Annotated in this window: 44 protein-coding genes (2 of these 44 cut by a window edge); 3 read left to right on the forward strand and 41 right to left on the reverse strand. The window is 60.0% G+C overall.

The features are described 5' to 3' along the window. The 4 genes in view from A9Q02_RS23245 to A9Q02_RS23260 are tightly spaced (at most 31 nt apart) and all read right to left on the reverse strand, a layout consistent with a single transcriptional unit that may run on beyond the window. Positions 1-31: the beginning of a DegT/DnrJ/EryC1/StrS family aminotransferase gene (locus A9Q02_RS23245; RefSeq protein WP_097655466.1), read on the reverse strand. Its footprint begins 1,070 nt before the window's first position; only the first 31 of its 1,101 coding nucleotides appear in the window; it begins with the start codon at positions 29-31; its stop codon lies off the left edge, out of view. Beyond that, positions 28-660 carry a D-sedoheptulose-7-phosphate isomerase gene (locus tag A9Q02_RS23250; protein WP_245860831.1) on the reverse strand — a complete coding sequence of 211 codons (633 nt, stop codon included), beginning with the start codon at positions 658-660 and terminating at the stop codon, positions 28-30. Before A9Q02_RS23250 ends, A9Q02_RS23245 begins: the two co-directional genes overlap by 4 nt. A gap of 31 nt (positions 661-691) precedes the next feature. Continuing rightward, complete coding sequence (locus A9Q02_RS23255; RefSeq protein ID WP_097655468.1) at positions 692-1,141, reverse strand: DMT family transporter; 450 nt, start codon at positions 1,139-1,141, stop codon at positions 692-694. Positions 1,142-1,166: 25 nt separating this feature from the next. Beyond that, positions 1,167-1,922, reverse strand: coding sequence for a glycosyltransferase family 2 protein (locus A9Q02_RS23260; RefSeq protein ID WP_097655469.1), 756 nt, complete (start codon positions 1,920-1,922; stop codon positions 1,167-1,169). 277 nt (positions 1,923-2,199) lie between these two features. Here A9Q02_RS23260 and A9Q02_RS23265 point away from each other — a divergent pair, with 277 nt between their 5' ends. Continuing rightward, positions 2,200-3,027 (forward strand): alpha/beta fold hydrolase, encoded by an 828-nt coding sequence (locus A9Q02_RS23265; protein WP_216361585.1) that lies wholly within the window; start codon positions 2,200-2,202, stop codon positions 3,025-3,027. Positions 3,028-3,169: 142 nt separating this feature from the next. Here the strand turns inward: A9Q02_RS23265 and A9Q02_RS23270 are convergent, their stop codons facing one another. From A9Q02_RS23270 to gmhB, 37 genes are all read right to left on the reverse strand, one after another. Beyond that, a complete protein-coding gene (locus A9Q02_RS23270) occupies positions 3,170-4,369 on the reverse strand; it encodes a glycosyltransferase (protein WP_245860832.1) in 1,200 nt (399 codons plus the stop codon). Beyond that, a complete protein-coding gene (locus tag A9Q02_RS23275) occupies positions 4,366-5,592 on the reverse strand; it encodes a glycosyltransferase family 4 protein (protein WP_097655471.1) in 1,227 nt (408 codons plus the stop codon). Before A9Q02_RS23275 ends, A9Q02_RS23270 begins: the two co-directional genes overlap by 4 nt. Further along, positions 5,593-7,119 carry a glycosyltransferase family protein gene (locus A9Q02_RS23280; protein WP_097655472.1) on the reverse strand — a complete coding sequence of 509 codons (1,527 nt, stop codon included), beginning with the start codon at positions 7,117-7,119 and terminating at the stop codon, positions 5,593-5,595. Between the two features lie 11 nt (positions 7,120-7,130). Then, on the reverse strand, positions 7,131-8,660 hold the full coding sequence (locus A9Q02_RS23285) for an ArnT family glycosyltransferase (protein ID WP_097655473.1): 1,530 nt from the start codon (positions 8,658-8,660) through the stop codon (positions 7,131-7,133). Positions 8,661-8,732: 72 nt separating this feature from the next. Next, positions 8,733-10,481, reverse strand: coding sequence for a B12-binding domain-containing radical SAM protein (locus A9Q02_RS23290; RefSeq protein ID WP_097655474.1), 1,749 nt, complete (start codon positions 10,479-10,481; stop codon positions 8,733-8,735). Positions 10,482-10,545: 64 nt separating this feature from the next. After that, the gene (locus A9Q02_RS23295) at positions 10,546-10,998 is read right to left on the reverse strand and encodes a hypothetical protein (protein WP_097655475.1); all 453 of its coding nucleotides are present in this window, start codon (positions 10,996-10,998) and stop codon (positions 10,546-10,548) included. 29 nt (positions 10,999-11,027) lie between these two features. Beyond that, entirely contained in the window at positions 11,028-12,269 is a 1,242-nt protein-coding gene (locus A9Q02_RS23300) for a glycosyltransferase family 2 protein (protein WP_097655476.1), read from the reverse strand. A gap of 58 nt (positions 12,270-12,327) precedes the next feature. Next, on the reverse strand, positions 12,328-13,059 hold the full coding sequence (locus A9Q02_RS23305) for an acyltransferase (protein ID WP_097655477.1): 732 nt from the start codon (positions 13,057-13,059) through the stop codon (positions 12,328-12,330). A gap of 446 nt (positions 13,060-13,505) precedes the next feature. Then, positions 13,506-14,591, reverse strand: a complete 1,086-nt coding sequence (gene wecB / locus A9Q02_RS23310; protein WP_097655478.1) for a non-hydrolyzing UDP-N-acetylglucosamine 2-epimerase — start codon at positions 14,589-14,591, stop codon at positions 13,506-13,508. Between the two features lie 2 nt (positions 14,592-14,593). After that, the gene (locus tag A9Q02_RS23315) at positions 14,594-15,565 is read right to left on the reverse strand and encodes an acyltransferase (RefSeq protein ID WP_097655479.1); all 972 of its coding nucleotides are present in this window, start codon (positions 15,563-15,565) and stop codon (positions 14,594-14,596) included. Between the two features lie 12 nt (positions 15,566-15,577). Continuing rightward, positions 15,578-17,059, reverse strand: a complete 1,482-nt coding sequence (locus A9Q02_RS23320; protein WP_097655480.1) for a polysaccharide deacetylase family protein — start codon at positions 17,057-17,059, stop codon at positions 15,578-15,580. A 2-nt stretch (positions 17,060-17,061) separates the two neighbouring features. Continuing rightward, positions 17,062-18,405, reverse strand: coding sequence for a long-chain fatty acid--CoA ligase (locus tag A9Q02_RS23325; protein WP_097655481.1), 1,344 nt, complete (start codon positions 18,403-18,405; stop codon positions 17,062-17,064). Further along, positions 18,405-19,109 carry an SDR family NAD(P)-dependent oxidoreductase gene (locus tag A9Q02_RS23330; RefSeq protein WP_172451307.1) on the reverse strand — a complete coding sequence of 235 codons (705 nt, stop codon included), beginning with the start codon at positions 19,107-19,109 and terminating at the stop codon, positions 18,405-18,407. Before A9Q02_RS23330 ends, A9Q02_RS23325 begins: the two co-directional genes overlap by 1 nt. Beyond that, the gene (locus tag A9Q02_RS23335; RefSeq protein ID WP_097655483.1) at positions 19,102-19,422 is read right to left on the reverse strand and encodes a hypothetical protein; all 321 of its coding nucleotides are present in this window, start codon (positions 19,420-19,422) and stop codon (positions 19,102-19,104) included. Before A9Q02_RS23335 ends, A9Q02_RS23330 begins: the two co-directional genes overlap by 8 nt. 380 nt (positions 19,423-19,802) lie before the next feature. After that, positions 19,803-22,178 (reverse strand): LamG-like jellyroll fold domain-containing protein, encoded by a 2,376-nt coding sequence (locus tag A9Q02_RS25110; protein WP_281256954.1) that lies wholly within the window; start codon positions 22,176-22,178, stop codon positions 19,803-19,805. Between the two features lie 211 nt (positions 22,179-22,389). Continuing rightward, a complete protein-coding gene (locus A9Q02_RS23345) occupies positions 22,390-24,534 on the reverse strand; it encodes an outer membrane protein assembly factor BamB family protein (protein ID WP_172451308.1) in 2,145 nt (714 codons plus the stop codon). 33 nt (positions 24,535-24,567) lie between these two features. After that, on the reverse strand, positions 24,568-25,404 hold the full coding sequence (locus A9Q02_RS23350; RefSeq protein ID WP_097655485.1) for an alpha/beta hydrolase family protein: 837 nt from the start codon (positions 25,402-25,404) through the stop codon (positions 24,568-24,570). After that, entirely contained in the window at positions 25,401-27,074 is a 1,674-nt protein-coding gene (locus tag A9Q02_RS23355) for a hypothetical protein (RefSeq protein WP_097655486.1), read from the reverse strand. Before A9Q02_RS23355 ends, A9Q02_RS23350 begins: the two co-directional genes overlap by 4 nt. A gap of 11 nt (positions 27,075-27,085) precedes the next feature. After that, entirely contained in the window at positions 27,086-28,753 is a 1,668-nt protein-coding gene (locus tag A9Q02_RS23360; RefSeq protein ID WP_097655487.1) for a sialidase family protein, read from the reverse strand. Continuing rightward, complete coding sequence (locus A9Q02_RS23365; RefSeq protein WP_097655488.1) at positions 28,750-30,204, reverse strand: O-antigen ligase family protein; 1,455 nt, start codon at positions 30,202-30,204, stop codon at positions 28,750-28,752. Before A9Q02_RS23365 ends, A9Q02_RS23360 begins: the two co-directional genes overlap by 4 nt. A 3-nt stretch (positions 30,205-30,207) precedes the next feature. Continuing rightward, positions 30,208-31,152: a glycosyltransferase family 2 protein gene (locus A9Q02_RS23370; RefSeq protein WP_097655489.1), complete on the reverse strand. Its 945-nt coding sequence runs from the start codon at positions 31,150-31,152 to the stop codon at positions 30,208-30,210. Continuing rightward, positions 31,133-32,353: a glycosyltransferase family 4 protein gene (locus A9Q02_RS23375; protein WP_097655490.1), complete on the reverse strand. Its 1,221-nt coding sequence runs from the start codon at positions 32,351-32,353 to the stop codon at positions 31,133-31,135. Before A9Q02_RS23375 ends, A9Q02_RS23370 begins: the two co-directional genes overlap by 20 nt. Before the next feature lie 165 nt (positions 32,354-32,518). Further along, positions 32,519-33,700, reverse strand: coding sequence for a glycosyltransferase family 4 protein (locus A9Q02_RS23380; protein WP_097655491.1), 1,182 nt, complete (start codon positions 33,698-33,700; stop codon positions 32,519-32,521). Positions 33,701-33,712: 12 nt separating this feature from the next. Continuing rightward, positions 33,713-34,630, reverse strand: a complete 918-nt coding sequence (locus A9Q02_RS23385; protein WP_245860833.1) for a glycosyltransferase family 2 protein — start codon at positions 34,628-34,630, stop codon at positions 33,713-33,715. Next, the gene (locus A9Q02_RS23390) at positions 34,627-35,961 is read right to left on the reverse strand and encodes a glycosyltransferase family 4 protein (RefSeq protein ID WP_097655493.1); all 1,335 of its coding nucleotides are present in this window, start codon (positions 35,959-35,961) and stop codon (positions 34,627-34,629) included. The genes A9Q02_RS23385 and A9Q02_RS23390 overlap by 4 nt, the downstream gene beginning before the upstream one ends. Beyond that, positions 35,958-37,433 (reverse strand): flippase, encoded by a 1,476-nt coding sequence (locus A9Q02_RS23395; RefSeq protein ID WP_097655494.1) that lies wholly within the window; start codon positions 37,431-37,433, stop codon positions 35,958-35,960. Before A9Q02_RS23395 ends, A9Q02_RS23390 begins: the two co-directional genes overlap by 4 nt. A 256-nt stretch (positions 37,434-37,689) precedes the next feature. Beyond that, positions 37,690-39,084, reverse strand: a complete 1,395-nt coding sequence (locus A9Q02_RS23400; protein WP_097655495.1) for a glycosyltransferase — start codon at positions 39,082-39,084, stop codon at positions 37,690-37,692. 18 nt (positions 39,085-39,102) lie between these two features. Next, positions 39,103-39,522, reverse strand: coding sequence for an S-adenosylmethionine decarboxylase family protein (locus A9Q02_RS23405; RefSeq protein ID WP_172451309.1), 420 nt, complete (start codon positions 39,520-39,522; stop codon positions 39,103-39,105). Next, positions 39,512-41,455 (reverse strand): asparagine synthetase B family protein, encoded by a 1,944-nt coding sequence (locus tag A9Q02_RS23410; protein ID WP_097655497.1) that lies wholly within the window; start codon positions 41,453-41,455, stop codon positions 39,512-39,514. The genes A9Q02_RS23405 and A9Q02_RS23410 overlap by 11 nt, the downstream gene beginning before the upstream one ends. 21 nt (positions 41,456-41,476) lie before the next feature. Continuing rightward, positions 41,477-42,967 carry an oligosaccharide flippase family protein gene (locus tag A9Q02_RS23415; protein ID WP_172451310.1) on the reverse strand — a complete coding sequence of 497 codons (1,491 nt, stop codon included), beginning with the start codon at positions 42,965-42,967 and terminating at the stop codon, positions 41,477-41,479. A 210-nt stretch (positions 42,968-43,177) separates the two neighbouring features. Then, positions 43,178-46,063 carry a LamG domain-containing protein gene (locus tag A9Q02_RS23420; protein ID WP_097655499.1) on the reverse strand — a complete coding sequence of 962 codons (2,886 nt, stop codon included), beginning with the start codon at positions 46,061-46,063 and terminating at the stop codon, positions 43,178-43,180. Between the two features lie 192 nt (positions 46,064-46,255). After that, the gene (locus tag A9Q02_RS23425) at positions 46,256-47,422 is read right to left on the reverse strand and encodes an acetyltransferase domain-containing protein (protein ID WP_097655500.1); all 1,167 of its coding nucleotides are present in this window, start codon (positions 47,420-47,422) and stop codon (positions 46,256-46,258) included. Between the two features lie 69 nt (positions 47,423-47,491). Then, a complete protein-coding gene (locus A9Q02_RS23430) occupies positions 47,492-49,963 on the reverse strand; it encodes a polyamine aminopropyltransferase (RefSeq protein WP_245860834.1) in 2,472 nt (823 codons plus the stop codon). Positions 49,964-49,984: 21 nt separating this feature from the next. Continuing rightward, positions 49,985-51,994, reverse strand: coding sequence for a hypothetical protein (locus A9Q02_RS23435; RefSeq protein WP_216361586.1), 2,010 nt, complete (start codon positions 51,992-51,994; stop codon positions 49,985-49,987). Position 51,995: 1 nt separating this feature from the next. Continuing rightward, positions 51,996-53,681 carry a polysaccharide biosynthesis tyrosine autokinase gene (locus A9Q02_RS23440; protein ID WP_097655502.1) on the reverse strand — a complete coding sequence of 562 codons (1,686 nt, stop codon included), beginning with the start codon at positions 53,679-53,681 and terminating at the stop codon, positions 51,996-51,998. Positions 53,682-53,756: 75 nt separating this feature from the next. Further along, positions 53,757-55,328, reverse strand: coding sequence for an HlyD family efflux transporter periplasmic adaptor subunit (locus tag A9Q02_RS23445; protein WP_097655503.1), 1,572 nt, complete (start codon positions 55,326-55,328; stop codon positions 53,757-53,759). A gap of 53 nt (positions 55,329-55,381) precedes the next feature. Then, positions 55,382-55,999, reverse strand: a complete 618-nt coding sequence (gmhB, locus tag A9Q02_RS23450; RefSeq protein WP_172451311.1) for a D-glycero-beta-D-manno-heptose 1,7-bisphosphate 7-phosphatase — start codon at positions 55,997-55,999, stop codon at positions 55,382-55,384. Positions 56,000-56,195: 196 nt separating this feature from the next. Here gmhB and A9Q02_RS23455 point away from each other — a divergent pair, with 196 nt between their 5' ends. Both A9Q02_RS23455 and A9Q02_RS23465 read left to right on the forward strand, forming a co-directional pair. Further along, positions 56,196-57,185, forward strand: coding sequence for a GHMP family kinase ATP-binding protein (locus A9Q02_RS23455; RefSeq protein WP_097655505.1), 990 nt, complete (start codon positions 56,196-56,198; stop codon positions 57,183-57,185). An 82-nt stretch (positions 57,186-57,267) separates the two neighbouring features. Continuing rightward, positions 57,268-57,671 carry the 5' end (the start) of a DNRLRE domain-containing protein gene (locus tag A9Q02_RS23465; RefSeq protein ID WP_141509170.1) on the forward strand. The gene runs 1,315 nt beyond the window's last position, so the window shows 404 of its 1,719 coding nt (coding positions 1-404); its start codon is at positions 57,268-57,270; its stop codon lies beyond the right edge, outside the window.

The following is a 57,671-nucleotide window of genomic DNA, read 5'->3' on the forward strand; positions in this document are numbered from 1 at the left end:
GGCCAAGCAGTGGGCGAGAGATCGGGATCATAGGTTTCCTCCGCCGACGACGCGTTCGAGCAAGACCCCTGTGGGGGCCACTTCAAGGGTATGGGACAGCATGTCTTCGATCTGATAGCCGAGGTTGACGGCGAGCGCGTGGCACACTGTGCTATGAATATCTTCAACCTGAGGCATCATCTGATTATCAACGTGCAGCGTGGTCTGCGCGAGGTGAGCGAGCATCCCGCCATCAAAACCGGTGATCCCGATGGTTGGTGCGCCCATCTCGTTGGCCCATTGGATCGCACGCAGCACATTGGGTGACTTGCCGCTGCCTGAAATGGCAAAGACAAGATCGCCAGGCCGGTAGAGGCTGCGCAGCTGTTCGACAAAGACATCGGCATAGCCCTGGTCGTTTGACCAGGCTGTCAAGAGGGCCATATTGTCGGTAAGCGCGAGCGAACGCACGCGGCGTGCACCGTCGCGGATTGTCCACTTGGTTAGATCACAGGCAAAGTGCGATGCAGTTGAAGCACTGCCACCATTACCGCAGACAATAATGGTGCCATCGCGTTCATACGTCTCCCAGAGTGCATCAGCAATGCGCCGCAGGGGCAACTGAGGCAACTGATCGAGCGTGTACATAATCTGCTGAATATAACGATGCAAGTAGTTCAAGGGTTCTCTCTCTCTCAATTACAAAGGATGCTCAGGAACGAGCAACGAGGATCATCCCAAGACAGATAACGGCCACACCCATCGCGCGCATAGGGGTGACATGCTCGCGCAGAATAAGCCAGCCAATAAAGAAGAGCAAGACATGGTTGAGGCTGACGAGGGGGTAGGCGACGCTGAGGTCAATCCGTGACAGCGTAATGAGCCAGAAGAACGTCCCAAACCCATAGACCATGAGGCCGCCGACCACAAAAGGTGAGCGAATAATCTGCCAGACGATATTCGGTACGGTTTCGTAACTCACCGTAAGAGCGCCCATCTGGGTCATACCGTGCTTTAACATCGTCTGCCCAACGATGCCCATCACTGTGGCGACAAGAATCAGGATCCAGGTACTCACCGTTAATCCTCCAATTCGGCGCGGTTCAGCGACCGCCTCGTTTGTCTGGGTCATCACAAAGGTCGCTTCATCGAGCTTTTGCATCTGCAGCCTTTCAGAATACAGGGTCTTAACGGGCCGCAGGGGTCGAAGGTTGCCCCAGCAGGCCACGGGTACGGCGCCCCAGCAAGCCTGCCATATAGCGCAGGTGGGTTCCCGTAATTCGCACGATTTTGGCTTTGGACTGGCCGTACTGGCGCACACGCAGGACAGCGGGATACTCAACGACCCGATACCCGGCGAGCATCGCCTCGACCAGCAACTCGGTCACCATCAAGAAGCCATTAGCCTGGGTATTGATCCGTTCAATGACTTCACGGCGGCAGGCGCGAAAGAGGGCGGTATAGGTACGGATGCGCCAGTCAATGAGGAGACGATAGCAGAATGAGGCACTTTTGCTGATCGTGACCCGGTAGGCGGGCACATTTTCGATGCCGCCATCGGGATGATAGGGTGACGCGGTCACGATATCGACGCCGGGGGTCAACCGATCGAGCAGTGCGGGGATTTCAGCGAAGGGATAGGTACCGTCGCTGTCACAGGTGACAATGATGGAACCATCGGCGTGGGCAAAACCGGTACGCAGGGCTACCCCGAGGCCCTGATTGCGCTCGTGGTGCGCAATCGTTACATGCGGCAGTTCACCAAAAGTCTGGGTCAGGAGGTCGCCTGTCCGATCACTGCTGCCATCATTTACCAGCACGAGTTGCACGCTACCCCGCTGTTGCAAGATGGGTAGGACGGCAGTGATGCGCTCGTACATTGCATCAATCCCTTCTGCCTCGTTGTAACAGGGGATAACGACTGAGAGGTCGTATGTTGCCATAGGTCACCAACCCTTCTCATCAAGCGGGAGCATCCGAGCACAAACGCATGCAAAGGGCAAAGACGGCACGAATGAACCAACGTCTTTGCGTTGACTGTACCTGGAAGAAGTCTCAGGGAGTTCGTGTATGAAGTATGCACGCTACAGGTAACATTCAATTAAATCTGTATACCTGCTGTGCTGACAATCCATTTAATGCACCCTGCTGCCGCCGCGTGTGGTAGAATCAAAACCCAACTATGCGAAATGATGACAACCTTTAACGGGAGGCTATGCGATGATGACTGCTTCTGTTGGTTCCTATCTGGAAGTCGCCCCTGGCGTTGAGATCTACTATGAGGAACATGGCACTGGCTCACCACTGGTCTTTGTGCCAGGCTGGACGTTCACAACTGAAGTGTTTGAACATCAAGTCGCCCATTTCGCGCGTTCACACCGGGTTATCGTCGTCGATCCGCGGAGCCAAGGCCGCTCGTCGAAGACGCTCCAGGGGAACGATTACAGTACCCATGGTGCCGATCTGGCGAAACTCTTCGCAAGCCTCGAACTCCGGGACGCTGTCTTGGTCGGCTGGTCAACTGGTACGCTGGATGTGCTGGGGTATGTGCAACACGCTGGTACGAGTGCGCTGAAGGGCGTGGTTGGCATTGATATGTCGCCCAAGCCGCTCTCGGTCAGCAGCGACGACTGGGTAGAGGGGCCGCTTGATGAGCTTGCCGGGGCCTGGCGAGCGTTCCTGCGCTCGCCACAGGGTCAACGCGATTTCATCATCTACTACGCCAACGAGGTTATGGTGCAGCGTGCCTTGAGTCCAGCTGAACAGGATTGGATCGTTCGTCAGTCGCTCACCACCCCGCACTATCTGGCGAGTGCGATCTTTGCCGACGCTATGTTCTGTGACTTTTCGGCTGAATTGCAGACGCTCGCGCAGGCTGTGCCTACGCTCTATGTGCTTGCCGAGCACTGGGCCGAGACGGCGACTGCTTTCCTCACCCGGAACTTTCCTCTAGTCAAGACCGAATCCTTTGGCGGGCACATGATGTTTTGGGAGCATGCCGAGCGCTTCAATGCGACGCTTACGAATTTTATTGAAGAGCTCGGGTAAAGGGGTGCGGCAGGGGCGCGAGGATGGGGAGGGCCGAAGCAGGCAGGGGCGCGAGGATGGGAGGGCCGAAGCACGCGCGATGAGATGGGGGTTGGTGCAGGGGGTGGTCTGGGGGCGCGTACTTCGGCCTTACTTTTTGATCCTAGACACTCGCGTAGCACGTTTCGAGCAGCATGGCGCTGGCGGCCCAGTTGTGGGCTTGTTCGACGTAGGTTCGTCCGGCGTTTCCGAGGGTTTGGGCATAGGGTGGTTCAGCGAGGAGTTTGAGGATGGCCTGGGCGAAGTGCTCCGCATGGTCGGCAACAAGCAGTTCGTGGTCGGGGCGGGCGGTGAGCGCAACGGTGGTCTGGCGGGTTGTGACGACGGGTGTGGCTGTTGCCATGGCTTCGAGGACCTTGTTTTGGACGCCGACGCCGTAGCGCATCGGGGCTACGGCCACGGTGGCGCGGGCGAGATAGGTGCGTAGGTCGGGAACAAAACCGGTGACGGTGACTTGTGGGTTGCGGGCATAGGCGCGTAGGGCTGGGCCGGGGTTGGCACCGGCGAGGATGACCTGGGCATCGGGGCGTTGTGTCCAGACGAGGGGCATAATGCTGTCGAGGAGGAAGCGTGCGGCCGCTTCGTTGGCGTGATAGCTCATTTTGCCACTGAAGATGATGGTGGCGGGCGCTCGTTCTGCCTCAGATGGTTGAAAATAGGTCAGATCAACGCCATTGGGGACAACCGTAATCGGTGCGCCCTGAAGCTGCATACCTCGCAAGGTCTGTAAGGCCCAGGCATCTTCGGGCGAGGTGATGATGATATGCTCGACGTGTTGCCCGCAGGTTGCCTCGTAGTGTTTGGTACGGGCGAGATCGAGCAGGGCCATGGCACGGGCGCGTAGCGAGGGGCTAGAGCGAGCAGCACGTTCAAAGAGCAGGCTGATGCTGTCTACCGCATCGAGGATCATGGGGGGGCGTGTGGGTACCTGAGCAGCGGCGACGCGGGCGATTTCGGCGGCACGCAGGTGTTCAATGTGGACCACATCGTGTTGTCCCGAGCGAAATTCGGCTTTGATCGCCTCGATAAAGGCTGGTACGAGGCAATGGGCGGCTTGCAGCGGCAGATCGCTCACGAGTGCCCGCAGGTAGGCCGCGATGCGGGCCTGCCGCGGTATCGTGATGACCTGGATCTTGGTACAGAGGGGGCGTAGCGTTCCCAGATTTGCTTCGTCGTCCGGGCCATCTTCGGCGCAGATCAGGGTGATCTGGTGCCCGCGTTGAGCCAAGTGGCGCAACAACTGATACGAGCGTACGCGGATCGGCGAAGGAACGTACGGGATGATCATGAGGATGCGCATCATCGTCTCCCCACGGTGGCCTGGGTGAGTGCGGCCTCGTAGAGGGCCTCGACCCGAGGATTGACGACGCGCCAATCGTAGACCTCTTCGGCGACCTGGCGACCTGCTTGGGCGAGGGCTGCACCCTGTACCGGGTTAGATAACAATGTGATGAGTGCCTGGGCAAAGGTTTCTGGTGTGTCGCCAACCAGCAAATGGGTGCCCGGGGTCAGGGCAATGCCTTCGTAGCCTATGGTGGTTGAGACAATGGGCAACCCACGAGCCAGGGCTTCCAGGATCTTCACCCGCATGCCACCGCCGGCGCGGACAGGCACAATCAGGGCGGCGGTCTGCGTCAGGAAGGGTTGCGGATCTTCGACATAGCCGGTCACTTCAATGCTGGCGTCTTCTTCGGCGAGACGACGCACCGACTGGGGTGGTCGCGCACCCACCACGGCAAAGCGTACCCCGGGCACTGCGCGTTGCACCAGCGGATAGACCTCGCGGGCAAACCAGAGCACGCCGTCAACATTGGGGGGCCAGAACATGGTCGCCATGCTGAGGATCAGTTGCGGATTGGGCGTGCGTGCGACGGGTGGGTGGCCCTGGGCATCGACGGCAATCGGGATCACTTCGGTGGGCGGGAGGGTGACCCCGGCTTCGTCGGCGGCAAGTTGGAGGAAGGCGCGATCAGGCTCGCTGACGACCAGCAAGCCATCAAAGCGTGCACAGATCCGGGCCTCGTAGCGGCGTAGACGACGCGCCTCGATCTCGAGGCCGAGCCGTCGGGCAGGCGAGCTATGCTCGGCCATGCGCTGCACAATCGTCCAGACGGCATTATGTTCATCAAGCACTCGCGCCCCTGCCGGCAGATCGACGGCGAACTGCGCCATATTGAGCTGATCGGCGTGAATGATATCGAACGACTGGCGCCGAGTCAGGTCAGCGAGCAACGCGTGCAGTTCGGGCGAAGCGTCGCGGCGCATCAGGAACGAATCGCCAGCGAGGCTACTCGTGATCAGGTAGCCGAGATCACGTAGGCGCGAGCGTTTGAGCAGTACCGTATGGACCTCGGCGCACAACCCGCGCAACGCAGTGGCGCGTTGGGCCTCGGCCTCAGAGCGTACGAGGGAGACGAGCGTCACCTCGTGATGGCGGGCCAGCGACTGGAGCAGGTGGTAGGTCTTGACCTTTGGCCCGCTATCGGGTGGGAACGGCAGAATCTGGGTCAGGAGTAAGATGCGCATCTAGCCCTCGGCGCTACGGTTACGGCGGCCTGTTGGCACAAAGGCAGGCCAGGGGGGGCGAGTCTGACGAAGAGAGAGGAAGAGCAACATCAGGCCAAGACTGACGAAGGCGATCAGGGGCAGCAGGCTCATCGCGCCTTGCAGACCAAGGGCCATGCCGAGGTTCCGGGCAATATCGCCCTGTTGCCAGGCGGGCACGACATAGGCCAGCCATGGATTGCGATTATCGTCGGGCGGAAAGAGTTGCCCGCTGGTGGCTTCCGTCCAGGTCAGGATGACCGAGAGGACGATCAGGCCAGTCGTGGCAACGCGGGTGGCGATGTGCGCATAGGCTCGTTCGACGGCCCAGCCGGCGGCCAGGGCAAGAAAGGGGATCAACGGAACAATGTAACGAGGCCCGGCGGCAAACCCGCCCCACCACATAATTGATGACCCATAGAAGAGGTACATTGCGATGACGGCGAGCAGCGTCACCCACCATTCGGCGCGCAGGCGGCCCGAACGCCACCAGAGCACAAAGCCGGGCAGGGCGAGCAAGAGCCAGGGCGCACGAATGAAGAGCCCGCGGAAGGGGCTGAACGCCAGACCCCAGAGCGACTCGGGGCGCGGATAGGTCAGGCTCATAAACCCGGTCTGATGCTGATCTTGCCAGAGCGCCGAGTGGGCATAGCCAATTGGCCACGGGGTCCCAAAGGCGACCAGGTCATACGTGATCAGCAGGGCACCTGGCATGATGCCGCCGAGAAGCAGGGCGGGCAGCCAGCGCCACCCCTGGCGCCAGAGCGCATAGAGACCGATCACGGCCCCTGGCAGCACGCTTGGATACTCGCTAATGACGGCCCAGCCGAGCAGCAGACCGCAGAGCACGCCCGAAGCCCAGCCTGCACGGGGTGGCGTATCTGCGGTTCCGGTCGACTCCCAGGGACGCCAGGCGACACAGAAGGCCCCAAAGAGCAGGGTTGCGACGAGTTGGTGGCTATAAAAATTGCCTGCATACGGCGCTGCCGCTGTGCCAAGCCCATAGGCGAGCGTCGTCAGGGCGGCAGGCATGGGTGCAATGCCCGACCCGCGCATTGCAAGGAAGAGCAGCGCCCCAAGGATCGCCGCCGGCAGAGCGACGACCAGCACCGTCATCAGGTATTGCACCAGCGCATAATGCACCTTATCTTCGCGCAACCCAGAGCCCTCTTCGTTCAGCGTCGTGCTCATTGCCGCCCCATCGCCGAGGCTCTGCGCCCGTGTCGCGACGGCGGGATGCTCGAGTACTGGACTGAGCACCAAATAGAAAGGAATCGCCAGGAACGAGAGACCGGGTGGCTTATCGGTGTAGGTGCGGCCATTGTAGAGCGCATAATCGCCGGTATTGGCCACATAGCGATCAATGCTGACGGTGCCGTCATCAACGACAGCAAGTACCAGGTTGAGCCGGGAATTCTGATTCCAATCCGACCAGCGGGGCAGCACATAGAGATAGCTGACGAAGAGCAGGGCTACAATCAGCCAGCTATGCAGCGCACGTTGTGACATCCGTCGACTCCTTATGGTACCGTACGCTCGAGCAAGACATAGGGTTCGGCCACAAAACGCACTGTGTAATCGCGTTCAAGAATCTCTAACGGATAGATCTGGGTATAGGCACTGAATGGCCCGGCGAGCACATACTGTGGGTGGGCATCAAGGCCATCGTAGACCACCGGAGGGCCACCGCTCCAGACATGGCGTACTGCGGGGTCAAGCAATTCAGTGGGCACATAATGGAAGAGGTGATCGCTCAGTACACCGATCTCAGGTTCCCAGGTTTCGATCACAATATCCTGAGGAACATTGGCGTTGAGATAGGCGGCCATCCGATGGGTGCTATCATCGGGTGAGAGCAGCGTACGCAGCGTCAGACTCAGCGGGATCAGAATGATCAGCCCCAGGTAGGCAGCAGCGGCGCGGGTGGGCCAGGTGAGCCTACGTGCGTGGAGCATTTGGAGCATATCGACAGCAAGGCGAGCGACGGCGAGGCTGCCGAGGATGACCGCGGGGAAGGCGTAGCGTGCCCAGCCGAGCGAGACGACAAACCAGGCGATCCAGAGGCAGGCCATGAGCGTCGGCGCGAGTTCAGCGAGCGCCTGAGGGGTGCGCTGACGGCAGCGCCAGAGGCTATAGAGCAAGCCAGGAATGAGCAACCCGCCATAGACCTGAATGAGGTAGACCAGAGCGCGGCGCGAGGCATCAAGCTCAAAAACAAAGATCGCCCCGCCAGCGGCCTGTCTGGTCTTGGCATAATTGGCCGCAAAGCCATCGGGACCAAAGAAGGTGAGCATAATGACCATCCAGGCCCCAAACGCGGCCACGGCCATCGCCGGTGGCGCGAGGCGCAGCCACCAATTGCCGACCCGGAAATAGCGCCAATCGAGCAGGGCCAGCAGGGCGAGGGTAGGAGGCACAATCAGAACAAACTGATTCTTGGTGACAAGGGCCAAGCCGAAGGCGACACCTGCGAGCAGCGCATAGCGGGTTGCGTGGGCGGGGCGCAGAATACCCTGGACATACGCCAGCAGACCGAGGCTCAGAAAGGCAACCCCTGGCACCTCGCCAAGCACCTGGCGACCATACTCAACCATGCCCTCGAAGCGGAGCGTGCGTGACGCGATGATCAGCACCAGGGCCAGCAAGGCGACGCGCATCCCGTGGAGGCGGCGGGCCAGGAAAAAGAGGGCGAGCATGGCAATCGCCATATAGAGCACGATCACCAGACGGGCCTGCACCAACCCAACCCCGCCGAGTTGAAAGGCGAAGGCCACGGGCAACATTACCGTTGGCCCGACCCCGATCGTCGGCCCAAAATAGCGAAAACCCTCACTGCTGATATCGGCATAGACCCCATAGGTAACGAGGGTTTTTGGTACATGCAGATGTGATCCTTCATCGAACCAGGTCCGCGGGGCATACGGCAGATTGACGAAGGCCAGGAACAGCACCAGGATCACGAGCGCCGCGAGGACGATCTGCTCCCAGCGTTGGACGAGAAGCTTGAGCCGAGGCGAGCTTGTCGCATGCGCAGTGAGTGTCTTTGACATATGATCCTTTTGTTCGTTGCGTTTTGGGGGCCCAGCCCCCAAAACGCAACGAACAAAACTAGTGCTGGAGGCTTAATCGCCCGAGCCAGAGAGGCGGCGTGAATTGCCGAGGCCACCGCTCATCCACTTGAGGTGGTTGATGCCAATCGTCCAGAGTTGCCCGAGGGTGTCGGGGTTGGCCGCACCCTTGAGGAACGTCTTGATTGGCTCGGGGCGCAGCGACCATTCGCGGGCGGCGCGCTTGGCCCAGTATTCCAGATCCTGCGAGCTCAGGTGTGGATAGTTGAGCACCGTGTGGGAGTACATATCGTAATCTTCCCAGCGGTTCATATCAATCCAGCCATTCTCGACCGCCTCGTAGTAGAAGGGCGTCCCTGGATAGGGGGTGGCGATATGGAAGAGGGCAATGTCGAGCGGCAACAGCTTGGAGAGCGTGATCGTCTGCTGGATTGTCTCAACCGTCTCACCGGGGAGGCCGACGATGAAATAGCCCCAGTTCTTGATGCCGGCGCGATGACTGGCGGCAATCGACTCCTGGATGCGCTTGACGGTTGTGCCCTTGCGTGCCCGCTTGAGCACCGCCTCGCTGCCACTTTCGAGCCCCCAGGCAATCAAGAAGCAGCCTGCGCGGTGCATCAACTTGAGCTGCTCTTCGTCCACAAAATCAACGCGACTATTGCAACTCCAGCGCAACTGGAGGCCTTCTTTGATGATGGTATTGCAGAGATCGTAGACAAATTCCTTCTTGACGGTAAAGAGATCGGCCTCGAAGTGAATATGGTGCATGCCCATCTCTTTGAGCATAACCATCTCTTGCAACACGTGCTCGGGGCTGCGGTGGCGGACGCTCGACTGGTAGGTGACGTGCTTGATGCAGTAGCGGCAGCCGGCGGGGCAACCACGGCTGGTGAGCACAAAGGTATAGGGACCACCGACAATCGGCACCTTATACTTCTGCCAGGGCAGCTTGTGGTGAAGCGGCAACGGCAGGCTATCGAGGTTCTCGATAAACGGGCGGTCAGGATTGATCTTGATCTCGCCGTGCTCATCGCGGAAGCCAATGCCAAGCGTCTCACGGAGGGCACGGGCGATTACCTGCGGATAGACGCCGAGGAAGCGCCCTCGCGTGGTAAGGTACGAGGCATCAGGGAAGGGCAACTTGCGCCAGGGTGCGGTCAGATCGGCATTGCCGACGGGTACGGTCTCATCGGCATGCTCGGTGGCGACCTGGCGATCAATGGTGCGAATGACATCAACAATCGTCATCTCGGGTTCACCGCGCACCACGACATCGAGGGTCGGATAGGTTTCGAGGGTCTCGCGGGTCATTGGCGTCACGTGGGTGCCAATCGCCATCGAGATCGTACCGACGGCCTTGCCGACAAAGGTTGTCCGCATATCATTGGTCAGGGTCGGCGCGGTCGCGTGGATGATCATATAGCGGGGCTTATGCTTCCACATATAGCGCTCGAAATCTTCCCAGGTCATCCCGAGGCCGATCGCATCGATCACATCAACGCTATAGCCGGCCTCTTGCACCACGGCCCCGATCTGGGCGAGGGCGGTCTGGGGCCAGATAATGCCATCACGAGTACGACGACCAACGCGCGCGATATCGCGCAGAAAGAGGTCGCCATCGGGTGAAGGTGGATTGAGCACCAGCACATCAAGGCGCGGATTGCGCTCGCGGGCCATCTCGACAAACCGGATTTCGCCGGAACGCTCATTGGCGCGGGCGGGGGCGACCAGTTTGATGCCCGTTGCTTTGTCTCCTGGAGCCATGCGTTTTTCGCCAGATTGCGATTTCGTCTCTTCACTCATGAATTCAAACTCCTTTTTATCGCACCTGACGGTACGGCTGATCACATAACGACAACGTATGCCCTTATGGCCTTTCGGCGGGAACATGTTCGTTGGAAGAACGGGGACGTGCGGTCTTGCGCTGACGCTCTTGTGAAAAGAAACTGAGCCGCACCGCCTGGAAAAGCATGGCGAAAAAAGCCAGCAGGAACACGGTATTCATTCCTGGACCGACGAGCAGATGGAGGGGACGGTTCCACCCACTGATTTCCAGGCCAAAGAGAAAGTCAATCGCTTGATGCAATTCTCCGGCGATATGTTTTTCGTACTCATAGGCCAGACCAAGGAGAAAGGCCGTGAATAACCATGCGACGCGTGCGCGGGTCGGCTCAACATACAAGCGTATCCCGAAGATGATAAAGAGCAGCACGGCCAGTATGATGGGCCAGTTGTGACTGATTAGCACAATCAGATAGCCGAGCACATAGTGCCACTGGCCCAGATTTGCTGCACTCCACTGCTCAAAACCTTGATCCATGACGAACTCTTCCCTCGCGTGATGCTCATTTAGATCTGCTGGGCAACGACATCGGTGTGAACCGGGTGAGCGGCAGGAACATACGTCCAGTTCAGATCGGCCTCCATCTCGGCATCGCGGCGGCTCAACTCGGCCAACACGCGGGCGAGACTCCACGCACTCATCAACTGCACCCCGGTGAGCACCATCAACGCACTCAAGACAGGGGCAAACCATGAAGCGGCGAGGGCAGGATTGGTCAGGTCAAAGACAACAGATGCGACATAGACGCCGATACCACCAAGGATGGCAAGCAACCCGAGCCACCAGTAATGCTTTTCGATCTTGCGTCCGTTGCCGTAGGGGCCAAAGAGACCCTGGCGGATCGGGCGCGTATGGAAGAGGGCGACCACATAGCTAAAGGTGGTTCCGGTCGTATAGGCGGTCACCCCGGCGACGGCGAGCACGAGCGCACCGAAGAGTTGCGGGAAGGACCAACTGAGACTGCCGACAACGAGGCTGCCAAAGAGTTGCACCCCAACAATCATCAGGGCCATGAGCAGCATGACCAGCCCGATGCCGCCGAAGATGCGCACCGGATTGTAGGTGAGCGCGGTCCAGACAATCGACTTGAAGAAACGCAGGCCATCACGGACGACACTGAGCTTGCTGCGCCCCGAGCGCTCTTTGTACGGGATGGGCACTTCAACGATATTGAGATGCTCGTGCAACGCACGGGTGCTCATCGCTGGGGTGAAATCGAGCGTATTGGGCAACGGATAGATCATCGGCAGCACCGAACGACGGAGCACGCGCTGCCCACTGGCGCTATCGCTAATGCGTACGCCTGAGACGAGCGAAAGGAGCGAGGCAAAGATGGTATTGCCGACCCGTCGGACAAGCGGCATCTCGCTGTGCTCGCCTGCCATGCGGCTGCCGATGACAATATCGGCCCCGTCCATGGCAACCTGACACATTTTGGGGAAGTATTCGGGTGGATAGGTGCTATCGGCATCAAGGAAGCCGATCAACTCGCCCGTAGCGGCACCAAAGCCCGTCTTGAGGGCGCCGCCGTACCCACGGTTCTGCTGGCGGATCAGCCGGACACGTTCTCCATACCCTGCAACAATCTCGGCAGTGCGGTCGGATGAACCATCATCAACCACAATGCACTCAAGGCCAGCGACGCCAACCTCGGCGAGTTGGGGCTCGATCGCCAATACACGGTCAACAATTGCCTCGATGCCGTCCTCTTCGTTGTAGGCCGGGATGACCACTGAGAGGGTCGTCATAGGGTGTGCTCCTGTCCTGCATAGCCCGGCAGATCCGCCGGGGCCTGATAAGCTTTCATCAATAGACACGTAGCTCAGGTTGCCGCGGAGGTAGTGGATCAGTTTGAAGATTCCGTACCACACGGGCTGGATTGCCCACGGCTACACTGTAGTCGGGAACGTCCTTTGTTACGACGGCACCTGCACCAACCACGCTGTTGCGTCCTATCCGTACACCATCGAGCAAAATGGCACCGCTGCCAATCCATGCACCTGTTTCAATCGTGATCCCCTGGGCGGTAATCCCCTGATGGCTGATTGGTCGGGTTGTATCGTTGATGACATGATTGACGGCGAGCACTTGCACCAACGTGCCAAGGTAGACATCGTCGCCAATCTGAATGCCTCCCTGTCCGCGTAAAATGCAACTCTCGCCGATGAGGGAACGTGCGCCAATGGTGATATGACTATGGGGAAGTTCGCGGAAGTTGTAGACGTGCAGGATCGCGTTCTTCATCACCAGGCTCTCGTCGCCGAGCGTGATGCCACCTGGGCAGGCGTGCAAATAGACGCCGTGGTCGAGATAGACGCCTTTGCCGAGGCGAACATGCGAGGCAAACCTGATCCGTACGCCATCTTCAATCGCTGCCATGCCCTTCATGTCAAGGATGCTCTTGTACGCGACTGCGCGTAGACCGACGCCGACGATGCTCGGCACCCAGCCCAGGCTCGCCTGAACCAGTTGCTCGAAGACATACTGCGGTAATGAACTCGCCTGACGCGAGATGTAGAGCCCCAGTTGTTGGCGCATAACTTGACGTGCGGGTGGTTGGCCCGCCGCAGATGAACGGTCTTGGATCGGGTGAACTGTCCCTATCGTACAGGAGTGCCTTAAATTCTACCTAACAGGACGTTGAGCGAGGTCTTACAGTGTGTTTACCTCTTGCACAGCTTTTTGAGCACAGCATGGCCCCGCCGACAGAGCACCCCACCAGGGCACCCGCAAGGGGTGCCCGTACACCGGGCCCGGCCCCCGGCCCGGTAGGGGCACCCCTAGCGGGTGCCCGCCCCTAGCGGGTGCCCGCCCCTAGCGGGTGCCCGCCCCTAGCGGGTGCCCGCCCCTAGCGGGTGCCCTAGCGGGTGCCCACCAGGGCACCCGCTAGGGGTGCCCGTACACCGGGCCCTGTGGGGGCACCCGCAAGGGGTGCCCGTACACCGGGCCCGGCCCGCGGTTCGGTAGGGGCAGGGGGTAGGGTGTCAGCGCTTCAGGTAGTTGGTGATGACCGCGAGCGCTTGCTCGGCGGCACCGGCACGTACGGGGGCCGGTGAGTGGCGGAGTTGGCTAAGGCCCTGGGGACTGAGCCAGGTTGCGGTTCCGTCGATGATGGCCTGATAGGTGTTGCCGATCAAGACGGCTGCCCCGGCGTCGACTAGATAGCGCCATTCGGTCTCCTGGCGCACAATGAGGAGGGGCGCTCCCAGCACGCCGGCTTCTTCTTGTAACCCGCCCGAGTCGGTCAAGACGGCGCTGGCCGAGCCGACGAGGCGCAGCATGTCGAGGTAGCCGAGTGGCTTGCTCTGGCGGATCCGGGGTGACAGGGTCAGGCCCTGGCGTTCCAGGGCGACGATCGTGCGGGGATGCACGGGAAACGCGATCGTGTAGGCTTCGGCAAGCTCGTTGAGCGCCTGTACGATCCCCGGGAGCACGTCGGGTTCGGTGTTTTCGGCGCGGTGGAGGGTGAGGGCCAGGTAGTTGTAGGGTTCGAGTTCGAGCTGTTCGAGGATCTTTGCGTGTTCGGCGTGGTTGCGATTGCGCAGCACCGCGTCAATTGCAGTAGAGCCAATGACGCTGATGCGCTCTTCAGGGAGACCTTCGTTGCGCAGGTTGGTTGCGGCGATGTCGTCGGCGGCGAGCAAGAGTTCGCTGATGTGATCAACGATGATGCGGTTTAGTTCTTCGGGCATCGCCCGGTTGAACGAGCGCCCGCCTGCTTCAAGATGGGCGACGGGGATGCCCTGCTTGGACGCGCAGATGGCCCCGGCCAGGGTGGTATTCGTGTCGCCCTGTACCAGCACTAGGTCAGGCTTGCGCTCAAGGAGGATTGGCTCAAGGCGACTGAGCATGCGGGCGGTCTGCTCCCCATGACTGGCTGAACCGACGCCCAGGCTATAGGCCGGGGTTGGCAAGCCGAGTTCTTCAAAAAAGATGGTGTCGACTTCATACGAGTAGTGCTGCCCCGAATGCACAAGAATGTGGTTGACGTGCGCGTCGAGCAGCGGAATGAGCGGTGACAGTTTGATAATCTCCGGGCGCGTTCCAAGGATAGTCAGAACCGTGGGCATGCTTATTCCTCCTCGGCGTAGGCCAGTTGGACGCCGTAGTAACGTTTGAGAAAGAGGGCCAGTTCGACGTAGATCGGGTCGCGGTCACTGGTCATGCGATTGTTGGTAAGATCAAGCCAGTGCGATGAGTCAGCGGGTCGCCAGTGCGGGCGCGTGACGAGCCAGATGGTCGTGCTGCCATCAGCAGTGATGGTCGGAGTGGGGCCAATGCTGGTCGCGATGGCGAGGCGGTAGATCTTTTTGCCGTGGCGAAAGCGGACGGCGCCAGTGCGTTCGGTCTCTACTGGCAAACTCATGATCCCGGTGAGCATCAGTTCGCTAAAATGGCGCAGCATATGAGCAGCGGCGGCATCAACGCGTCGCGGACTCATCGTGCGGCGCATGCGCTCCATCTCGCCAACGGGGCGGGCCGGGTTGCCCTCGGCGATGGTGCCGGGCGGCAGGCTACCGCCCACGACCGAGCGCGAATTAACAAAGCTGTGGCTCCCGATCTCGCTGCCTGGTTGGAGAAAGACGCCCGCCGCGCACCAGACATAATCGCCGAGCGTCACCGCGCCAAAACGCACCCAGTAGCCTTCGGTATAGGGCAAAAAAGAGCCGTGCGTGTAGACCATACAGCGGGCACCGAGGGCGCTCCAGCGTCCGAGCCGCACATCTTCATCGGTATTGATCAGACATTGTGGCCCGATATAGCTATGCTCACCGACAAAGAAGCCTGCAGCCCCATAGATAAGGTTGAAACTGCTCACAATGGCATACGGGCCAAGCACAAGATCGCCGTCACACTTGATCAGCGTGAATGCCCGTACCTCGCTGTAGTCACCCAGCGCGATATGGCGCCCCATCACGCTGGCGAACCAGCCGATCTTGACATGCCGACCAAGCTGAGCGCCGCAAAAGACGCGTAGGAGCCACGGCTTGACGACCGGCGGGCAGAAGAAGAGGATGGCAAAGATGAGGGTTTTGAAAGACATAGCGGCTTCCTCTTAGATCGTCATCACAGGCCATGATGCACTCAAGCCGCTGCTTGCCTGCTCAAGTGTTTTCGCCCGCGCCACCCAGTGGGCGGCCAGTTCGGCGGGCGTGGCAAACCAGACGTCGCCACGGCTAAAGAGGGTTTCCCAGAGTCTGGCATAGGTGGCGGCCCAGTCAGGAAAGAGTGCGTCGTCGTAGACATAATCATGCACATCAACGAGCAAGCAGCCCTCCTGGTCGGCCACGCGGTCAGCGAGCCCGCCGAGCAGCGCCTGGCGACCACCGGGATTATTGACGTGATGCCCAAAGAGATGATCGTCCATCCATCCCGTCGGCACCTGGAGTGTCCGCACGGGGCGACGGAGCCCGCTATGCCAGGGATAGAAGGGCCAGGTCGTACCGCGCCGCCAGCCAAGGTAGCGGTCGTGGGTGAGCGAGGCATCGTAGGTCAAGCCGACCTGCTCGTGCATCAGCAGGGTTGCCTCGGGGTCTGCGGGATCGAGATGCCAGTAGTGGTGGCGATTGCCGACGACGGGCGTATTGCTGGCGACGGCAAGCGCGGCCCGTTCCGCGCCAAACTTCTCGGCACTGGTATAGGCAAGGTAGCTCGCGTGTAGTCCGATCTCCCATCCTTCGGCGGCGAGTTCGCGCAAGAGCAGCCGGAAACGCGGCGCATTCACGTCATAAAAGGTGTCAGGGAGGCCACGGGCATACTCGAACAGCGACCCCTGGCGGGCGACAAAATAGAAAGCCGAGCGGCTCTGGAAGCGTTGTTCGAGCGCCATCCACGACGCAAAATGCCAGTGGGTGCGTCGTCCGAGGGCCACGTCGAGGGCAGGCTTCAGGCCGCGGCGGCCCTGGCGCGCCAGAATGCGGAGCGGCTCGAGCCAGCGCACGACCTCGGGGTAATCAACATCGTGGCCGCAGGCTGCGGCCATTGTTTTGCCCACAGGCCAGCGGCGCATCCCTGGGGCCAGCCCACACGCCACAAGCTCACGTTCGAGACTCGTCCCGACGCCCGACGCAAGCGCCTTACGTAAAAGACCCTGTTCAACGCCGGGCGACCCACTGAGATCGCTATAGCCATGCTTGCCCCGCGGATGCTGGCGTTCTTCTTGCCCGGTGAGCAACCAGAAGGCATCAAAGATAATATCGCGCTCGATCAGCGCGGTGCCATGGTGGCGCGTCACCTGAAGCGCCTCGGCTAATTCACCTTGGAAACGCAGGTGTTCCCAGGTTGGCGAACGGACAATCCCGGCGAGCAGTTGCGCCACCGGGTTTGTCCAGTGCTCAGGCCGGGCGACGATCACCAGGCGGGCTGTGGGTGCCTGCGCGGGATCGGTCGCATAGGCCAGATCGACATCACTACTCCCCCAGGGCTCTTCCACCCAGGCGTAGCCCATCCCGGTAAGCAGCGTCCGCCAGGTCCAGGTCACCTCGGGGCGCCAGGGGGCGAGGGCAGGATCGAGGGCAATTCGCACGTGCGTTGGCATAGTTACCCCTTGCGCATCTTCTTGAAACGAGCGCTATGTTGATCGTCTTCGGTGAGCGTAATCTTGACGGGCACCTTGAAACTGGCGAGGCGATCCTTGCAGAAAGCCCGGACACGCCGCTTGAATGCCCCGAGTTCTTCGGGTTCAAAAAGATTGAAGCGAGCCGTGACAATCTGGCCGGTGATCGGATTGGCCTCGCCGAGCACAGCCACATCGCGGACATTGGGCATCTGGAGGAGCACGCTCTCGACCTCGGCGGGATAGACCTTTTGCCCACCGACATTAATAATCTCGGTATGGCGCCCAAGAATGCGCAGATAGTCGCCATCAACCTCAACGACATCCTGCGTATTCATCCAACCCTCGGCGTCAAAGGGACTCGGCGCATTGAGATAGCCGAGCATCGCCGATTGCGCACGGATCCAGAGCACATGGTCAACGATTTTGGTCTCGAACCCTTCGCCCCCGACCTTGACCCAGAGCGACCCTGAATCGCGGGACTTCGAACGCAAAATGCCAAGCTCCGAGAGGCCATAGGTTTGCAGGAGTTGCACCTTGGGGAAGATCGCGTGGAGGCGTTCGAGGGTACTGGCCGGCATCACCTCGGTGCCATAGGTAATCAAGTCAAGCGAACTGAGATCGTGGCGCTCGTAGGCTTCCGAGATGAGCAACAGATTGAGAAAGGTCGGCGACGTCGGCAGCGTCTGAACCCGATGAGCGGCAATCGTGCGACAGACCACCTCGGGATCGCGTGACGGCACAGCGACGACGGTACCGCCATTCGCAAGCGTATAAAAGAGCGTATTGATGCCACCGATATGGTCGAGCAACAGAAAAGTCAGGGTCGTCCGGCTATGGCGGGGCAGTTGGAACTTCGCGAGCAGCGGCGTAAAATTATGGAGTGCGGCCTTGCTCTTGCCGGTCGAACCAGACGAAAAGAGCACAAGCCCGGGATGCCCGCTATCGATCAAGTTGCGCGTGAGCGGATTGGAGACCTGAAGCGCACGGCGCTCGAGGTGCCAGCCATCCTCATCGTCGAAACTAATCACCACCTGGACCTCAGCGATCGCGATGAACTCATCACGATGGGCCTCAACCGAGCGAGTCAGCGGCACCACAATCGTATCGCGGGCAATCAACGCCAGCAACAGACTCACCGCATTCGGCGAATAATCGCCCTCGAGCGTCACCACGAGACCGGGGCCAACATCGTGGCGGTCGAGCTCATCAGCCCAGGCTTGCACACGCTCAACCAGCGTGCCATAGGTATAGGCCTGATCATGCCAGACAATCGCGTTGCGTTCAGGCCACTGCTGCATCCGCTCAAGGAGCCATGCAATGCTCATCAGCCACCTCCTCCCAGGTAGATGACCTGGCCGGTAATATAATCACTTGCGGGGCTTACAAAAAAATCGATCACATTCGTCACATCGGCAAACGTTCCCAGGCGCCGGATCGCCAGATCATCAACAATCTGCTGGATCTTTTCGGCGGACACCCCGCGGATCAGATCGGTCTCGATGGGCGTAGGGCCAAGCGCATTGACGGTAATGCCAAACGACCCAAGTTCTTTCGCCAGAATGCGCGTCAGCATCTCGACGGCACTCTTGGAGGCTGCATAGATCGCCTCGCCCTCGAGTCGGAGCGGCACGGCAATCGTGCTGAAATTGACGATCCGCCCATACTTGCGCCGCTGCATCAACCGGGCCGCCTCACGGCAGACGAGGAAACTGCCGACCACATTGGTTGCCAGGACGCGGGTCAGGGTAGCGCTGGGCACCAGCAGTGCGTGGTTCATCGACGCAATGCCCGCATTATTGATCGCAATATCGAGGCGCCGATGGCGTTTCTGGATGGACGAGAGCATCGCCCGTACCTGCGTTTCATCAGTCACATCAACCTGATGGTGGGTATAGTTTTCGAGGTGCCAATCGGGATCCTCACGCGAGCACCCTTCGACCAGCATCCCCTGACGCACAAAATGCTCGGCGAGGCTTCGCCCGATGCCCTTGCGTGTCCCGGTAATCAGCACCACCTGACGCTCAGTCACGGCCCATCTCCTCACTGATCAACTCGGCGATATAGTGCGTGAGGCTTGCGACGGTACGGAAGGGGCTATGTTTTTGGGACATTGCCCGATCATCGGCAAGGGTCAGCATCACGTCATACTCTTCCTCAAGACGTTGTTCAAGTTCAACAATCAGCGTCACCAGGGCCAGCGAATCGAGCACCGCCTGCTTACCAACGAGACTGGTCGAACCCTCCACCGCGTCTGGCACAGGCTTATTGCTCTGCTCTACGACCTCAAAGAGCGTTGCGATCACCAGGGTTTGCAGCGTAGCAAAATCAGGAACGGACGACATAAGATGCTCCATATGAATTCAAACAAGAACCGCTCGCAGGGGCGAAGCACCCGCCCCTGCTGCCTCCCGACGCGGCACCGTTGTCGCGGGCGGGTACGTTGCCCCTACCCCCCGACCCCCAATCCCTCCCCCACGAGGGGGGAGGGGAGTTTTGGTGCAGCACAATCAGGTATGTACTCGTCACATCCCCCTTGCCCCTGGTGGGAGAGGGAGGCAGGGGGGTGAGGAAAAAAGTTATCAGGACGCGATCTGGCAATAACTCTCCACCTGCAAGATACTGCTGATTTATGCCTACGCTGGCTGGGAGCGCGGGCCGCTGGCCCGCATGCGGGCCAGCGGCCCGCGCTAGCGAGCCCAGCTTGATGTCGGGGGAAACCTGTTCAAGGTGCAGCATAGACGATCACCGGTAAAAACAATTTATATGGCCTTGCTATATCTGGGTGTGCTGTTGGTGTCAGTGTAACACACGGATCAGAAGAAGCCACCGCTTGCGGTATTGGACAGGGTACAGGTGTGCTGGTAGCAGTTGGGAGGCTGGTAGGCGCGGTGGTGCTCATCGCCGTCGGTACACCAGTGCTGGTAGTGGTGGGCAGGGCCGTGATCGTGCCAGTGGGTTGGGCGGTGGTGGTGCCAGTGCTGGTTGGCACGGCGGTACTTGTATCGGTTGGCACGGCGGTAGGGTTGCCAGTGGGCAGGGCGGTAGTAGTGGGCACGGCAGTGTTGGTGCCAGTGGGCAGGGCCGTGATCGTGCCAGTGGGTTGGGCGGTGGTGGTGCCAGTGTTGGTTGGCACGGCGGTACTTGTATCGGTTGGGGCGGCGGTGCTCGTCGCAGTGGGTAGGGCGGTGTTCGTGCTGGTCGGTGCCGCAGTGCCAGTACTGGTGGGCAGGGCGGTGCTCGTGGCGGTGGGCAGGGCCGTGGTGGTGCCAGTGCTGGTTGGGGCGGCGGTGCTCGTCGCAGTGGGTAGGGCGGTGCTCGTGCTGGTCGGTGCCGCAGTGCCAGTACTGGTGGGCAGGGCGGTGCTCGTGGCGGTGGGCAGGGCCGTGGTGGTGCCAGTGCTGGTTGGGGCGGCGGTGCTCGTCGCAGTGGGTAGGGCGGTGCTCGTGCTGGTCGGTGCCGCAGTGCCGGTACTAGTGGGCAGGGCGGTGCTCGTGGCGGTGGGCAGGGCGGCGGTGGTGCCAGTGCTGGTTGGGGCGGCGGTGCTCGTGGCGGTGGGCAGGGCGGCGGTGGGCAGGGCCGTGGTGGTGCCAGTGCTGGTTGGGGCGGCGGTGCTCGTCGCAGTGGGCAGGGCGGTGTTCGTGCTGGTCGGTGCCGCAGTGCCAGTACTGGTGGGCAGGGCGTTGCTCGTGGCGGTGGGCAGGGCGGCGGTGGTGCCGGTGCTGGTTGGGGCGGCGGTGCTCGTCGCAGTGGGCAGGGCGGTGTTCGTGCTGGTCGGTGCAGCAGTGCCAGTACTGGTGGGCAGGGCGTTGCTCGTGGCGGTGGGCAGGGCGGCGGTGGTGCCAGTGCTGGTTGGGGCGGCGGTGCTCGTCGCAGTGGGCAGGGCGGTGCTCGTGCTGGTCGGTGCAGCAGTGCCAGTACTGGTGGGCAGGGCGGTGCTCGTGGCGGTGGGCAGGGTGGTGTTCGTGCTGGTCGGTGCAGCAGTGCTGGTATTGGTTGGCACGGCCGTGTTGGTGCCGGTGGGCAGAGCCGTGCTCGTGCTGGTGGGCAGGGCGGTGTTGGTGTTGGTGGGCAGGGCGGTGTTGGTGTTGGTGGGCAGGGCGGTGTTGGTGTTGGTTGGGGCGGCGGTGTTGGTGTTGGTGGGTACGGCGGTATCAGTGGCTGTGGGCACCGGTGTTTGCGATGGTTCCGGTATCGTCACGAAAGGGGTGTCGCTTGACCAGTGCTGGGCTACACCCCCACTGCGGGGGCGCAAGACGCCAGGGCTGGCATTCCCTGTCGCGGCATCGTTGATCGTCGTGCCGTCGCCTTCATTGAAACGGTAGAGGGCAACAGTCTGGGCATCGACCGGGTGTGGTTCAACCGGACGAATGAAAGTTGCGGTGTAGCGCACGCTGTTCGAGATGCGTAGATCGTCAAGCAATCCGTTGTAGTAACGGCTCCCAGGGTAGTCGTGTTTTTCGGCCCCAAAGACCAGGTAGGGATCACTGTTGGGCCAGTCTGTTGAGCGGTTCAGAGGGTAGCCAAGTGATCCAGTTGGTCCATCCATCGTGGCATCAAGCTCCCCATCAACAAAGATCGCCATGCTTCCGGTGCCTGCGTTGCGCGTCACGGCCAGGTGCCGCCACTCGTTGTTGGTGACAATGGTGTTGCCTACCAGCAAGCGATCATTGTTACCTGTATTCACGCCAAAGACAAGCCGCCCTGCACAGAGCGCAAGACCATAGTCGGCTATATCATTACCAAAAACATCCCGGTCAATGATGATGTTGCCATAGTACCAGCCCTGACCAGTACAGTCTGCAGCGGTGTTATTGTTCGCCGCTGCTTTGATCCAAAATTCAATCGTGAAATCGTTGTCGATATTGACCGGGTAAGACGTCGTTATCCGTCCCTCGTTGTCGAGCAGACCAAGGGGGATCTTGACGCGATCAAGATCATTGGTGCTGCTGCCGTAGAGGCGTAACGCATAGTTGCTTTGTGCATAGGTTGACGCCGAAGTGAGTCGCCAATAGCTCGTCATGGTCAGGCCTATCAAGAGCAAGGCACCAGTCACGATCAGTCGGTGCAGACGGGTTGCGCACCACCTCGGAGCTGTCATGTACTCTCCTGCATAGTCTCGCTACCAGGTTTGCGCAGGAATAGTTGTAGGTTGACCTTAGCAGACTGGCTTAACATTGGGCTAAATGCCCTCTCGGTCTGGATGTCATGTCGTTTAGGATCAAGCTGATGTGCGGCCAAACCAGGCGGATCCAGTCCGCCTGGTTTGGCCGCACATCAGCGTTTTCTGGAGGTTGCGCCGCCAAACATGCTTACCGTGCGGCGAAGGGGATCCATACGATGTTGCGTTGGCTGGTTGGGGTTGGCGTCACCGTGGGTTGTGCCGTTCGGGTTCCGGTCGGCGTTGGTGAACTGGTGCTGGTGGGCGTGATCGTGCCGGTGCTGGTGGGGGCGCTGGTGTTGGTGGCTGTCGGTGTGGGTGGGACGCTGGTGTTGGTGGCTGTCGGTGGGACGCTGGTATTGCTGGCCGTCGGTGTGGGTGAGACAGTACCGGTGCTGGTGGGCGGTGCGGTGGTGTTGGTGGGGGCGGGTGGTGCGGTGGTGTTAGTGGGGGTGGGTGGTGCGGTGGTGTTGGTGGGGGTGGGTGGTGCGGTGGTGTTGGTGGGGATGGGTGAGCCGGTGGGGGTGGGTGTCACCGGCTCGGTTCCTACGGGTGCCAGCGCGATAATGGCACCGTCGACGCTCTTCCAATAGAGTACGCCGTTGTCAAAGGCGGGGCCTCGTGCCGAGGGGGTCCAATATTGGTCGTAGACGTTCTGGCTGCTGTAGTAGAGGTAAAAGCCGCGATCAAGCTGATACCCTTCGCCCCCACCGGGGGTGTGCCCCTCGGGGCAAAAGCGCCGCGCCGAGTCACGTGAGGCACATTGCCCTGCTCCAATCGTATTGCTCACCGAGAGATACTCGACGCTCGGGATGGGATCGCTGAAACTGCCGCCGCCAGTGGTGCGATTGGTGATCCGAATTGCTCCCATCGACATCCAGTGCGAGTGAAAAAGCACGTCACCAACCATTGATAGCGTACCCTGCTCATCGGTGGGCAGCCTGATCGTGCCCTGATTCTTGTGGTCATCCACAAAGCGTATGACCCCAGTCGCAAGGTTCATCTCCCCAATCGTGCTGTCTTCGCGGCCATCACATGAGCTAACACGACAGGCGCTGCGGTTGCGCCAGATCAGATACGCAACGTCGGTGCCGTCACCAAGGCGTTTCACGACGGCCTGTGGAGGCGATGAATAGTAGTAGTTGCCGTTGCCAATGGCGCCCCCAAAGACTGGGGCCGGCAGATCAAAGCGATTGGTGCCGTCACTCAGGTTGAGGACAAACAATGATTGATGGCTCGGGTTGTTCTGAAGGTACTGGCGCGTTTCGTTTTGGTTGACTGGTGCGCCTGCATTGAAGGCCCAGGTGTTATCCCAGTTGTAGTACGAGCGGATGATGACCACATTCGCTGCTTCGGCAACGACCGGGTAGGTGTCGGGAAAGTAGCGTGCTGGCCGGGGATGACTTGAAGTCAGGTTGCGCGGTGGGCGGGAGAAGGCCGTGACGGGTGTGCGCCACGCCCGTGCCCCGGTAGCGACGCGGATGGCATGGACGGCCTGGTCTTCGGCAGGCACAATGATCAGGCCATTATTGCTGGCACTGTAGGCTGGCGAGGCGGCAATGCCGGCCCCCGCGTTGTAGACCCACGTCTGTTGCATCGTTGTGGTATTGATCCGGTACAGGTTGCCGCCCATCGTGCCGACATAGACGCTGTCGTTGACGAGCAAGACGGCCCCTTCGATCGCGGCCCCGGCGTTAAAATTGTCGAGGATCGCGCCATCAGAGGCGCGCAGTTTGTAGAGGTTGCCGTTGGTTGAGCCAAAGAAGACCGCCCCGGTCAGCGCGTCATACGCGCCCGTGTTGAAGATGCTGCCCCCCAGGTTGCGTGTCCACGCGACGCTGCCATTGGCCGTATTGATCGCCCGCACGGCCCCGTCGTTGTGCCCAATATAGAGCCGTCCGTCACCGAGGATGGGCGCGGCGCTATCAGGCAGATGCAGGTGCCCTGCCGCCGGGCCACTATCGCCATTTGCGCCGTTCCAGACCCAGAGCACGCGCCAGGTGGTGTTGAGTTGGTTGCCGCTGGTATTGGTGGGCAGCGTTGCGTCAACATAGTGGGTGCGTTGCGCATTACCGCCGAGTTGATGCCACCCGGGGCTGTTGGCGAGCGATGCCTCAGGGAGCGTTGCCGCTTGTTCATCGCTCTCAGCAGGGCGGGCCTGGGCAGGCACCGGCGCTTGATCGTTCGTGTGATTGGCTTCGGTGGTGCTGCGGAAGAGACCGGCGAGGATGAACGCCAGTAGGATCACAGTCAGAAGAATAAAAGGCCATGAGTTCAGATGTCCCTTACGAATCATCGGTTCTGCTCCTTCCCATGCCATGTTGGCATGCTATGGATGATCGGTTGCAGACTGTGCTCGGAGGGGGATGCGTTGGTGATCAAGCCAATCGAGCAGGCTCGCCATGGCACCACGATGGTACCGCTCGGCCCATCCCGGATCTTCCCAGTCAATTGGACCAGTTGTGATGTCGAACAGCGTGTGTTCAGCACCTTTGGCAACATAGAGGCTGGCACCATAGGGCAAGGCTGCCTGGTGGGCGGCCACGGCTTCGGGGCCGATCAGGTTCAATTCGGGTTCGCTATCGGCAACAATAACATGGATCGGAGCCTCGATGGCAACGATCATGGCTTGATCAAGGAGATTGGAGAGCAGAGCAACGCCATGCGGGGGGGCGATAGTACGGTACGCGGCGAATTGCTCTGCTACATTGTACGTGCCAATGCTCTGCGCGGCAATGAATATATAGTCCTGGTTTATTTCGGGTGCGCTGGTAGCCGCTTGATACGCCGCCAGGGCATCGTCGCTCTCGCAGCAGCCATAGCTTCCCTCACTTGCGCCAGTGCCGCGTTTGTCAAAGCGGAAGACGGCATAGCCCCTGGCAAGCAAGAGGGGTTCCATATAGGCATAGGCTGTACGGTCTACTGGCCCTGAGTGGTGAATGATCACGACCAGTGGATACGGCGGCGATCCTGTCGGCAGCGCGAGTTCGCCCGCTAGCAGGGTGCCGTCGGCCGCCGGAAAGCTGATCTCGCGCCGTGCCTGGGCGCTGGCGGTCGGCAGGGGGGTGGGCAGAAGCGTTGGTGCAGGGGCCTGCTCGCTCTGTTGTGCTGGTGCTGTGCAGCCGACCAGCACGATCAGAAGAAGCAGGCCGAGCCATCTCCTCATGGTTGCCGTTCCAGCACCACACGGTAGACGCTCACCTCGTTTTCGGCAAAGACCAGTTCGAGCTCGGGGGCGGCGTCAAGCAAGGCCTCGCGGGGCACATCCTGCTCACGCGCAATGACATAGCTTACCGCAAACTGGTTCAGGATCGCCTCGCGCTCGGCAGGTTGCGCCGTCGGATCGAGCACCACCTCGGCCATGCGCACTTTTTCAAAGTAGTCGAGGGTGCCGGCCCAATGCGCCAGAAACGCCCGTGCATCAGTCCAGACGGGTACGTGCTGGTTGATCATCAACGTGCCCAGCACGACATCATCACGCGTAGTGGCGGCTTCGAGCCAGCGCAAAGCTGCGACTTCGCTCTGCGCGAGATAGTATGGTTCGCTGTAGCGCGTCAGATCATAGAGCCGCCAGGTCCAGATATAGACATTGGTCGCCACACTCAACCCCAGGATGAGCGCAAGCAAGAAGGGGGCCATCTGCGGGGTGCGCTGCTGTAACCAGGGCCAGACATGCGTATAGATCGCCGTAGCCGCCAGAATCGCGATCGGCATCTGCCAGCCAAGCAACAGATGGATCTGAAATTTGAGTGGCAAATAGATCAAAACAAAATGCACCAGGAACCAGATCGCGACGAGAAGCTCGGTATCGTTGCGGCTCTGCAGCATCCGTGGGCGAAAGGCGATCAGCGCGAGCAGCAGCGGCACGCCCATCAGAATCGGCAGATGCAACAGATTCGGCGTCCAGGCACCGGCATTATCAAACTGGGCAAGTTTGCCGCCCCAGGTCGCATCATTGAGCACGAGGTACGCCAGGTAGCCTGCCGGCGGAATCGTACAGACCGCAATGATCGCGGCACTCTTGCCGAGAAAGACGGGAAAACGACGATCGCGCCACCAGATCAAGATCCCCCAGAGCCCCAGCACACTGTAGATGGTCAGCAGATCATAGGCATGTTGCAGCCCGATCAGCGTACCAACCAACCCGGCAGCTACGGCATAGCGCAACTGTTGCCGCTGCTGCGCATAGAGCGTCAACCCGATCATGCCGATGAGTAGGGCAAGCGCAATCGCAAAGTGGGGAAAGGCCATAATCTGAAAGAAGCTATTCGCCTCTGACGTATAAATATCAAACGGAAAAGGCGCATCGGGGAGATCCTGGGCATACTTGACGATGATCCAGACAAACCCGACGCCACCGGAAAAGCAGAAAAAGAGGAACGCGAGCCAGCGTTGTTTCACGTCGGGTACGGCAATGCGTAAAAAGGCATACGCGACGCTCACCAGCAAGACCGTTGCAACGACGCGAAAGAGCGTGAAGATGACATAATATTCAACCCCAAAAAAATCCCCGATCCGCCCCGCGCTCCACCAGAGCAGGTGAAACAACGCCGGATCATTTGGCTCGGCAGTCAACCGATTTGGGGCCAGGTGCTCGTGACGTAGATCGCGCATCCAGGCGAAGTACTGATTATGATCGGGAATATTGAAGATAACCCCGGTGAAAAAGCGATCGTCTGGTGCCGTCACATTCGCATAGATTGTCGGAATCAGGCTGAGCACCACCATCAAGAGGGTGATCAGCGCCACCAGTTGCCATTCCCCGCCATAGCGACGGGCTTGCACCTTTGCCGGGTTGGTGCTCGCGATCGTCAAAGGGCGCTCATTGACTGCCATCTATGCCTCCGTTATCTTCTGCGCCGTAGCATCCACACCCGTAGCCCAATCACCGAGCCAAAGATCAGCACGACTGGTAGCAGCGCCAACCCAATCGCCTCGTAGCCTGTGGTCTCCCAACGTGGACGTTCACCCAGGGGGGGCGTTTGCTGGATGCCTGCTGGCAATGGCGTTGGGGTTGGGGTTGTCTCGATCACGGCTGCCTCAACGACGGGTGTCGCCGTTGGCACCGGTGTAAAGAAGGGCAAAGGCGTCGTTGCCGGTGCACCAAGGGGCCGACTACTATGCCAGACCCGATAGCGAGCCCGTTCGCTATCAAACAGATCGTCCCGATTGCGTGTAAACCAGACCGCGTGCAATTCGTTGCCATTGAGCACGGCCAGTTTTGGATATTCGGGATAGAGGTTGTTGCGCACGATTTCGGTTGGTTGCCCCCAGCGCCCGTTGCTATAGGTCAAATGCCACAGCCCGGGTGGGGTAAAGACATCCGTGAGATCATCAAAGGGGCGAAAGGCGACGAGCAGCAGATGGACATTGCCCGCCCCGTCGGTTGCCATATGGTAAATATCAAGATCGGAAGGCCGCGCACGCAGGTTGGGCAATTCGACCGCCTGCGTCCACGTCTTGCCGCCATCAGGCGAGGATTGGGTATAGATGCGGTTAACGGCGACGCCACGAAAGACGATCACCGGATTGCCATTGCCATCGAGCCCGAGCGTAGTCTGTTGTACAGCATCAAGCGGGGCCGCTGGCGCTGTGGCCGGTTCCGGCGTGAGCGAACGCTCGGCTGGTTGGCGGGCGGCCTGCTCATACGCGGCCAGGGCGACACCACTGGCCGGCAAGCGGAAATAGGTTGGCGTGGTCCAGTTTTGTCCTCCATCATCCGACCGTCGATAGACCCCTGCGCGTGGCTGGCCTGCACCCGCGTACCAGTCAATACCTTCATCCCAGACGACATGAATGCGATCAAAACGGTCAATCTGAACATGCGGCCGATTTTCGCCGTCGTTGAGGGTGTCCGACAAATTCATCGGACTGCTCCAGGTGACCCCGCCATCGTGCGAATTGCGATAGAAGAGGTCGGCACAATTAGGACAGACCAGATTGGGCGGTTGACCTGGTTCGTCGCTGATCGCTTCTGACCAGAAGGCGTGCAAGACCCCGCGGCTATCGCTGGCTATTTCGACATAATAGGCTGCGCCAAAACCACTGATGCGCACTGGCTCGCTCCAGGCTGCGGCATTGCGTGTCTCGGCGAGCGGGGCGCTGGCGTGCATAATATTCGTATTGCTCCGATAGATCGCGTGCAGACGCCCATCACGGGCCACCGTCAGCCGGTTACGTACCGTCAGGCCGCCAGTCGCCGGGGCGAGGATCTCGCTGATCCCCGACCAGACACCATCGCGGCGTTCGCGGTACATCAGCAGATCGAGGCTGCCGCCGTCGCGCTCACTCAAGCCAATGCCGCTGTACCAGGAGACATGCACGGTTCCTGGTGGGCTCACCGCGATATCAGGGAACCACGACGAGCCATAGCGGCGTGCATTCAGATCATCCTCGGCTGGACGTGGCGGCGAAAGCTCGAACGGCGTTGACCAGGCACTGCGCTGGGCCGCGACCGGACTCACCATCACCGCAAGCAGGATAAGGACATAAAGAGTAGAAAAAAGTGCTTTCATCGTCGTGCGAGCGCTTCATACTGTGGTGCCGCGATCGGCTCGGCTGCTTGACTCACGTGATCAATGCTGATCATCAAACCAAGGAAGATCCAGTTATAGACGATATAACTAAAACCGGCGATGCTCTGGTTATAAGCAAACGGCAACATCCAATCACCAAATATCATCGAGACTTGCGCCCCGATCCACCCCGTCACCGCCGTAAGGGCCACGATGCGCAAGAAGCCTTCGGGAGCCTGTCTAAACACACGCCACCCGTAGCGCACACTTGCCACGGTAAACCAGATCCAGACAGCCATCCCGACAAAACCAAACTGCGCCAGGATATCCATATGATTATTGTGGGTTGAGCGAGCGTCCCACGGAAAGTAGGTCATATTGTAGGGGGCATAGCCGGCCGGCCCGGTGCCGAGAAACCAGTGATCCATGATCACCCCAAAGTTGCGCCCCCAGATGTCGAGGCGTTCCATTCCGCCTTCATCAATCTCTTCCGCAACAACCTGCTCGATATGCTCACGTGCAGGCCCCAGGATGGTGAACGCAAGCGCAAACGCCAGCAGAATCGTAAAGACGAGCCGTGAACGCACAAAGAGAACCAGCAGCATGGCAACAACGGTCGGCAGCCAGCCCGAAAGCCAACTGGTATTCAGCCCAACCACCAGATAGAGATGCCACCCGATCAGGCCGATGAGCAACGCACGCCAGCGCCAGCGCAAGCTTGGCGTAAAAAGCAGCATGGTAAAGAGGGGTACCGTCAACCAGAGCCCCCAGCTCCCGCGGTCATTGAGGATATTTTGACGGATATTCAAGAACTGGGTCGCTGTCATCAGCACGCCAACGACAATGAAACAGCCCACATAGAACTTGATCTTCCACTCCTGATCGACAAAATGTCCTACCAGAAAGGGCACGCACATCAGGCTGATCATTGTCATGAGTGACCCGACCTGGGTCACGAGGAAGTTCCCCCCCATCACGCGCATATTGAGGATCGGATCGCGCCAGAGGATGCCCCAGGGCAACGAGATGATGCAGATCAGCATAAAGATCAGCAACGGCCAGGTAAAGGGCGACGCTGGCACTTGCCATTCACGCCGGACAATCATCGTCAGCACCCAGATGGCGACCATGCCAAGGGTAAGGACAAGGCTCGCGGGCAGCGTACTCTGGGTTCCTGTTGGTAATTCAATGAAACGAAGCACAAGCGCGGTCAGGGGCAGGATCAAGACCAGGGTATCAAAGTAGCGCACCGAGGCACCAAAGCTTACGGCCATGAACGGCAGAACCACCAGCGCCAGCATCGGGATGATACGCCCCGAGCCGCCAAGCAAGCCGATCAGCAGCGTGAGGCCGAGCAACCCGAGCAGCACGCCCCCGATCTTGAGGACGCGCGGTAGCTGATGTAGCCGGTAACTCAAATAGCCAAGGGTGTCGCCACGTACAAATTGCATGGTTTATCTAATCTCTTCGGCAACAGGCCGCCGCCAGGTGTGGCGTTGCACGGCCATCAAAAGTAGGGCTCCATCACGGGTGAAGGCGTGCCCGGTCGGGTGTTTTGCGGCGGTCGCCAGGAGGATGATCCCCCCAAGCGTCGCTTTGCCCAGAAAAATGGTCTGCAAGCCGACCCCAAGCGTTGTGCGCGCCAGGTCGCCATAGTGCTTGCCAAAAAAGCGTAGTTTGCTCAGGTAGAGTTCCGCTTTCATTCGGGTGGCCGAGCGTTTGCTGCTCTGCCCGCCAAAATGGATCACTTCCGAAGCGGTGAGGTAGCAGACCTTCCAGCCAGCCTGACGGGTGCGATAACACCAGTCAACCTCTTCCGTATACATAAAGTAGCGCTCGTCCATCAGCCCGACCTGGCCGAGGATGCCGCGCCGGATCATCAAGACTGCCCCATCAATCCAATCGGTGCTATAAGCGATCGTACCATTTATCGTCGGGTAGCGCCAGCGCAAACGGAGTTTTTTGCCGACCAGTTCGGTTAGCAGATTGGGAAAGAGCGCCCACGAGCGCTGCAATGATCCGTCGGCATTGAGCAGGCGCGACCCGACGATGCCAACATCCGGGTGGGCATCAAGGAAATGAACAAGGCGCGTGATCGAGGCGGGCTGCGCAATGGTGTCGCTGTTGAGCAACAAAACATGCCGCCCGTCGCTCGCCCGAATCGCCTGGTTGTTGGCGGTGGCAAACCCGCGATTGTCGCTGTTGGCGATGATCTGTACCTCGGGGAACGCCTCCTGCACGGCGGCAACACTGCTGTCAACCGAGCCATTATCCACGACCCAGGTCTCGGCCTTGATGCCCTCGGTTGCCGCTGGCAGCGCCGCAAGACAGTCGAGCAGCAGTTGGCGGGTGTTCCAGTTGACGATGACAATCGTGACATCAGCCTGTGGTGACGGCATGGCGGTAGCTCCCCCTGGTTGCAATCGTCTGTAACAGATCTTCGAGTCGTTGCGCAAGAACCGTCCAATCATAGTGCACGGCGACAGCCCGTCGCCCTGCCTGGCTGAGGCGTGCGCGTGCCGATGCATCTTCGAGCAGTTGCAAGGTCGCCCGGGCAAAAGCGTCGGGACTATCGGCGATGAGTAGGTGCTCGCCGTCAACGAGGGCTAGCCCTTCACCGCCCTTGCTGGTGCTCACCACCGGTGTCCCCACGGCGAGCGCCTCAAGGATCTTGAGGCGTGTCCCGCCTCCTTCCCGTAGCGGTACAACCTCGATACTGCTCTGGGCAATGAGGGCGCGAATATCTTCGACATAGCCGGTCAGCACTACGCCGTCGAGGTTGGGCAACGCGGCTCGCTGTTCGGGGGTCGTGCGCCCGGTGATGCGCAGGAGCGTCTGCGGGCGTTCCTGGCGGATCTTTGGGAAGATCGCCTCGAGAAAATAGCGCATCGCATCGAGATTCGCACTGTACGAGAGCGCCCCCGGATAGATGAGCGTATCGGGGTCGGGGTGGTAGGTATAGTCACGGCAGCCTGTCACATCGGCCCCATTGGGAATAACCGCAAGCTCGAGGGGATGTTTGCCGGCAAGTTGGCGTACGGTCTTGGCTTCGCCCTCTGAGACGACGGTGACTGCCGCAAGTTGGCGCAGCAAACCCGCCACATAGCGGCGGTGTTTCATCGCGGTCAGCAAATAGCGTAGCCGCCGTTGCACATCCTGATAGCTGCGAAACTGTTCGAGCATATAGCCGAGTTCGAGTTGTTCGAGTACTACCGGCACACCGCGCAATTGCAGGGCATAGGGTGCGACATCAATCTCGAAGGCGAGCACGATGTCAGGTCGGATGTGGTCTGCCGTGGTATGCACCGCCCTGGCAAACGCTTGACTCCATGTTGCCCGTACCGAGGCTGGCTCGGTGACGACCAGACTCTGCACACGATCGGCCAGGGTCAACAGGCGTCCGGGTCGTGGCATTGCCTGAAACGACGCGCAGATGGCCGCAATCTCGTCGGCACACACCTCGGTCGTGTCGCTCTGGGTAAAGGCGAGCAGGTGCACCTCGTGCGTGCGGGCAAGGTGTCGCAGCAGGTGCATAATGCGCATCCGCGAGCCGTTATCGGCAGGTTCGGGCCACCAGGTTGAGAGTGCTAGTATACGCATGATTCAGCCTGTTCGCTCCCCTTCAATAGTCTGGAACATAAGTGTTCTGCCCCACCTCTGGCACAGCCACTCATCGTACGCCTGGTGTCCAGATACGTTCCTCAACACCCTTTGCGCCTTTGCGCCTTTGCGTCAAATCGTCGGAAAACTTAATTCACAAACTAATCAATCATGGTGTGGCACCGCAAGGTCTGCCGCTGCACCCGGACGGTGCTGGCCGGTTGCGGCAACAAAACGCTGATAACTCGCTAGCGTCTGTTCGGCGGTCTTTGCCCACGAGAAGGCTTGCATGCGCTCGTAGCCGCGCTCGCGCAGCCGGTCGGCTTCGGCGGGATCTGTGAGCACGGCCTCGATATGGTGGGCAAAGCCGCGCTCATCTTCGGCGTCGGCGATCAAGGCGGCGTCACCGGCGACTTCGGGGATCGAGCCGCGATCCGAGGCGATCACCGGGGCGCCGCAGGTCATTGCTTCGAGCAGCGGAATGCCGAAGCCTTCGATCCACGAGGGAAAGAGAAAGGCCGAGGCACCACTAAACAGAGCGATCAGGTCTTCACGGGATGGGCGCAGCAAGAGCCGCGCAAACCCGGCCTCAACCGCTTCCTGCACGACCGGCAGGGGTTGTTGGCGTGCAAAAAAGACGATTTCGTAGCGCTCACGCAGCACGGCAGGCAGCAAACGCCACGCCCGCACCAGCACCGCTGGGTTTTTCAGGCCATCAGCAAGCAGATAGGGCCGCGTGATGCCGTGACGCGCCTGCATCTCGGCAAGCACGGCCTGGTCGCTGATGCGCCGGAGATCGGGCGTTGGGGCGTGGTGGATGGCAACCACTTGGGCAGGCGCAAGCCTCGTATAGTGCAGAATCGCACGCCGCGCATGCTCCGAGACAGTCAGGATGCCGTGCGCGCCCCGTACCGCTTGGCTGCTCATCAGGTGCAGGTAGGTCATCATTGCGATTGTGCGCGGATTTTTGGCGTGACCGGCGATGATCTCGCGCAGGGGCATCACATTGATCGCATCGTGCAACGTGATGACGCTTGCCACCCCCGCTGGGGCAAAGCCATAGTTCGTCGGGAAATGCGCCACGTCCAGGGCATCCTGGGCCATCGCTCGCCGCAGTTTGACGAGGTCGTTGACGAGACTCGAGTGCGGCCCGCGATACGGCAGATAGCGCACCGTCACATGGTCGGGCAAATGCTGCAACTCAAACGGAGCCTTGGTATCCGCATAGAGCACAAAATGATGCGTACGCCCTGCTTCGATCAGCGCAGGAACTAGGTGTTTGAGATAGGTATGCACGCCGCCCACAAGCCCATGGGAAAGATAGCGTACATCAAGGCCAATCCGCATAACCATATCTCCTCACAGGGCCTGTTCAAGGCGACCAAAACGCCCTCGCCAGAAGTCCAGCCATGCCATGCCCATGCCGATCCGTCCGCGGCGCGTACGCCACTTCGGGCGCAACCAGAGGCTGGCGTAGGTACGCAGATCCTGCAGCACCAGCGCATGCAGCCAGGTGTCCGGTCTTGCCCCAGTTGCCTGGAGAAAGAGCAGCCGATTGCGCGTCATATAGTAGGCCAGGTACTCCTGGTCGAAGCGGGCATCGAGCGGAATTTTGTGCCACACCTGCGCCGCCGGTACGTGCAGAATGCCATAGCCTGCCCGGGCCACCCGCACCGACCATTCCGTCTCCTCGTAGTACATAAAGAAGCGTTCGTCCAATAGCCCGGCCTGCTCAAGCACCCTGCGCTTAACCAGCAACGCACAGCCAGTGACGAAGTCCACCGGACGAGGCCTGGCATACTGGCCTGTGTCGCGCTCTCCGGTACCGTCCATCAGGCCGACACCCCGCTGCCAGTCAATCCATCCACCTGCGGACCAAATCAGGTCTGGGTCGGCGTGGTAATAGATAGTTGGCCCCACCACCCCGGCCCGTGGACTTGCCTCAGCCGCAGCAACCAGAATACTCAGGAAGTCAGGGGCAACCTCCGTATCGTTGTTGAGCAGCAGCGCATAGTCATAGCCATGATCCAGGGCATAGCGCAACCCGACATTATTGCCTGCGGCAAAGCCCAGATTGGCCCCGTTCTCGATCACGGTGACGTCAGGAAACGCCGCCTGCACTCGCGCTGGCGTGCCATCCTGCGACGCATTGTCGAGCACCACGATTGTATAGTGCTCACGGGGATAGGTCAGGTGCTGCAACGACGCCAGACACGCCAACGTATCTTCGATGCCGTTATAGCAGAGCACAAGAAGCGCAACCCTTGGTTTCATCATGCAGCCTCCGGGAGCAAACGTGGCTGGTGCTGAGCGATGATGCGCGTGTAGGTTGCCAGCAGACAATCCAGTTCTTCATCGATGCTTGTGGGTGGGCGCACCCCCGCCACGAGCCGGGCGAGCAGCCCTGGCTCATCACGGAGCCGCTTGATCTGGCGAGCCAGATCTTTCGCCTCACCGGGGCGGAAGTGCAAGCCGTCGACTTCATCCTGGACAAGTTCGGCCATGCCGCCAAAAGCCGAGGCGACCACAGGCCGTCCGGCACTCTGGGCTTCCAGGATGGTCAGCGGGCTATTTTCGTACCAGATCGAGGGCACAATGAGGGCATCAACCGTCGCCAGTACCTCGGCGATCCGTCCGTTCGCAAAACGTCCAGCAAGCGTGATCCGAGGATCTTTGCCTATCAGGTTGCGCAGGCGCTGCGTATAGGTTGGATGCTGGTCAAGATTGCCATACACCTGCAACTGAACCGTGCGCTCACCTTGAGGCAGCAGGCGCAACGCCTCGATGATCAGATGTACGCCTTTGTGTTGCGCAATCTGTCCGATATAGGCGAGTTGCAAAGGATTGCCCTGTGGTGGTGGCGGTGTCTGACGCAAAGGTTCAAGCTTGACCCCAAGGCGTACAACCTGCAGCCGCGCGGGTTCAACCAGGTCACGAAACATCCCGGCGAGAAATTGTGAAGGCGCGATCACCAGGTTCGCCAGACCGAGGGCCTTGCGTAGATAGGCGCGTCGTGCCGCTTGTTCGTTGCGGCCCGCCTCGCCATTCAAGGCAATCCAGGTACGTCCGGCGGCACCCCCACTCAGTTGTTCCGTCAGGCGATAGCGCCGCTGATCCTGTTGCAAGCACCACGCACACTCGGCGGGATCGGTCGGGGGCGTCGTGCAGACCTTGCCATCGCTGCGTAGCAGCGTAATGCGTGGGCAGAGGAACCAGTAGTCATGCAGCGTCACAATGCTCGGCACCCCGAGTTGATGGGCCACCTCAAGCACACCTGCACCAATCAAATAGCCGCTCTGCAGGTGCACTAGATCAGGCCGTGCGGTGCGCATATAGGCGGCAACCCACGCCGCCACCATCGGGTTCGCGTAGCTCCAGTTGCTCGGTGCATTGCGCAGCCCGAGGTGCAAACGCCAGACCGGAACCTCTTCATAGGTATCCTGAATGGCCTCCACCCCGACGGGCCGCTCTTCATCAAGCGTCTCGATACAGACAACCTCGGCCTCGTGACCGTGCTCAAGCAGCCAGCGTGCCAGCCGAAACGTGTACAACTCTGCCCCGGCACTGTAGCGCGGCGGAAAGTGGTGAACCGCAAGCAAGACCTTCATAGTGCCCCCTGCTGTGGTTCAGCCGCCGCACGACGTGCGGCCAACAAGCCACGCACAAAGATCGCCTCTTCACGCCCTACGACCCGCAACGCAAGGAGCAACCCACTATAGACGAGGGCTCCCAACGCAATCGTCACGACCACCGGCCACTCACGGCCAACATAGACCAGCAAGCCCATCACACCGACAGCGGCAACGGTACGCACTAGTTCACGCCACTGCATCTGCCCAAGCATATCGCGCAACAGCCAGAGATACTGGCTCACCAGGACAACTTCGGTGACCACGGTAATAATTGCCGCAGCGGCGACACCATAGAACGGGATCAGGGCCAGGTTCGCAACAATATTGATGCTGCTGCTGATCATAATTGCTCGCGCCACCTTGACCTCGCGCCCGGCAATGACGACCACATATCCAAGAAACTCGGACAAAAACATCAACGGCACGGCCCAGATCAGGATCGCCAGCAACGGGGCCGCCGGTGCATATGCCGGCCCAAAGAGCAGCGCTACGATCGGGCCTGCCAACAGATAGCCGCCAACCGCAATTGGCAAGGCCACCAGCATCAAATAGCGCAACATCCGCTCGTAGATCTGCGGCAACGTCTCGGGGGCCGTCGTCGCCTGCCGCGAGAGCGACGGATAAAGGGCCGTATTGAGCACGTTCGAGAGCGTGACGAGGGCAAAGATCAGATTGTAGGCGGCATTGTAATGACCAGTAGGCGTATCGCCGCTAAAGATATTGAGCAACACCGTATCAAAGCGGTACGAAATGCCGAGCGTCAGCCCAATCACCCCAAAGGGAAACGCCGCCCGCAACAACGAAAGCCAGCGCGCGCGACTGATCCGCCCGAGCCTGATCCCAAGCGGCTTCAACGCACGGACAACCAAGAGCGTCATCACGAAGACTCCGGCCATGGTTGCAACAATGAGGCCATAGTAACCAAAACCAAGCCAGAGGGCAATGCCCCCAAGCACCACAAAAATCAACTGATTGACCACCTGTACCCCTGAGGTGAGGTCAAGCCGCTCGTAGCCGGCAAGGATCGCGCTGCTACTGCCATGCACGGCATAGATCAGCACCGTGACCGAATTGAGCGCAATCGCGCCAATCATCAGGCCAGGGCGCCCGGTCAGCACGGCCGCAGTCACCACACAGATCCCCGCCACAACCGCCAGCATCAGCCGCAGCACAAGCACATCGGCATAGAGATCCCTGATGCGCTCGGGGCCATCGGGGGCATCGCGCAGCCGGGCAACTTCGCGCACCGTATACGGAGCCAACCCGAGATCGGCGATGAAGAGAAAGACCGTGCCGAACCCGATCACCGCAGCATACTGACCAAAATCAGTCGCCCCCAAATTGCGAATGATCAGCACCGTGAACGCAAACGACAAAAACTTGATCGCAACTTGTGCGATCAAGCCCACGGCGGAATTACGCAAAATAGTTCGCGAAAGTTGCTGCATCAATTCCCGTACGTCGACAAACGACGCCTTCTTCTTGGTTCAACAATCCAACCTATTGTTGAAACCCTCGCCTTTTCGTTGGCAGGGCCTTGCTCCTGTTCCCTGGGGACGACTACAGCATACGCGAGTGAGGTAACTTCCCGCTAAATTCAGGCGAAACAGAAGTGACAGTTTTGTATAGTTGCGGCTGGGAGCGCGGGCCACTGGCCCGCGCTCCCAGCCGAAGGGTGGCACGTATGCATCTCAGGCATCCTGTCTACCGGGACGTATGACACGGTGTGGCCGTATCGCCCCAGTTTCGTTCGTGGGCGCTGGTTCGTTCGTTGTTGCTGGCGGGTGTTTGTTGCCGGGTAAGCTGTTGATAGAGTCCTTCAAGCCGATCCATAGCTGCCTGGTGCGCCAAGAAGGGCATCGCGTTGGCCCGCAGGTGCGGCAGCAGCTCTGGCTCATCCAGCAAGCGTTGCAGATTCTGCGCCAATTCGTTGGGGTCATCCACAGCAAAAAGAAGACCGTTGCGGTTGTGCTCAACGAGTTCGGCAATGCCGCCAAGCTTTGTGCCCACAATTGGTACACCTACCGCCTGGGCTTCGAGAATGCTGTTGGGGCTATTCTCAACCCAGCGCGACGGGACCACGACTACATCAAGCCCAGCCAGGACGTCCCACACCCCACTGCCCTGATAGGTGCCGTGCCAGGCGGCATCGGGGAGTTGCGCGAGCTCCTGACTCAACTGGCGCTCATAGTCTGGTTCGCCTGCTGCCGAGCCGTAGATCTCAAGCCGACGCGGTTGCGTTCCACGCAGCTTCTTCCACGCTTCAATCAGGAGATCAACGCCTTTGTGGGGCTTGACCTGGCCGAGATAGCCAACGCGCAAGGTGGCTTCGTTGGTACGCAGAGGGCATTGTGTCAACTCGACCCCCTGCCGCCAGACGCACATGCGTTTCCCATTCGTGCCGTGGCGCTGATAAAAATCAGCCAGGAATTGCGACGGGGCCAGCAAGACATCGGCTTTGGCGAGCGCCGCTTGCAGCCGTGCTGCGCGCGACGCCTGGGCCGGCAAGCCGAGCATGGGGCCGAGCAGATTGTCGGGTTGCACGAGTGACCAGGCCATATCAGCATTATGGGGTGATAGCTGCGCTGGTAGGCGAAAACGACGATGCTGTTCCGCATGGCAGCGTGCGCAGCCAGCCTGACTCGGCCCGTCACACCGTTTGCCCAGCGGGGTCAACAGATTGATGCGATGACAGTGCCACCAGTAGTCGGTGAGATCAATCACCACGCGTACCCGGCGCGCGACTGCCGCATCAACGGTGGACGCCCCAAGCAGATACCCGCTGAAGAGATGCATCAACTCGGGATGCCATGCGTCAATCACCCGGCCAACGGCGGCCCCAAGCTCGGGATGGTCGTAACTCCAACGCAAGGGATCGGGGTTCGCACCACCATTGAAGGCCATGCGCCACACCTCGATACCATCCTGCAAACTATGGGTGATACGCAGATCCGTGTGTTCGGCGTTATCGGTCTGAATACAGACGACGGCCACCTCATGACCGCGTTCCGCCATCGCACGGGCGGTACGCTCGGCTCGTCGTTCGGCACCTCCATTATGTTCGGGTGGATACCCATGCACCGCGATGAGAATACGCATCCATACGTCTTTCTTGTTTCATCGTTGAGTTTGCCACATATGCAATTCGCGTTTCACATCACGTTCCCAGTGAATGCCCCGGTCGGCCACCTGGCGCTCGATAATTTCATAGCTGCCAAAGTGTTGCTCAATAACTTCTTCGGCTAAGATTGGATCAAATGGCTTGCACGAAAACACATCTAAAAAAGCTTGTCCGAGGTGTGGGTAGGTGTGGATCGCAGCGTGTGATTCGTACAGGATCACCACACCTGAACATCCCGCATGATCGGGTGGGCCATCTTCACGCCCGGCGAGCGGCCCCGCCAGGATGCGCATATCGAGCCGCCTGACCAGATCGATCAGAAACCCGTTCACTGCCGCTTCATTATCCAAGGCTTCCTGATTGGCAATGGCCCCGAGTCGCATGGTAAGGTGTACCCCGTAAACATCACGTGACATAGTCTTCCTCCTTGTTAGTAATGAGCTCTCTTCCGTCTGGTGATGCGACATCAAACAGCCGCCGCATCACCATCTCCAGGGTCAGCAGTGGTGCGATTTTGCCAATCGTCCAGAGTTGCTCGCCGGCAAGATGCTGCTGCCACAGCGAACGTACCGCTGCTTGGTCAAACAGGCCGCGCTCCAGGGTGCGCTGATCAAAGAGGACGCTCTCGGCCCAGTTCCGTAGATCAGTGCGGAGATACGCTTCGTAATCAGCATAGAGACGCGGTCGTTGGGGAAAGAGCCCCCCAACACGTCGGTTGATCCAGGCCTTGCCTCGGCGCAAGAACCCGTCACCGTTGCGGAACAACTGGTTGCTATGGGGCAACCGGTCGTCTTTTTCGTAGGGCACCAGGGCGAGTTCAGGTTTGCGTTTGGTGAGCATCGCCCGCCGGAATTCGGGCCGCGTGCGGATCGTGTCGGGCAAACAATACATAAAGTCAACAAAGCTGTAGTCGAAATAGGGACAACGTACCTCAAGCATTGAGCGTTGCGTGATGATCTGATTTTGTAGGCTGCGCCGAATCAGATTCTGGATAATAAAGTAGTCGGTGCGATGCGCGGGGCGGTAGTGACGTGTACGGGCGAGTTCTTGTCGCATCGATTCAAAGGCCCGATCCCGCAGATGAGAGCGGCCTGCGCCACTGAGCAGACTCGCCGCCTCACCTTCGCTCATGCCAGGCCAGGTGACATCTTGGCAAAAGGCGCGAAACATGCGTTCATAAAAGGCTGTCTCGTCGGGTGGATACCGATAATAGCGGTCAGCCTGATGCTCTTCGAGCACGGCAAACCCGCCCATCGTCGTGCCACCATCCCAGCCGCTCAGGTTCACATCCATATGCTGGCGTGCCGTGGCGAGCATGCTAATCCCGTGGGCGTGCATCCAGCTATGCATGCCTTCGGTCAGGGCTAGGTGCAGGTCGTGATAGGTCAGCACCCACCGTCCATCTTCCAGGGGTACCCAATGATGTTCAGCCCCGGCGCGGCGGGCGAGCCGTGCGGCATAGACGACATCACGACTGCCCGGTGCACCAAAGGTGAAGGTCGGCGGTGGCGTGGGCTGATCGGCAAAGGCGAGAATGATACGCCCATCCAGCCCACCACTCAAGAAAATCCCCGGGCGTAACGGCGGCGCCGTCATCGCCTGAATTGCCCGTTGAAAGAGGCGACTCGCCTCCTCAACCGCTTCGTCAAAAGTCAGGCCGGTGATTTCGCCAATCTGATCCCAGTCCCAATACTGCTCAAGGCTTAGTTGATCATGCTCCAGGTCGTAGCGTAGCAGCGAGGCGGGTGGTAAAAGCTGCACATCCGCAAACCAGGTTTTGTTGCCAAGCAGTTGCTGAAAACGTAGATACTCGGCTAGCGCCGTTTCGTTGAGCCGCCGGGGGATCTCGGGCGCACTGATCACCCCTTTGAGCTCGGGCGCAAACGCGAAGGCACCCCGGGCATGGGCATAGTAGTGTGGGTAGAGCCCGTAGCGATCGTTGATCAGCCAGAAGATCTGTGTTCGGCCATCCCAGATGCTGCATGTGAAGGCCCCCTCAAGCTTGGTCAGCCCACTGGCCCCGTCGCGCAGAAAGAGGGCCAGCGCAAACTCGGCCGCACTTGCCTTGCTGTCTAGCCATCCTTCACGTTCAAGCTGGTGGCGCTGCGCCTCCTGGAAGTAAAACTCACCGGCTAGGCAGAGCGCCACCTTGCCATCAGCGCTTTGCGCCGGTTGGGGTTGCTGATTGAGCAAACCAAGATGCCGTCGCCCGAGGGCTACCTGCGGGCTGATCACCGTCTGCTCAAGCTGCTGGGTGAAGACATGGCGCATTCGTGTGCTCATCGTCTGGATCACCTGGGCAACCGGCTGTTCTGTTGCTCGGCCAAGATAACCAAAAACTCCACTCACGGCGCTTGCTCCATTCTTCTGCTAAGGTGTCGTTGTCCGCAATCGTCGTAGTCGTTCGAGGCCCTGATTGATCAAGGCTTGATCAACGAGTCGCAGCCCGAGGGCCATGGCTCCATAGCTTGTTATGCCAATGATCACCGCTACAGGCAGGGGCAAATCTCGTCCCAACGCAACAGCCACGCCCATCACCACCGAGGCAAGCACAATGCGCAAGATACGCGAACCGAGGGCCTCAAGCCGCATGCGTTTGCCGAGCAGGCCAAGAAAGAGCAGGGCACAGATGCCGTCGGTGATCACGGTGATCGCAGCCGCCGCGATGATGCCATAGGCGGGAATGAAGATGAGGTTCAACCCGATATTCAAGATGGTGCCGAGTAGATAGATGCGTGCCGCTGGCCATTCCAGGCCTATCGCAACCGCTGCACTCCCGCAAAAGGCGGTAAAGAGCAATAAGGGGATATCCCAGGCGAGGATGGCGAGGGCCGGCCCGCCGGGGGCAAAGGCCGTGCCAAAGAGGGTCGTCGTGACTGGTGTGGCGAGCAGGCTCAGCCCGACTGCTGCCGGCAGACCAAAAAACGCGAGCCAGCCTACGGTCGTGCTTGTCCAGGCCTGTACCTGTTCGGGGTCATTGACGTGCTCACGGGCCAGCGAGGGCGTCATCGTCAATAACAACCCATCAGCAACGGCCACCAGCTTGAAGACAAGGCCATAGACGGCGCTGTACCAGCCCACTTCGCTATCGCTCCGCAGACTACTCAGGATAACGGCATCGGCATTGAAGTTGAAGGTGAGCGCGAGCGACGTCAGGCCAAAGGGAATGCCTGCAACGAGCAGGGTCGGCCAGCGGGTCAGATGGATGATCGGACGCAACGACCCGAGGCCGAGCCGTCGAATAAGCCGAATTGCCATCAGGATCTGGATCGGCAAAATCAGGTAGCCAATGCTCAGCAAGCCCAGCACCCCGCCACCGAGCCACAGGACAACCAGACTGACGCCGATGCTCATCAATTGCGTGCGCACCTGGATCGCCGCGACTGCATCGAAACGCTCGGCCGCGTTGAGCACCGAGAGCAACGGCATAAAGAGCGCCGCCAGCACAAAGGTGCCCGCATAGAGTACCACGCCCATCACGAGATCCGGGTGATACCCAAAGCTCCAGGCAATGATCGGCAGCACCACAATCGCCGCAACTGCGAGGATGATGCGGAGCGCCATCAGATCGCCGAGCACCTCTTGAATCTTGCCGCCGTCGCGGGCTAGATTACGCTCGACATACTGGGTCATGCCGAGTTCAAAGAAGACCCCGAACATCCCGACGAACGCGATCACCGCTGCATACTGACCATACCCACTCGCGCCGAGCAGGCGCACAACTGCAATCAGATAGAAAAAGTTTGCAGCTTTAAGACCCCAACTCGCCACCGTGATGACAAGCGTATTCCGCAAAATAATCTGAGCAAGATCACGTCGCTCTGAAAGCTGATTGTTTTGTTGCTTCTGTGGCTCTGTCATTATCCATACATAGAACATTTCCAGATCGTTTGACGTAATGGAGGTAGCCTGGAAATGCCCGTAGAATGGGACACTACTCTGGTTTCGTGCTTATCTAATATTATCTACCATATCTTAGTCTGATAACACTGTCCTAAATCTTGTGCTAGATGAGGTGACAGTTTTGTTTGGGGCCTGCGACCATCGTTATCAACTCCTCCATCCGGACGATCATTCCCTGCTGGTCGGCGCTGTCGAGTTGACCCAGGTGGGGTCATCAGCGCCGACGGCACTCGATGCGCCGAACGTTAAAGTCGGTGCCAGACCAGAGGCGTCGGCCGTCGTCTGGCCGCTGCCCTCATTGAAGCGGTAGAGCGCCAGGGTATTCGCGTCGAGACTCAAGCCGCTTGAGGGACGCGTGAAGGGACTACTGTAGCGCGCCACATTCGAAAGCCGGAGCTCATCGAGTTGGCCAGCAAAGAAGCCATAGCCGGGCGCGCCGCCAATCAGCATTTGTGGTCCGACCGTCAGGGTGCCAAGCGCAGTGGTTGGTCCGGCGGTACCGTTGACGAAGACGGTCGCGTTGCCATTGCTGTAGCTGACCGCGAGGTGCGACCAGGTGTTGAGTGGGAGGGCCGTGGGATGGGCGACCGAGCGCCAACCGGTGGCACTCGTCATGACCCACCAGGTTGCCCGCCCATTGTTCAGTTCCAGCGACCAGCCGGTGGTATCGTCGGTGGAGGCGACCAGCACGACGGTCTGGTTGGCCGTCGTCGGGTTTACCCAGAGCTCAATCGTCTGCGCGCCAGTGAGCCCGGGCACCTGGGAGCCGCGCAAGATGTCGATGAGCCCATCAAAGGCGAGGGCGAAGTTGGTGCCTGCAGGTAGCGGCGTGTTGGTGGGGAAGGCCGTACTGGTGGGCAGCGGCGTGTTCGTCGCCAAGGGGACACTGGTCGGGGTGTTGGTGGCAGGCGTGGTCGGGGTGTTGGTGGCGGGCGTGGTTGGCGTGTTAGTCGCGGGTGTGGTCGGGGTGTTAGTCGCGGGTGTGGTCGGGGTGTTGGTGGCGGGCGTGGTCGGGGTGTTAGTCGCGGGTGTGGTCGGGGTGTTGGTGGCGGGCGTGGTCGGGGTGTTAGTGGCGGGTGTGGTCGGGGTGTTAGTGGCGGGTGTGGTCGGGGTGTTAGTGGCGGGCGTGGTTGGCGTGTTGGTAGCGGGTGTGGTCGGGGTGTTGGTGGCGGGTGTGGTCGGGGTGTTAGTCGCGGGCGTGGTCGGGGTGTTGGTGGCGGGCGTGGTCGGCGTGGAGGTTGGTGTAGACACGGCCCCATCACCACCAGTTGGCGCTGTCGAGTTGACCCAGGTGGGGTCATCAGCGCCGACAGCGCTCGATGCGCCGAACGTCAAGGTCGGTGCCAGACCAGAGGCGTCTGCCGTCGTCTGGCCGCTGCCCTCATTGAAGCGGTAGAGCGCCAGGGTATTCGCGTCGAGACTCAAGCCGCTTGAGGGACGCGTGAAGGGACTACTGTAGCGCGCCACATTCGAAAGCCGGAGCTCATCGAGTTGGCCAGCAAAGAAGCCATAGCCGGGCGCGCCGCCAATCAGCATTTGTGGTCCGACCGTCAGGGTGCCAAGCGCAGTGGTTGGTCCGGCGGTACCGTTGACGAAGACGGTCGCGTTGCCATTGCTGTAGCTGACCGCGAGGTGCGACCAGGTGTTGAGTGGGAGGGCCGTGGGATGGGCGACCGAGCGCCAACCGGTGGCACTCGTCATGACCCACCAGGTTGCCCGCCCATTGTTCAGTTCCAGCGACCAGCCGGTGGTATCGTCGGTGGAGGCGACCAGCACGACGGTCTGGTTGGCCGTCGTCGGGTTTACCCAGAGCTCAATCGTCTGCGCGCCAGTGAGCCCGGGCACCTGGGAGCCGCGCAAGATGTCGATGAGCCCATCAAAGGCGAGGGCGAAGTTGGTGCCTGCAGGTAGCGGCGTGTTGGTGGGGAAGGCCGTACTGGTGGGCAGCGGCGTGCTCGTCGCCAAGGGGACACTGGTCGGTGTTGGCGTGGAGGTGGCGGGCGTGGTCGGGGTGTTGGTGGCGGGTGTGGTCGGGGTGTTGGTGGCGGGTGTGGTCGGGGTGTTGGTGGCGGACTGCGTTGGCGTGTTAGTGGCGGTAGGCGTCAGCGTGGTGGTAATGATTGGTAAGCTGCCAAAAGGCGTATCGGTGGACCAATGCTCAGCCGAGGTGGCACTATTGCGCGGAATGAGCGTACCATTGCTCGGGCCACCGGCTGCACCGGAGCTATCGCCGATGCTCGTGCCGACGCCCTCATCGAAGCGGTAGAGCGCCACGGTGTTGGCGTCGGCAGGATGCGGTGCGCTCGGGCGCGTGAAGTTGGCGCCATAGCGCACGATGTTGGAGATGCGCAAGTCGTCGAGGAGACCACTGAACGATGGGTACTCTGGACCAGCATCGTGTTTCTCGGCTCCCAGAATGACGTAGGGGTCATTCCGGCAGACACCCTCCCAACTACCACCAGGCCCTGCGCACCAGGGCTCGCCGGGCACACTCGGTGTTACGCCGAGGGGGTAGCTCAGGTCGCCGCTGAAACCGATTGCTTCAGCCTCAAGCCGACCATCAAGGAACATCCAGAGTCGTCCGTCACTCGCACGGCGCTGGAGCGCCAGGTGATGCCACTGCTCATCAAGCACGTTGGTAGTCCCGCAGAGGGTGAAGAAGGTCTCGTCGCCGCCGGGCACCACGCCCCAGATCAGGCGTCCACCGGCGATGGCGAGGCCGAACTTCCGACCTCGGTCGTTGAAGCGGTCGCGATCGAGCAGGATGTTGCCGTAGATCCAGTTATTGTTGCTGCCGCACGCTTGGGCGGGGGCAGGGTTCTCAACGGCACTGGCCTTGAACCAAAGCTCGATGGTGAATTCGTCGACACCAACATTGAGCGGGGCCGAACGGGTGAGCGCGAAGCTCGCATCGAGGTCGCCCAGGGGGAGCTTGACGCGATCCAGATCGTCTCTTCCGCTGCCGTAGAAGCGTAGCGACGTGCTCGCACTATCTTGGGCAATTATTGAAGGCGGCATTGCAAAGATGCCGCCAAGCAGCGGCAGAACAATCATTATGAACACCGCCTTTGACCAAGATGATTGGATCAACTTAAACCCTCCAGGTATTTAGCTAAAGCCATGCTCTTATAAAAGAAAGCAATCCCAAACGCTGCTTCTTTTTGCAGTTCATCGCACTTCACCAACCCTTGCGACCCCGACCATCGTACCGCCCCCTTGATCGCTGCTGCGCCCTGCTGCGGAGTTCTACAGATAGCTCAGCACCCTGGGATACCGTTTGCGCAAATCGCGATATGCGCCGCTGAGCGGCACCAGGATCAACAGCCCTGCGCTGAATGCAAGGCACCCCCAGATGACGACTGGCCCCGGGGTGGGTAGCACCGCGAAGATCCGGGCAATGAAGTGATAGACCACAATGTGCGCGACGTAGAAGAAGAGGGCGACCTGGCCGATGGTGACCAGGGGCTGGAGCGGGCCGCTGGCAAGCAAGGTGGGTACGGTGAAGAGGCCCGCCAGGATGAGCGCTGCCAACCCTAGGTTGAAGGCAAAATAGGTGAGACTCGGCGGGGCTTTGCTCATGATCAAGAAGTGCGCCGGGGTTCCACCAACCTGACCAGCAGGCCCGAGATCGCCATAGCCGCCGAGTAGCCGTAACCCAAGCCACAGCCCGAGCAGCGCGAGGCCCGCCAGCAGCCATGTGCGCGGCTGGCGCATGGCTTCACGCCCTTGCAGCGCCCCAAGCGCATATCCCAGCCACATCAATGGCCCCCAGCCCAGGATTGGAAAGCCGACCGCCGGTACCGTGTCGTAGCTATAGGTGAGCCAGAACGCCTGCCAGAAACCCTGCGGGGTGTCGGCCGCGAGGGCCGGCGCCATGACCCCGATGACCCACTGGTAGCCGAGCAAGACCGCCCCTGCAACAATGGCGAGCAGGTGCTTTGGCAGGAGACGGAGCAAACTTAACATAACCATGGCAACCGCAATTGCGGTGAGCACATGCACATAGGGTGCGTCGCCCATCCAGAAGAACCAGCAGATCGTCAGATCGAGCACCAGGATCACTGCCGCCCGGATCAGCATGTACCGACTCACCGCCAAGGTGCTCCAGCCCTTGCGCTGGCGGCCTGCACTAAAGAGCGCCAGGCTGTAGCCACTCAAGAGCCAGAAGATTGGTGAGGCAAGATTCGTGATCAGCCCCAGCCCCCAGTACGCAATGCTCTGGAGGGTGACGAACTGGCCGCCATACGACTCGGCCTGTAACCCGGCCCCCACAAAGAAACTGGCGTGGTCGAGCGCCATAAAGAGCATCGCCAGCCCGCGCAAGGCATCGATGGCGAGAATGCGCGTCGTGCTGACCGCCTGTTCACGCGTCAGGACATCGGCTTTTTGAACGGTGCGTGCCTGGATCGCCATACGTCACCCTTTTCGATGAGTGGTCGAAGCATTGCCTTGGCTATGCCAAGGCAATGCTTCGACCGTCACTTAGTCTGCCGCCAGCCCTGGTATGGAGCCCGACTCGGCTGGCACGCGTCGTTCCATCGTCACGCGCCAGAGGGCCGGGGCAACGATGGCGGCGGCACCATAGCAGATTGCCCCACAGATCATCGCGACGGTAAACGAGCTTGCCATGCTGATGATGATTACCATCACTGACCCGAGCACCGAGAAGACCCCGTTGACCCCCCACGCCCACGGGGTCAACGCCGGGGCCTGAGCCCCCAGTTGGCGCAGTCCCGTCGGGAAGGGCATGCCCATCACCAGCGACAGCGGTGCAATGAGGATGACGCTCACGATGGCCCGCGTCAGGTCAGGCAGATAGAGCAGGGCGGCAAAGATCGTGGGTAGGGCGAGAATGTAGAGCCCAATCAGGCCGACAATCACGGCGAGCGCGATGCGTAGCTGCGCCGCTGTTTGCAAGATCTGTCGCCCGATCAGGCTCCCCAGTCCCGAAAAGACGAGCATGCTCGCAATGGTAATGGTGGTCGCATGAATAGGATAGCCAATAAAGAGCGTAAAACGTTGGATGAGAATGATCTGGACAAAGATATAGCCCGCCCCCAACAGGCTGAAATAGGTCAGCACCGGCATCGCACCGGGCGTTCGCAGTCCGTCACGCTTGTACCGGATCAAGGGCAGCACAATAAAGAGCACTGCGGTGATCAGGGCCATGCTAAACATCGTCAGAAGGATGAGATTGCCAATGGGGAAGCGGTTCAACCGGCCTTCATATGCGCTATTGAAGTGCAGGTTGCTCCATTTGAAATAGTTGTAGAAGAAGGGATTGTCGTCGGTGACCGGGTAGATGTGGAACGTATAGGCTGCCTCATACGCACGCGGATCGGGCGCGTAGAGGTAATCGGCAAAGGCGGTTGTCTGCCGCACAAATGGGTCGTGCAGCATGCCAAAGTTGTTGGCCTCGGCCCAGGTGCGTAGTTCGGTGATGGCCTCTTGGGTAAAGGGCGACGGCGAGACAAGCAGCGTTGCATTGCCGCCCGCTTCGTTGGCGACAATGGCAATATGCGCGGCTGGCTCGGTTACGCCATTGCGCCGCAACGCTTCGGCGGCCAGTCCCGTCAAGCGTAGCATCTCGCGGGGTGGGCTATTGACATCGCGGGTCCACGAAAAGACGCCGTTGGGCGTGAGTTGACCGAGGGCTTGCTCGACGGCATCCACGGTGTAGAGGTATGACTCGGCTAGCACGTAGGCTCCACCCGAAAGCGCGGCCAGATTATCAAGGCCAATGCCCTGAATAATGTCATACTTTTCCGTATTGCGCGTTAGGTAGCTCCGCCCTTCGGCAACAATCAATTCAGTGTTTGGATGCTCGGCAATGCGCCCGGTGTAGTCGGCATACGGGCCTTTGAGCAACGATACGATCGTCGGGTTTAGCTCGATCGCCGTGATCCTCCGGGCATCATAGAGCCGCGCCAGCAGAATATCCAGCCCGCCACCGACCCCGATCAGCAAAGCGCTTGGCTCTTGCAGGCCGATATAGTAGGGCGCACTGATGACGGCGTGATCGAGAAAGCGGAAGCGCTCGAGATCGGCATCGCTGCCGTCAAAGGCGTACATCCCTGTCATCGAAGTGCCGTCAATCGTCAGCAACTTCAGCGGGAGATCCGGCTTGCGCTCGAGATCTTGCAGATAGACCGAGCCAACTGCGCCGACGATCATCGGTTCGCGAACGACAATTTCCGGCATGACATCAACGCGCCCGACCGGATCCCAGCGTGTGTACTCCGGCCCGGTCTCCTGCGCCTGCATTGCCCAGCCCAGTTCTTTCGATCCGGGCACTGGCAACCGCAAGGGCGCGACGGTCGCAATGAGGGTCGTGATCACTAGCGCAACCACCAGTGCCGCTGGCGCAAGCCGTCGCCAGCGTGGGGCCGTTTCACTCCCCAGGAATAACCCCGCCAGGGCGACAACGGCTGCCACCAGCGCAATGGTGCCAGGCCCGCTGAAGGTCTGGATCAGCACCAGGACGCCGATGGTGCTGATCCCCGCACCAACCATATCGGCAAAGTAGAGCCGGTGCGCTTGCCCGACCCAGCGACTGAAGATCGCAGCAATCGTAAGACCACCACTGAAAAAAGTTGCAAAAAGACAACTAAAATAAATACCGAGGCCGACGATTGTCCACGGCAACTGCCTTGCCCGCAGCGGATCAATGCCAACCAGGCTGATCGCAACAAGATTGACCAGGGTACACAGGCTAAAGATGACCGCGAGCAGACCAATGCGCCGTCCGATCGTGGCGTGATCCCACTGGCGTACGGCGAGAAACGTTCCGGCTGCGCCACCGCCAAGCATGGCGACACCAATGACCAGATAGGTGAAGTGGTGCCAGATCATCAATGAAAAGATGCGCGTAAACGTGATTTGCAAGGCCAGAACCGCGCCTGAAATAAGGGCCAGTCCGACGTAGCGCTGCCAGGCTGTAGATGAAGTACTCAACAGTGGTTCCCCCTCGGTATTTCACAGAGCTGATAGACTGTACCCTGCTTCAATGCTTGTGCGTCCATGGGGCACATAAAAACTGACATACTCGCGTCCGGCAAGGCGGCGACGATGCCACGGATGGGTCTCGCCATTGAGACGGATGCTGCTCAACTCGGCCCCGTTGTGTTGCTGGGGGAGCATCAGTTCAAGTGGGCCGGCTGGCTGGGGGGGAAGATCGAGGATCGCCTGCCAGCGGCCTGTTGCGGCTTGCCATTGCACCTGCTCGACCCTAGCCGCCATGCGTGCCTCGACAAAAGCCAGCCAGCGTTCGGCTGAAAGGGTTGCCACGCCAAGGTCGGTGGCAAAGTCAAGCGTCTCTTCAAACCATTGACCCACATTCGCCGCCTTCTCACCTCCCAGCAGGAAGGGGTCAATATGGCACTGTACCCCCAGGGCCGACGGGTACCGCCCGACACTCTCGGCAATCTGGTGCCGACTAAGGCTTGCGGCCATCGACCCATCAAGGCCCTGGTCGTAGCCCGTATCGAAGACATTCATCATGTGCTCGTCAACCAGGTGGGTTGCCTGTTGAAAGACGTTGAGCAGTGTGCCATCCTGGTCGACAAAGCGCATCGGGAGCCCGGTGCCACCCAGGTACCCCGAACGCCACGCGCCATCAGCGGTGCGGACGGTACTGCCAATGTGGTAATGGTCGAGGTTCATGCGCAGCCCATACTGCGCCTGAACACGGGCATTCTCGACCCACCCGTGCCAGAGGATGCGATGGGTACGTACCGTCGGTGGGACTGGTCCATAGCCAAATTTCAGAAACTCATTCCAATAGGCGTTGTAGCCGTAGGCAAGGCCTTCTTCGACATACGGATGCATGCCAAATTCATGGCCCCGTTCGCGCCACGCCGCCAGGTGCCCTGGTGTGGGCAGAGGCTGATCGCGCTCGAGCAGCACCCCCATCACTGGCACATCGGCAGCCCACCAGCGCGCCTTGCGGGTCATCCGTCCGAGCGTACTCGCCGGCGGGGGGGTGTAATAGACCGACATCGTGCCGCCCCGTTGTTCAACGCGGGCGAGCACTTCTTCGACATAATTGGCCGTACTGCCGTGGGCGTCGCCTGTCGTCACCAGCACGCTCGGTGTTCCACCAGGAAAATACCAGAGGCGTGGCAGCGGCACGTTCGCACTGCTCAGTTCCAACAGCATATTCGCGAGCAACCGCTGTTGTTCATCAGCCTGCGGCACATGGATGCGCTCAACATCAATCCAATCCACAAACATATCAACCGCACGCACCCCTGGAATATCATCTCGCTCGGTATCGGCCTCTTCAGGATTGCCCTGCCGTTGCAAGGCAATGCTGTGCGCCAGATCAAAGGCCCAGAGCGCCGCTCGGCCAGACCCAACGTGATGCAGTGTGATCAGCGGGGCGCCGGTCTGACTACGGGCCAACTCTTGCGCCCCGGCCAGTTCGAGGCGATCGCTCGGGCTGTGGTACTGCAAGCGCCCAGTTTCAATCCCGGCGACGACTGGTGCTCCGGGCACAACCTGGAGCGAGCCACGTGCTTCGACGGCGCCAAGGTGGCGCACACCAAAGACCTCGTCAAGCCGTGGATCTGGGCGCAAGGCCAGGAGCATACCACCCTCAACGACATAGCGTCGCAGCAGCGCCGCTTCGTCAGCCGTGAGTGGCCCGGCGCTCAAGAGCACCAGCGGGTATTGTTGCAATGCGGTCAATGTCAAACGTGTCACCTCAGCCTCTTGAAACGCAAACAATCCCTCGGCCCGTAGGATCTCGGCCAGATACCCGGCAAACGACGGCACGGCACGTGCATTGCCAACCACTAGCAGCGGGGCCGTCGCAGGCGCAGGCAGGGTTGCGGCCCCTGCGACAACGCCGTGTTCAGGCCCAAAGGGTGGCGGGGCCTGACGCGCCTCAAGCCCATAACCAATCCCGGCAGTACTCAACCCGATGGCCCCGGCAGCAACGGTGCCCAAAAATTGGCGTCGGGTCAGGAGGGTGCGTTGCTTCACCTTAGCGGGCCTCAATATCGCCTGGTGGAGGCGTGACAATGACCCGACCATCATCGGTACGGGGTGACTCAGCTTGAATATGTTCAATCTGGGCGTCAGCCTGCCCGTCTTCCAACCTTGGCGCATTCTTGACCAAGGGTAGCCACGGGTACTGGGTCTGGGCCGGGTGGGCCAGCACCTCTTCGGTGAGCATGACCGCCCCTAGCAGCGTGGTCTTCCGCTTGCGCGTCAGGCGCGCTTTACTCTCGGTAATGGCACCACGATTGTCATAAGCAGGATCGAGGGTGAGTACCACCCCATCAACCAGGGGGGCCAGCAGGGCGGCATCAACACTTGGCAAGGTTGATGGCCCATCAAAGATGACAATATCAGCGACTCGCTTCAAATGCTCGACCAGTTCGCTCCATGGCAGTGATGGCGTCAGGGCAACCCCATCTGGCCCCACATTATGCGCGAGCAAGAGCACATTCTTGAGCATCGTCGGGTACATCCGCGACCAGATCTCGGGTTTGCCATTGCTGTAGAGCGTGCCTTGCGCTTCGGGGTTATCACCAACGAGCATCCGGGTCAGGATGGGTTGTTCCATATCAGCATCAACGAGCAGGACACTATAGCCCGAGCGGGTAAAGAGTTGGGCCAGGTCGACACTGAAGGCGCTTCGGGCATCCGACGGAGTCGGGCTGGTGATCATCAAGCTACTGCTGCCCTGTTCCATCGCCGCGAGCACGATGTTGGTATGCGCTTCACGCATCGCTATTTCGCGTTGCCAGGCGCTGCCAGGCTTGAGCGTGATCAATGGGCGACGCCCTGGCACCAGACCAAGCGAGGGCATTCCAAAGCGTGAACGCAGGTCACTCTTGCTGCGCCAGCGATCATCGAGCATATCGAGCAGCAAGGCCGCCAGAGCAGCCAGGATGAAACCACCCATACCGGCCATGGCTACGGTAAGCCTGCGTTTATCGGGTAGCGGCTGTGTCGGTACGCGCGCTTCCTCAAGAACCCTCAGCGTATTGGCGATACTCCCTTTTTCGATGAGGATCAGTTGATTGTAGGTATCCTGGGTACTCTCACGGGTACGCTCCAACTCGTCGATACGATTACGCAACTCACGCAGATCAGCGGCCCCCGACGTGCGTGCCTGCATTGCCCGGGTCTCGTCGAGGGTCTCATCAATGCGTCCGAGATTTGCCTGCACCTGGATGATTTGTTCCTGGATCAACAGGCGTTGTGATGCAACTTTTTCGGGCGAGTTGGGACTGTACGCAATCAACTCATTTGCAACAGCCGTCGCCAGCGCTGCCGCCCGTTCCGGGCTGGTGTCGGTAATTGTAATGTTGAGCAAGCTTGCCCGATTATTCACCGAGGTCGTGAGCATATAGTTTGCGATGACCTGCCATTCAAAGGCGAGCCCCAGCTTTTCAGTGACCGGGCCGAGGATCGGTTCACGGCGGGCCATTTCGCTATAAAACATGGCCAGCGCGTTGCTCAACCCGATCAACTGGGCATCAGGCGTTGCCGACGTCAGTGAGTCACCAATCATCAAGGTTGTTTGGGCGACATAATATCTCGGCTGGCGTGATGCCATGACAAAGGCTACGCTCGCGGCAAGGACGGTACCCAGCACGAGTACCCACCACCAGCGCAAAAGAACGCGTAGATATGTCCATAGATCATCAAACGTCAGCATGAAAATAGGCCTTTTCTTTTAAGGATAGCGTGCTCCAAGCCCCAATCGCTTTCCTAATGAGGGCGGCTACCCCCATCAGCGCAGCGCAACCTCATCGCCTTCACGCAAGCCATCACGTATTTCGATTCGTTCGTCACTCATTGCACCGAGCACAATATCAATGCGTTCTTCGCTTCCAGCGCCTACGCGGAGCACATAATCAGTTGCATCGCGGCGCAGCGCCTCGGGTGGCAACCAGAGCACATCCTGCTGCTCGCCGAAATCAAAAGTCACGCTGGCGAGATCATCATTGCCAAGGTTGAGTTCGGGCGCGTTGTAGCTCACCGCGACCATTGAACCACCGCCAGCCATCGTCCCGGCTGAGGTCATCCGCACAGTGCCGGCAACCTGGCGTTCGGGATACCGGGTAAAGCTGATTTGCACGGGCATCCCCGAGGTAATCCGGTTTAGTATGGCTTGATCAAGGCTGCTGATCGTCACTTCAAAGCCCGAGTTATCCATCAGTCGGATGACCGGAATTTCAGCTTGAACCGGGAAGCTTGCCATCGCTTCAACGGCCGTAATCGTGCCATCGAAGGGTGCATAGATACGACGGGTCTCAATGGCATTCTCAATCTCTTTGACCGCGAGTTGCGACGACGAGAGCGCGACCACCAAGCGCGGGTCGGGGCGCGCATTCTGACGGGCGGCATCAAGCTGCACAGCGGCCAGTCGGACGGCGCGTTCGGCCTCGGCTACCTCAAAGGGGTCTGGCCCGGCCACTAGTTGATTGAGGCTGGCCCGGGCGAGATCGACATCAGCCTGCGCCGCTTGCAGGGCGGCAATTTCGTTACCAAAGGCCGTGTCATAGTTGATCTGCGCGACGGCGACCGCACTCTCGGCGGCGCGGATGCTTGCTTCGAGCTCACGCAGATCGGCCCCTGCCACCGTCTCGGGATTTTGTTCACTGCGGGCCACGAGTTCGGCATAACGAATCTGCAGGCGCTCAAGCTCGGTCTTGGCATCGCTGAGGGCCCGCTCGGCGCGCGTCTTCTCGGCTGAGGCATCGTTGCGCGTGCGGGAAAGCGCCGCTTCGGCGCGTTCGAGGCGCGCCCGGGCCTCACTTACCGCCTGGGCACTGGGTGGGGTTTGCAGTTCGCTCAGCGCAGCGCGGGCTTCTTCCAGCGCAAGTTCAGCCCGGCGCACTTCGATGCTGCCCCCTTCACTGGCCCGCCTAATCGCCACGGCATCCTGCTCGGCCACGATCTGCGCCTGCCGCAACTGCTCTTGCAACGTGCCAAGGTCAAGCTCGGCGAGCAAGGTTCCGGCGGTCACGCTCATCCCAGGATCAACATAGAGCCGACGAATCACCCCGCTTTGCCGAAACGCCAGTTCACGCTCCAACACAGGGGTCACTTGCCCATTCAGCACGCGGATATCGCGGACGTTGCCGCGTTGCACGGCCACGGTACGTCCTGCGTCCGTTGTCGTGACCACCGCGGTCGGTACAGGCGTGGCTAGCGTGATGTCAGTCGGCACGACGGTCGGTACGGTAAAAGGCTCTGGGGTAGGTGCCCCTACGATCTGTCCAATGCTACAGCCAGCCAGCGCTAGCCCCAGCAGAGGGATGCTCAACCCGCGGATCAGTTTCTGGCAAAACTCGTTCATCGCTCCACTCCGTCGAAGGTGTCAGGCCCTCGTTTTCAGGCACTTGGCTCTGTTCAGAGGCTTGGTTCGGTCTGGTTTCGCCCAACCAGCGTAGGTACATGCGCGTCGGTAGGACGCTGGCGATGCGCCTGCTCGGCAATGATCCACCGGGCGGCAGCGAGGAGGTCGTCAACAACAAGATCAGGAAGGCAACACGTATCTGGTTTCTCCGCAAGATCGATTGCCCCTCGTCCCGTCCGTACCATGATCGTTCGACATCCACAGGCCTGGGCCGCCGCGATATCGGTCAGCGCATCACCAATCATGATGGCCGTCTGCGGATCGATCTGATGGGCCTGGATCAGGCTCATCAGCATGCCAGGTGCCGGTTTGCGACAAGCGCACCCTTCGTCGGGACGGTGTGGGCAATAACGGAGGTCTTCTACTATGATGCCACATTTTTGCATGATTTGCAGCATGCGTTGGTGAATCATTTCGACGGTTGCTACGGTCACGATGCCACGATTGATAATGGCCTGGTTGGTCACGATAAAGAGCGGATACCCTGCCTCACTGAGCAGGCGCATCGCTTCAAGTGAACCTGGGAGAAACTGAAATTCGTCCCATGTCTTCACATGATCCGAACGGTTTTCGTTGATTACTCCATCCCGATCAAGGAAAATGGCACGCATCGCACTCCTCGCTAGGCTCATCGGCCTACTCAGGATAGTCGCCGCCTATAAAACGTGGCTAAATATCCTCTAAATAGGGCTGACAATCTTGTCACAAGCGTGGGCAGAAGCTGTGCGCCAGCGTTTATCCTGGTACAGTAGACTTGTAGCGCGACGTTTTTGTGGCCGGTGGCGTAAGGATGACCAGAGGAGCCGTATGATTATCTCGCGAACACCCTTGCGGATCAGTTTTGCTGGTGGTGGCAGTGACCTGGCAGCCTTTTATCGAGATGAGCCTGGGGCGGTGGTGAGCGTCAGTATCGACAAGTATATCTATATCAATGCGAATGCCAAGTTTGATCACCAGATCCGCGCCAGTTATTCCGTCACCGAAATTGTCAATTCGGTCGAAGAACTCCAACACGAGTTGATCCGTGAGGCCCTCAAGTTGACCGGTCGCGATCAGAGCATCGAGATTACCTCCATTTCCGATATCCCCTCGCAGGGTACGGGGCTTGGCTCTTCCAGCACCTATACCGTTGGTCTGTTGAATGCCTTGCACGCCTTCTGCGGTCGTTTGGCGAGCGCCGAGCGGCTGGCACGCGAAGCGTGTTATATTGAGATCGAACGTTGCGGTGCGCCTATCGGCAAGCAAGATCAGTATATTGCGGCCTATGGCGGTTTGCAATTTATTCAGTTCAATCCCGACGAGACGGTTTTTGTTGACCCCGTTATCTGTTCCACCACAACCCGTACAACGTTGCAAAACCGTCTGCTCATGCTCTATACTGGTCAGACCCGCCAGACGGCGACGGTGTTGACCGAGCAGCGCTCGAAGACCGAACAGGATGCCCGCCAGCGCGCGAACCTTCGTCGCCTCGTCCAATTGGCCCACGATCTGCGGGCAGTACTGGTGGCCAATGATGTTGATGCCTTCGGTGAGATTCTGCACGAGGGCTGGATGCTGAAACGCCAACTGGCTTCGGGTATCTCCAACGACCGTATTGATGCCTGGTATGAACGTGGACGCGCTGCCGGGGCAATGGGAGGCAAGATCCTTGGCGCTGGCGGCGGTGGCTTTTTGCTCCTCTATGCCCCCGTTGAACGCCACGCGGCGATCCTTGCCGCCTTGCCCGAGTTACGGTGCGTGCCCATTCGTTTTGAACCACAGGGAAGCAAAATTATTTATGTGGAGGAGGAGTTGTAGTCGCAATGCATGCTGGTTGTGACGACGCATGCCAGTTACGCTGGCATGCTTCGTCACACGCAGCATGTGAAGGAGGGAGCTTATGTTTCGTTCCCGGATCAGGGTGCTGTTGCTCATAGGATGTTGTCTGAGTTTTAGTACTGTCCTCATCTTCGCGCAAGTTGTTCCTTCCCACTTCCTCTTTTTACCCATTGTTGCTCAACCCGGCCCTTCGCCTACAACCGTTGCCCCATCGGTGACCGCAACGTCAACGCCCTTGCCCACTGTGCCGCCGACCCTTACCCCTACCCGTGATCCGACGATCACGGTCACGGCGACCGGTACGGCTACGCCCACCGGTACGGCTACGGCGACCGCAACGCCGACGGTAGCGTCAATAAGTACGGCCACACCGACGGTAGCGTCAACAAGCACGGCAACGCCGACGGTAGCGTCAACAAGTACCGCGACGGCTACAGCTACAAGCACCGCAATACCCACCCCAAC

Source organism: Candidatus Chloroploca asiatica (genome assembly GCF_002532075.1).
GTDB classification, from domain to species: Bacteria; Chloroflexota; Chloroflexia; order Chloroflexales; family Chloroflexaceae; genus Chloroploca; species Chloroploca asiatica.

Bases quoted from the DNA above. Each gene is read 5' to 3' on its own strand.
- A9Q02_RS23255 (WP_097655468.1), bottom strand. From the start codon at position 1,141: ATGCAAAAGCTCGATGAAGCGACCTTTGTGATGACCCAGACAAACGAG.
- A9Q02_RS23260 (WP_097655469.1), bottom strand. From the start codon at position 1,922: ATGGCAACATACGACCTCTCAGTCGTTATCCCCTGTTACAACGAGGCA.
- A9Q02_RS23265 (WP_216361585.1), top strand. From the start codon at position 2,200: ATGATGACTGCTTCTGTTGGTTCCTATCTGGAAGTCGCCCCTGGCGTT.
- A9Q02_RS23270 (WP_245860832.1), bottom strand. From the start codon at position 4,369: ATGATGCGCATCCTCATGATCATCCCGTACGTTCCTTCGCCGATCCGC.
- A9Q02_RS23275 (WP_097655471.1), bottom strand. From the start codon at position 5,592: ATGCGCATCTTACTCCTGACCCAGATTCTGCCGTTCCCACCCGATAGC.
- A9Q02_RS23280 (WP_097655472.1), bottom strand. From the start codon at position 7,119: ATGTCACAACGTGCGCTGCATAGCTGGCTGATTGTAGCCCTGCTCTTC.
- A9Q02_RS23285 (WP_097655473.1), bottom strand. From the start codon at position 8,660: ATGTCAAAGACACTCACTGCGCATGCGACAAGCTCGCCTCGGCTCAAG.
- A9Q02_RS23290 (WP_097655474.1), bottom strand. From the start codon at position 10,481: ATGAGTGAAGAGACGAAATCGCAATCTGGCGAAAAACGCATGGCTCCA.
- A9Q02_RS23295 (WP_097655475.1), bottom strand. From the start codon at position 10,998: ATGGATCAAGGTTTTGAGCAGTGGAGTGCAGCAAATCTGGGCCAGTGG.
- A9Q02_RS23300 (WP_097655476.1), bottom strand. From the start codon at position 12,269: ATGACGACCCTCTCAGTGGTCATCCCGGCCTACAACGAAGAGGACGGC.
- A9Q02_RS23305 (WP_097655477.1), bottom strand. From the start codon at position 13,059: ATGCGCCAACAACTGGGGCTCTACATCTCGCGTCAGGCGAGTTCATTA.
- wecB (WP_097655478.1), bottom strand. From the start codon at position 14,591: ATGCCCACGGTTCTGACTATCCTTGGAACGCGCCCGGAGATTATCAAA.
- A9Q02_RS23315 (WP_097655479.1), bottom strand. From the start codon at position 15,565: ATGTCTTTCAAAACCCTCATCTTTGCCATCCTCTTCTTCTGCCCGCCG.
- A9Q02_RS23320 (WP_097655480.1), bottom strand. From the start codon at position 17,059: ATGCCAACGCACGTGCGAATTGCCCTCGATCCTGCCCTCGCCCCCTGG.
- A9Q02_RS23325 (WP_097655481.1), bottom strand. From the start codon at position 18,405: ATGAGCATTGCATGGCTCCTTGAGCGGATGCAGCAGTGGCCTGAACGC.
- A9Q02_RS23335 (WP_097655483.1), bottom strand. From the start codon at position 19,422: ATGTCGTCCGTTCCTGATTTTGCTACGCTGCAAACCCTGGTGATCGCA.
- A9Q02_RS25110 (WP_281256954.1), bottom strand. From the start codon at position 22,178: ATGACAGCTCCGAGGTGGTGCGCAACCCGTCTGCACCGACTGATCGTG.
- A9Q02_RS23345 (WP_172451308.1), bottom strand. From the start codon at position 24,534: ATGATTCGTAAGGGACATCTGAACTCATGGCCTTTTATTCTTCTGACT.
- A9Q02_RS23350 (WP_097655485.1), bottom strand. From the start codon at position 25,404: ATGAGGAGATGGCTCGGCCTGCTTCTTCTGATCGTGCTGGTCGGCTGC.
- A9Q02_RS23355 (WP_097655486.1), bottom strand. From the start codon at position 27,074: ATGGCAGTCAATGAGCGCCCTTTGACGATCGCGAGCACCAACCCGGCA.
- A9Q02_RS23360 (WP_097655487.1), bottom strand. From the start codon at position 28,753: ATGAAAGCACTTTTTTCTACTCTTTATGTCCTTATCCTGCTTGCGGTG.
- A9Q02_RS23365 (WP_097655488.1), bottom strand. From the start codon at position 30,204: ATGCAATTTGTACGTGGCGACACCCTTGGCTATTTGAGTTACCGGCTA.
- A9Q02_RS23370 (WP_097655489.1), bottom strand. From the start codon at position 31,152: ATGCCGTCACCACAGGCTGATGTCACGATTGTCATCGTCAACTGGAAC.
- A9Q02_RS23375 (WP_097655490.1), bottom strand. From the start codon at position 32,353: ATGCGTATACTAGCACTCTCAACCTGGTGGCCCGAACCTGCCGATAAC.
- A9Q02_RS23380 (WP_097655491.1), bottom strand. From the start codon at position 33,700: ATGCGGATTGGCCTTGATGTACGCTATCTTTCCCATGGGCTTGTGGGC.
- A9Q02_RS23385 (WP_245860833.1), bottom strand. From the start codon at position 34,630: ATGATGAAACCAAGGGTTGCGCTTCTTGTGCTCTGCTATAACGGCATC.
- A9Q02_RS23390 (WP_097655493.1), bottom strand. From the start codon at position 35,961: ATGAAGGTCTTGCTTGCGGTTCACCACTTTCCGCCGCGCTACAGTGCC.
- A9Q02_RS23395 (WP_097655494.1), bottom strand. From the start codon at position 37,433: ATGCAGCAACTTTCGCGAACTATTTTGCGTAATTCCGCCGTGGGCTTG.
- A9Q02_RS23400 (WP_097655495.1), bottom strand. From the start codon at position 39,084: ATGCGTATTCTCATCGCGGTGCATGGGTATCCACCCGAACATAATGGA.
- A9Q02_RS23405 (WP_172451309.1), bottom strand. From the start codon at position 39,522: ATGTCACGTGATGTTTACGGGGTACACCTTACCATGCGACTCGGGGCC.
- A9Q02_RS23415 (WP_172451310.1), bottom strand. From the start codon at position 42,967: ATGACAGAGCCACAGAAGCAACAAAACAATCAGCTTTCAGAGCGACGT.
- A9Q02_RS23420 (WP_097655499.1), bottom strand. From the start codon at position 46,063: ATGATTGTTCTGCCGCTGCTTGGCGGCATCTTTGCAATGCCGCCTTCA.
- A9Q02_RS23425 (WP_097655500.1), bottom strand. From the start codon at position 47,422: ATGGCGATCCAGGCACGCACCGTTCAAAAAGCCGATGTCCTGACGCGT.
- A9Q02_RS23440 (WP_097655502.1), bottom strand. From the start codon at position 53,681: ATGCTGACGTTTGATGATCTATGGACATATCTACGCGTTCTTTTGCGC.
- A9Q02_RS23445 (WP_097655503.1), bottom strand. From the start codon at position 55,328: ATGAACGAGTTTTGCCAGAAACTGATCCGCGGGTTGAGCATCCCTCTG.
- gmhB (WP_172451311.1), bottom strand. From the start codon at position 55,999: ATGCGTGCCATTTTCCTTGATCGGGATGGAGTAATCAACGAAAACCGT.
- A9Q02_RS23455 (WP_097655505.1), top strand. From the start codon at position 56,196: ATGATTATCTCGCGAACACCCTTGCGGATCAGTTTTGCTGGTGGTGGC.